Below are 57,671 nucleotides of genomic sequence, written 5' to 3'. Positions count from 1 at the left end.
TCACTGCACTTTTTGTAATAGCCATTTTATCTGCTAGTTCTGAAGGCGAGCAGGATGGATGACGCATCACTAATGTTAAAAGAACATATTGCTGATTATTTAAGGAGAAATTAGTATAAGCCCTTTCCATTTTCTCAAGCATGATCCAAATATCTTCAATGGTTTGATTTATTTGCTCTGCTACCTGGTTATTCTTCATTTTTTTGAGTGTCACCTTTTTCTCGCCATTTTTTAGGATTTAGATAGCTTTTAAATTTGTTGGCTACTTCTTTTCCAACAAGTAAAGCACCAAGCCAAAATAAGATTTCAGCCATAATAATACTTCCTGGTATAATCCCTGCCTTTACTTTTGTAGGTATCGGTGTGAAAGGTGTAATAATTGGGATTAACCATAAAGAAAGTGAAAAGATAATAATGCCTAGTCCAAGCTTATAAGCAAAAGATTTTTGTGTTTTTTCGTTAGAGGTCATGTATCTTCTCCTGTACAATAATTAATTTATTTAAGTTAACTAAACTATATGATACATTTCTTTTTATGTAAAGCTTTTTAATCTTTAGAACAAAAATCCCCATCTATTTGAATAGTGAGAGTCAAATAGATGGGGTTACTAATTTAGTTATTTTCCAAATGTAAGGGGTATACGTAGCTCATCATTTGGCTTGTTAGTTAAATATTTATAAATGAGAATTTCTAGCTCCTCCTTGTCAAAATTCTCATAAACATCCATTCTTTTATTATTTTCAAGAATGCCCATAAATTCAGGCGTCCCATAGATTTTTTCTTTATCCTCTAAATAATAGGTTTGATTGACTCCAGCAAACCCTGGATCAGGGCTTAATGATTCCACATAAAGGTTATTGTCCTTCATATAATACGTCCATGAAATTGGGTACCCTGCTATATTAGATGTTACACTTTGAGGCTTTGCTGATATGTTCGTTAATTGGATTGAATTATCGTCTCCGTATAAACCTTCAACACGGTTCTTAGCAACGAAAGTTAAAGGTTGATTTTCCAAAGAAGCTGCATTTAGTCCAGCTATTTCAAAGCGCAGCTCTGTTTTATTAGGATTTCCAACTTTACCCGAAATATATCCAGTCAATAAGGTTCCACCTACATCCAGTTGATAATCCATATAAGGGAAAGTTTCGTATTTTTCTTGAGTAAGAACTAATCGAACTTGGGTCGGTGTAACCGTCATTTCATGAATTTTAGTGCCACCAGGCACATTATCAATTGGAATATCTAATACTTGCTTAAATGACGTATTTTCCAGTTGTGTTTTAGAGAGATTTAGTTGCATATTCCAAGTACTTTCTTTTGTTTCTAGTATACGGTTATAAGAAATTTGGAATTTAGTTCCCTCTTCTTGTAAAGCTTCAGACTCGAATAGTTGCTGACTAAAATATTCTCCTTTTGCTCCCTGTCTTCCCATGAAAGATTTTTTCCCTGTTTCAATTGAATGATTCGTATTATTAATCGCCTCAATGAATATCCCTGTATTTCGGACTTTTAAATCTGTAAGTGTAACTGCCGTTTTAAGCAATATTTTACCCTCATCTTGTGCAAAAGATTGAATAGACACTGTGTCAACTCCGTCCTTTTGAATAGGGAACACTTGCGTAGTTAAGTCATTTGGATTATAGTCGATAGAATATTTTTTATCGCTGATGAATTGAATATTCTCCATCATAAGCTCCACGTCTGTCATCTGTCCTTCAGCAACCCAATCCGTTTCAAAATAACCCTGAAAGGTACCAAGCTCCTCATTCCAAGAATGTGTATAATTCCCTTCAATAAAGTTACCCTTTGAATCTTTAAGCCCGGTATGTTCAAAACCTATATCCTCTCCATCCCAAGAGGCATCAGGTTTCAAACTATACAAAAGAAAGGTTCTGTTATCATCGATAAACGCCGTATGTACGGTCAACGTAAACCCATCCTTCGTAACGGATTTCTCAATCGTCTGCCCTAAGCCCTGGTCTAATGCCGACTGAATACCAGCTCTATAAGATAGAATAGTTGACCAATCATAGTTCAGTGCTGCATAGACAGGTGTAGCCATTAGAGCAACAGCTAATCCTGCGACCAAAACAAATCTCTTCCTTTTTCGAGGTAGAAGTTCGATCGGTTCATTTACCATTTTTAATTCATCCTGCTGGATACCATTCCACATTTGTTCAAAGTCAGGATACTTCATGTTATGGTCTGCGTTCATCTCTTTTTTCAATTTCTTTTCAATGCGTTCCAAATTGATTCTCTCCCTTCAACCATAAATTTTGATTTTTTTCTAGTTTTTTGCGCATGATTTTCAATGCCTTATGGAGTCTCGATTTCACTGTTCCCACTGGAATCTTTAGGGTTTCCGCAATTTCCACTAATGATAGCTCACCAATGTAGCGGAGGGTGACAACAGCCATTAACTTTTCTGGTAACTGTCTGAGTAGTGCCTCCCACTCCTCCTCAGCTGCCTTCTCCAGTACAATGGTGTCTACAGATTTAACTGATGCCGTAGTTTGCTCCTGTAGCAACTGTACCTGACTCACTTTTTTTAACTGAGCCTGCTTTCTTTTAAGCAAATTTAAACATTGATTCATCGCAATCCGTAAAATCCAAGCACGTGTATGCTCTACACTTCTCCAATCCTGACGAAAGACGGTGACAAATACATCATGGCAGAGATCTTCCGCATCTTGGGCATTCCGTAGCATATAATAACAGGTACGGTAAACATCTTTGTTGTATGAATCGAATAATTCACGTTCTGTCAATCCAAGGCACTCCTTTCTGATGGTTCTACGTTATAAACAAATGACTACTTGAAAAGGTTCATTTTTTTAAGAAATTCATATACGTACTTTTTTAATTTAGTGTTTATGTAAAAAGATCCAGTTAATGTACAAAAAAACAGATGGCAATAGAGGTCCGTTATGGAACATCTAATCCATCTGTTTTTGGCTATTGGGAAATGGTGAGCGAAGGCAATATCATGAATCACATTTGATTCTTCTAGAAACTAATTTTAAACTTCACCTTTTTTTCGTGCTGTCATTTCATCTTTCATTTCATCTTTTAAAGCTTCAATTGACTGTTTACGTCGCTTATTTTTTTCCTTTAGCCTGTTACTTTCTAGAGGATCTGCAAATTCCATACTAATTTCTGCTTCCTGCACTTTCTCCTCAGTATTTTTAACAATATCACGAATGCGTTCAACATTATTGGAGCGATCATCTGGTTTTCGATGTCTTGAATTAGCCATGTTAACCTCCTCAAATTATGACATAAGGTTATTTTGGAATGATTTTATCATTATATGAGTGCTAACTTTTACTAAAATAACATCCTTTAAACGCTATCTATCCAATAATTCTACCTTCATTAAAAGCAATTAAGTTTCCACCTGACAGGATTTTTAGACAATCTCTTCCTTCAAACCTTCATAGGCAGATTTTGAATGCATAAATACATATAAAACTAGGGAGAGGAAAATAGCTACAATTCCAAAGACAATGCAGACCATTTGTAGGGAGAGCCATTCCGATAGCAACCCTAAGGCTAACGTAAAGACAATCTGTAGCACATTAATGACCATCGTTGAAACACTACCAAAACGGCCCATAATTGATGTCGGTACACTTATTTGATAAAAGGTGCTGTAGCCCGCATTACAAAATGACATACATACTCCTAATGCTATAAAGCTAATAATCGCCATTGCCACATTCGGTGAAGAGTAAAACAATGTATAGCAAAGTGTGGTCAAAAGCAGACCATAGACAATATATTGTCTTGTTGAAAATCTTTTAGCATAGCGAGCAGCCATTGCTCCACCAATAATAGCTCCAATTCCAGCGATACTAACGATGACACCATATAGACTATCTGAAGCTTGAAGGTTTTGTTTAATAAATGTAGCTTCCTGTGAATCTAATGCAAAGGCAATCATCAATGCACCTTGAAAATAAAGAAATACTTTGGCAAAGACTTGCTCTTTTTTTATATAGGCGTAGACAATACCATAATCCTCTTTTAGCATCCTCCAAGTAATGGGTTTTCGGTGCATGTCCTGATGATCTTCTACTGCGGGAAGCTTAAAAATGGAGAGTGCACAGATAAAGAACGTCAAAGCATTAAACCAAAACGCTATAGAAATATTGGAAATGGCAATGATAAACCCAGCCAATGCTGGCCCAATTAAAAATGAGCCTGAGCTAAACATTCCTAATATTGCATTAAAGGATTGTTTATCTTCATCTGGTATATATTTCGAAATATAATAGGTACTACTTGGCCCAAAAAAGCTACTTGCTATATTAGATAAAAATAAAACACAATAGATGAGCCAAATAGAGGACGTAAAAGGTAACAATAAAATCAATATGCCACGAATAATATCACTATAGATCATTAATTTTTGTTTATTCGATCGATCAATGATGGAGCCTGCAAAAAAGCTTGTTAAAATTCGAGCAATCGGTCCTACAATAAATATACTTGCCATAGCAGTAGGCGATTCTGTTAAATGCCAAACTAATAAATTGAGCGCAACTAGATTCACCCAATTTCCTAAATACGAGAAACCAAAGCCAAATAGAATGAGCCAATACTTCCTAGCAATGCTCATAAGTCCCCTTTCTATCACCAAAATGAATGATTGGTCTTTTTTGACATAAAAGTATTCCTTTAGATAATCATATCTATCGATGAATAGCTGTGCAACTAAAAATAGCAACCCTTAGCTAAGTTCATAGCTTTGGGTTGCCTTTTTAGTTAGTTGAATCTCGATCGATTAATATCGGTTTGAAGCGATATAGTTTGTGGTCATCAGCTAGATGTTCTTTTTTAATTTTTGCTAAGAGCAATGATGCCGCTTTCTGTGCCATTGGTAAAATGGGCTGTTGCAATGTTGTAATGGAAGGTGTTAAAAAATTGGCATATGGTACATCATCCACAGCAATTACTTGTACATCATTAGGCACATGTAAGTTTCTTTTTTTAATATAAAGCATTAATTCTTGGAAAATACGATCATTTGCCGCAATGATTCCTCTTGGTGGTTGCTCCAACGTAAATAATTGATTAAAAATCTCTGTCATCTGAGCTGGCTCACCATTTTTTATATAGCGCTCATCGATCAACAGATTCCTATTTCTGAGCGCTTGACGAAATCCTTCTAAACGTTCGACACGAGGAGTAATCGGTAAGGCTAAAGAAGTAGTGATAATGGCTATTGGTTGCTTTCGAAATGTCTCCACTGCCGTATCCATGGCAGAAAAATTATCAAGCAATACAGCAGGAATATCTACTCCCTCAATAAAACGGTCAATAAAAACGATTGGCATTGCTTGTTGATGAAGCCTTATGTAGAGATTTTTGTTTTCTCCTGTTGGAAAAACGATTAAGCCATCCACCTGTTTTTCTAGTAAAGTTTCGATATGTTTTTTCTCTTTTTTAGGGTTATCCGCTGAGTTACACACAATCATATGAAAGCCTTCTTTATCGAACTCTGCTTCCAATGCATTTATTATTTTTGTTGAAAAGTCATGGATAATATTCGCCACAATAATACCAATTGTAAAGGTAGATTTCTGTTTTAAGCTACGAGCCATTAAATTTGGACGATATTGCAATGCTTCAATAGCCTCTTCAATTTTCTTACGAGTCTCTGTACTCATATATTCATATCGCTTATTCAAATATTGCGATACTGTACTATTCGAAACATTTGCATATTGTGCAACATCGGCAATTGTTGTTTTTTTCACTAAAATCAATCTCCTACCTATAATATGAAAACTCTCCTTGGTATTATGTAGCATAGCATACTTTACTGGTTAAATTAACTAGTCAAATAGTTATATACTTGTTCAGGTAAGTCAATGCCCTTATCCATTGTTTCCAAACTACGTATCTGTTCAATTTCACCAGGCACTAGTACCTGATCAAAATTTGGTGCTGTTGGCGCATCATGTAATTCATTTATCATTTTCGAGATATTTGCTTTGAATTGATTTACATCTCCAAAAATATTTGGATCTAATACATATAAATATTGTCCTAGATTACGTTTCTGTTCGTAATCACCATACATTTTTGAAATGTGAGGACCAAAAGCTGCACTTGCTAAAATTCCAGAAAGAACATCTACTACAAGTGCCATACCATATCCTTTTGGCCCTGCAAACGGTGTTAAAGATTTTACTTGGTGTGGGTCTGTAGTTGGTGCTCCTTGTGCATCAACTCCCCATGTATTTGGAATTGTCTCCCCTTTTTCACGTGCATATAGAATTTTCCCTAGCGCTACATTGCTTGTTGCCATGTCCAAAATAATCGGTTTATCGTTGGTTGGAAAACCATAAGCAATTGGATTCGTACCAAAGTAAGGCTCTTTTCCGCCAAAAGGAACAACTGCGGAGTCCGTTTGAGAGCACATAATAGCAATTAAATTTTCACTCGTGGCTTGTTCAAGAAAATAGCCGAGTGCCCCACAATGGCTACTCTCTTGAATAATCGTTGTACATGAGCCATGTTCCTTAGCCACTTTAATGGTTTCATCCATAGCTTCCTTACAAATGACATGCCCAAAGCCATTATCCCCCTTAAAAAGAAGGTGATTTGTGCCTCTTTTTTCTACTGAAAAATGAGGGTTTTTCGTTATTCCACCTGCCTTTAAACGTGTTATATAATGCTCCACGCGCATAACACCGTGAGAACTGACACCACGTAAATCGGCATAAATCAAAACATCTGCTACTTGCGCTGCTGTTTCAGCTTCAACACCTTCAGTTGTGAATTTTTGAACTACTATTTTTTTTAATGCTGGTACAGAAATAATCATTGAAAATCCTCCCCATTATTTAAAATAGATTTGTGCTTTATTTGTGTTGTATTGTTTTGCCTCAAAGTAAGAAATAGCTTCATCGAATGCAATATGCTTCGTAACATAGCCTTTCTTTATAGCTCCTGACTGCATGTAGTTCATAACCGTCTCAAAATCTTCTAACGTAGCATTACGGCTGCTCTTCAATGTTAATTCCTTTGAATGAAATTCAGGATCATTAAATGTAATGGTTTTCTTCATTAAACCAATAAACACTAATGTGCCACTATTTTCTACGTATTGAAATGAGGATTCCATTGATTGTTGATTGCCTGTTGCATCAAAGACAACTGTAGGAAGTTCACCATTAAATTTTTCATGTAACTGCGCCATTATGTCATGGCTACCAACAATCACACCATCCGCTTCCGACCATGCCTGTCCTTCTTTTAAACGTTCTTCGTTCAAATCCATTAATACTGTTTTTGCACCGCGTAACTTAGCAAAACGTGCTGCTCCTAATCCAATTGGCCCTGCACCGATAACAAGTACTGTATCATTTTCTATTAGTTCCGAACGACGTACTGCATGGGCACCAATAGCTAATGGTTCCACAATGGCTAATTGGTCACCTGACACAGCATTATCAGTAATTACAATACTGTCATCAACTACGATATATTCGCCCATACCACCATCCATATGTACACCTAATACTTTCAAAGATTTACAGCAGTTTGTTTGACCTCGACGACATGCAACACACTCTCCACAATGGATGTATGGAATAACTGTTGCACGATCTCCTACTTGGATGTCCTTAACTGCTTCACCGACTTCTTCCACGATAGCAGCTAGTTCGTGGCCTAACACTCGTGGATAACTAAAGAATGGTTGTTCACCTGCAAAAGCATGTGTGTCTGTTCCACATACACCAATATGCGTGATTTTTAATAAAACATCATGACTTCCTTCAATACTAGGCTTGTCTACTTCACGTTCCACCATTTGAAACGGTTCATTAATGATTAATTGTCGCATGCTATTGCCTCCAATAAACTAGTAATTGTAGATAATTGCTGAATAACCTCTGCTGCATCACACTGGAAATATTGTTCGATAAATTGTTGCATTGGCTCTGACTGACCTTGTTCAAAATAGTTATGGATTTCAGTCAGTTTTTCAATAATTTGATCAGATTCACGCACGGAAAAGCGTGTTGGATTCATTGCATATATCCCTATTGCTAAAGCTTGATAGTATATTTCTGTTTCAGCGTAAGGGGCAATACGTGTTTGCCACTTGGATAACTCATTTAATTGAATATCATATAGCTGATGCTCAATAAATGGGTTTAAAAAACGTTCAAAGACATCTTGCTGATAGTGCTCATCCACTTGGAAGCGTTGGGTAAAATCGTTTGTTACTTTTTCAATAAAGGCTCGGACACCTGCATGTGAAAATGCCTCTCTTACAGTTTTATAGTTAAAAATCTTGCCGAATGCTGAAAGCAAAATATGACTACCATTTAAAATGGCAACTTTGCGTTTTCGATACATGTCTAAATCATCAAAGACAAAAGGGAAATCATGACTTGTTGGCCAATATTTAAATGGCTCTTTTTGGTCAATTATAAATAAGAAATACGGTTCACAAACTGTGTAAAGGGCATCCTCCCCCTGATAATCCTGTGGATAACCTGTTACAATACGGTCTACAAGTGTATTACAAAAAGTTAACGTAGCAAGCCAATCATTAAATGCTGTAGGCAACTTCCAGTCTTTAGCATGCTGTAGACAAATTGTTTTTAATGTAGAGCCATTCTGTTCTATTAATTCCAAAGGCACAATTGCCACTTGTTTTTCACCTTGAAAATGTTTGTAATATTGTTCTAGAAAGACGGTTAACTTTGCTGCATAGCTTGTTGGACAAGCCGTAGGATAAGGAATATTTTCATAATAAATCCCTGCCTCTGTTGTATTAGACACAATCATTTCTAATGTCTCAGACTGTGCGTATTGTAAAAATGTAGGCCAGTTCTCATATGGAAGAATAGTATCTTGAATAATCTTAACAGTGGTTTCTTCTTCTACGACCTCACCGTTTTTTAGCCCACGTTCCATCACAGTGAATTGCAGCTGTTGTTCTTCTAGCAGTTTAACTGTTTTTCCTCTTGCTGTTGCTGCGACAGAAACAATACTGCAAGGGACTTGTAGTTTTTCAACTGCTAGGTCAAAAAAGCCTCTGATAAAATTCCCATCACCTATTTGCATAATTTTAATAGGATGTTTCATTTCATTTATCTCCTACATCGTCACGCCATCTTTAAAAATGGCGATTTCTTTGAATCCATATTTCTCATTATTCGTTTGCACTTCACCTGAAGCTAGCGCTACTATATAATCCATAAATTCATCGACTAATACATCCATCGGCTTCCCATCCACTAACTGCCCTGCGTTAAAGTCAATCCAATTTTTTTTTCGTTCATAAAGTGGTGTGTTTGTTGAAATTTTGACTGTTGGTGTAGGTCCTCCAAAGGGTGTTCCCCTACCAGTTGAGAAAAGGACGATTTGGCAGCCTGTTGAGGCCAGTGCTGTTGTTGAAACAAGATCATTTCCTGGACCGTTTAGTAAATGTAGCCCCTTTGTTGTCATACGTTCGCCATAATCAAGCACTTCTTTTACCTCTTGAAAGCCCCCTTTTTGTATACAGCCAAGTGATTTTTCTTCCAATGTTGTTATTCCACCCGCTTTATTTCCTGGAGAGGGATTTTCATAGACAGGTTGATTATATTTCATAAAATACTGTTTAAAGTCATTTACTAAATGCACAATATCCTCAAAAACAGAGGCATCTTTTGCACGTTCCATTAAAATTTGTTCAGCACCAAACATCTCTGGAACTTCCGTTAACACCGTTGCACCTCCAGCTGAGATCAACTGGTCAGAAAATACACCAATCATCGGATTAGCGGTAATGCCAGAGAAACCATCACTACCACCACATTTCAAACCAATTTTCAGTTCTGAAATAGGTAATGTTTGTCTGTCAAATGTCGTCACATAGTCAAAGGCTTTTTCAAGCAGTTGTTGACCCTCTTCCATTTCATCTGCTGATTCTTGAACATTTAAAAAGGAAACGCGTTGTTCATCATAATGACCAATTGTTTTCTTAAAGAGCTCAATATAATTGTTCTCACATCCTAGCCCTAATACAATGACTGCCCCTGCATTAGGGTGATGAATTAAATTAGCTAAGATTTTTTGTGTATACGTTAAATCATCACCAAGTTGTGAGCAACCATATGGATGAGCGAAATGCTGTACACCATCAAAATTGTCAGCCTTCAATAATTGGTTGCCTAACTTCGCCAAGTTTTCAGCTACTTTGTTAATACATCCAACCGTATTAATAATCCAAATTTCATTTCGTACACCAGCCTGACCATCTTTTCTACGATACCCCTTGAACGTGCGCTGTGCATGACGAGACTCGGCTACGGGATGTGTTTTTGGATTAAATTCATAGCTTAATTCACCCGATAAATTGGTTTTCATGTTATGGGAATGAACCCAGCTACCTGCTAGGATTTCTTCTGTCGCATGACCAATTGAAAAACCATATTTCGTGATGTGTGCATCTTTAGAAAGAGTCTTGATGGCGATCTTATGCCCACGTAGTACTTGTTGCTGTAACGTTATTTCCTTTCCATCCAATGGAAGTAAAAAGCCTTGAGGAAGATCACTCAAGGCTATGGCAACATTGTCCATCGGATGAATTTTAATAACTGATTGATTGTTCATTTGAATCCATCCTTTCTATTTTTAAGCTAATTCTTTATGAACAATTGGTGTAACAAATTTAATAACTGCTAATGAAGCGATGACTGCTAAGCCACCTGCAAGTAGGAAAGCTGCGGAGAATGTTCCTGTTCTGTCTACTAGGAAACCTGTTAAAGTTGGCCCAATAATACCAGCTGTGTTTGCAAGGAAGTGCATAAAGCCGCCAACAGATCCAACATACTTAGATTCCACCACATCATTAATGATTGCCCAGTAAATAGCCCCTGTTAAATATAAGAAGAAAACAGAGGTAGCAACAAGCGCAACAGCACTAACTGTTGTTGTTACAATACCTGCACAGCCAATCGATACAGCTGCTAAGAATAAACATGTCACTAGAACGACTTTACGAGAGAATAAAACTCCCTTACGCATAAAGCGTTTGTAAATGAAATCTGAGACAATTCCACTCAATGCTAAACCTAGGAATCCTAAAATCCACGGAATAACCGTTACAATACTCATATCTTTTACAGCCATTCCACGAGCTTCTACTAGATAGCTTGGGAACCAAGTTAAGAAAAAGAATAGGATATAGTTATAGGCAAAGAACGAAAAAGCAGTAAATAATACTGTTGGTTGTTTTAAATAATAAGATAGACCACGACTATGATTGATATCTTCTGCTGCAATCTCTAAGTTTGCCATTGATTCTACACTGTCTTCTTTGTTTGGCTTTTCTTTCACCACTTTAAACCATACGATTGCCCAAATAAATCCAAGGATCATGATCGCAATAAATGAATATTTCCATCCATATGCTAATGCAATATAACCAACGATTGGACCTGCGATTGCACCACCAAGTGGCGTACCACTATTGGCTAGCCCTACTACAGAGGCACGTTTATCCGCAGGAAACCAGTTATTCACCATTTTATTTATGGTTGATGACAATGGCCCTTCCGCCATACCAAATACAATACGAACAATAATCAACGATGCGAACCCAACGACTAAAACCATTGCTCCACTAAATAAAGACCATACAATCATCGCTACAAATAGCGTTAACTTGGCACCAAATTTATCGGAAGCCATTCCACCTAAGAAGTTAAAAATGGCATATCCAACAGAGAAGCTACTAAAGATAATCCCTAATTGGGTTGACGTTAGATGAATATCTTCTTGAATAAATGGTGCTGCAATTGATAGTGCTGAACGATCTAAATAGTTAATGACACCCGCTAAAAATAGCATGACAATTACAACCGTTTTGCCGTCTCCAAAAATACCTTGTTGTTTCATATCATTCACCCCTAAATTTGAAATAAATCCCCTTTGTTAAACGCCTGAATAAGCCATAAATCCACCATCAACAGGAATTGTTACGCCAGTGACAAATGCTGAGTATGTATCATCAGCTAAAAATAATAAAGTTCCTAATAAATCTTGTGGTTTTCCAAAACGCTTTTGTGGTGTAGCTGTAATGATTTTTTCTGAACGTGCAGTTAATGAACCATCTTCTGTTAGCAATAAATTACGGTTTTGTTCGGTAATAAAAAATCCAGGTGCAATGGCATTAACACGTAAACCTGCTTCTGCAAAATGCACCGCCATCCATTGCGTAAAGTTATTAATCGCTGCCTTTGCCGCGCTATATGCAGGTACTTTTGTCATAGGGGCATAGGAGCTCATGGATGAAATATTAATAATCGTCCCCTTCGTTCTCAGCAATGCTTCACCAAAAACTTGGGCAGCCAAAAATGTTCCTGTAAAATTATTCGAGAATACGCTTTCAAAACCACTTGGTGTTAATTCAAAGAAATTTGGTGTAGTCGATTGTTCTTTATATACTTCATCAGCAGTAATGGCATCTGGATGATTGCCGCCCGCTCCATTAATCAGTACATCAATTTGACCATATTGCTGTAAAATTGCTTGTCTCGCTGCTATTAACGACTCTTTGTTTAAAACATCCACAGAAAAATTAATTGCTTCTCCGCCATTTTCTGTAATCGATCGGACGACTGCTTCTCCTTTTTGCGCTGTACGATTTAAAATAGCAACTCGCATACCTTGCCTAGCCAATTCCATTGCCATCTCTGAGCAAAGAACACCACTACCACCCGTTACAACAGCCACTTTATTTTGCAATGCTTCATGCACCTTACTCACCTACTTTTAAAATAACTTTACGTACTTCATTTTGTTTTTTTTCTATATATTCAAATGCTTCTTTTGCTTCATGTAATGAGAAAGTATGTGTAATTAAACCTTGATGCTGTAGCTTTCCAGCATCAACAAGCTTCACTACATTTTCAAATTGGAATGTTTGTAAACGTGAGCCTTTTATCGATAATTCCTTTTTCGTAATTGGTAGTGGGGCAAGCTCAATGGCTTCCTCTCCAAAGCTAAGGACTACTACTCTCCCAGCAACTGAAACAGCATCGATAGATTGCTTAAATGTTAGTGGAATACAAACTGCATCAATAGATACATTGACACCTACTCCATATGTCCATTGGTTAACAGCCTCTAATAAATCTTGCTCGTTTACATTAACAACTACATCTGCACCAAGTTCTTTTGCAAATGAGAGCTTTGCTGGATCCAGATCAGAAATCATCACGCGTGCATCTATTAATTTAGCCATCTTTAAAATACAAATGCCAATCGGTCCGGCCCCTTGAATCAATAGTGTTTCACCAGCCTGTAATTCACCACGATATACTGCCTGCGCGCCAATTGTATAAGGTTCAATTAAGACTGCCTCTTCTAAAGAGGTGTGGTCTGCTACTTTATGCAATTGCTTTTCAGCTACAACAAAACGCTCACGCATGCCTCCATCTTCATGAACACCAAAAACAGAAAGTTGTTCGCAGACATTTGGTTGTCCTTTACGGCAAGCATAGCACTCACCACAATAACGAATTGGTTCGACAACAACCTTGTCACCAGCTTTTAAACCTTGTACGTCTTGACCAACCTCTAACACTCGGCCAGCAACTTCATGCCCAGGTACACGAGGCAATGTCGCTAATGGATTCGAACCATGATAAATATGCATGTCTGAGCCACAAATACCAACATATTCTGTTTGAACAAGGACATCTGTTGACTTTGTTATTACTGGTTCTGCTACGTCAATTAAAGCCATTTCAAAAGGTTTGATTACTTGTAGTGCTTTCATACATGTCACCTATTTCTTCAGATTTTCATAAGCATCCCAAAGTCCATTTAAATACATAATGCCAAGTGCTCGATCATATAAGCCGTAGCCTGGACGACATTGTTCTCCCCAAATATGACGACCATGATCTGGACGTACATAACCTTCATAGTTTTGGTCATTTAATGCACGGACAATATTTTTAATATCGATTGAGCCATCCGATGTAAAATGCGATGTTTCAAAGAAACTACCATTTTCCATAATCTTGACATTGCGGATATGAGCAAACGGAGCACGATATGCATATTTTTCAGCGATGGCTACCATATCATTTTGTGGGTCTGCTCCCATTGAACCTGAGCAGAACGTAAAGCCATTTGCCATGGAATCAGAGATTTTAATTAATTTTTCATAGCTTTCTGCTCCTGTAATAATGCGAGGTAAGCCAAAGATGGTATATGGTGGATCATCTGGATGAATTGCCATTTGAATACCTACCTCTTCCGCAACTGGTAAAATGGCTTGTAAAAAGTAAGCTAAGTTGTCCCAAAGTTTGGCTTCATCTACTTCTTTGTACTGTTCAAATAAATCTGAGAGTCGAGCTAATCGTTCTGGTTCCCATCCTGGAAGGGTTAAATCTGAAGAAGCGCTTACTTCATTCACTAGTTCTTGTGGATCTAAGTTCATGACCTTTTCCTTATCAAAATAGAGAGCCGTTGAGCCATCTTCTAATGGATGGAATAAATCTGTACGTGTCCAATCAAATACGGGCATGAAGTTATAGCAAATAACTTTGACACCCACTTCACCAAGGTTGCGAATAGATTGTTTATAGTTTTCTATATATTGATCACGTGTTGACAATCCTAATTTAATATCTTCATGGACATTGACACTTTCCACGACATCTGTATGGAATCCGAACGATTGAATATAGTCAACTTCATCTTGAATAGCATCTTTAGTCCACACCTCTCCTGCTGGTAGGTGATGGAGTGCCCAAACAATACCTTTTACATTTGGTATTTGCTTCACATCTTCTAATTCCACTGTATCATTGCCACGACCATACCATCTAAATGTCATATTCATACGTCATTACCTCCTAGTTTGATAGATTTTCGATATATGCTTTGGCACGTTCCACTACACCTGCATAGCCACCTTTTACAAATGCTTTATTTAAATCACTTCCAATCCCAACTGCAACCGCGCCTGCTTCTAACCATTCATTCATATTAGCCAAACCAACACCACCTGTAGGCATAATTGTGATATGTGGTAGAGGCCCTTTAACGGCTTTAATAAAGTTTGGTTCAAATTGATTTCCCGGGAATAGTTTAATAATGTCACTTCCACCTTCAAGTGCTGTCACCATTTCTGTAATGGTCATACAGCCTGGTAAATATGGAATGCTATAGCGATTGCAAAGCCTTGCAATTGCAGCGTTGTAGCTTGGACTAACAACAAATTTAGCACCGTTTAAAATCGCGTGGCGTGCAGTTTCAACATCCAATACTGTGCCAGCTCCAATTATTGCATCGCTATTGCGTAATGCTTTAAAAGTTTCTTCAACAAAAGGCGTTGTATACGTTATTTCAATTGCTCGAATACCACCTGAGATAGCACCTTTTGAAATTTCCGTCGCTTCTTCAGGTGAATTCCCACGAATAACAGCTACAATTTTCGCATCTGACAACGCTTTCAAAATTTCGATTTTTTGCATTCCTGACAACTCCTAACGCTCAATTAGTTTTTCATCACCAATAAATTGCCTTAATTCTTGCAGGGATGGAAGCCCTTCATTATCGCCTTTAATTGTTGCTACCAATGCACCTGCACCATTAGCTAAACGGAGGCGTTCTACGATATCATCACCATTTAAATAGCTAAAGACATAGGCAGCATCAAATGCATCCCCTGCTCCAACTGTATCAATGGCACGAATGGAAAATGCTTCTCGATCATACTGTTCAGTGGCTGTATAAACCGTGGCGCCTTGTTCACCTTTTTTCACAATAATTTCATCTATTTTATAACTCTCTTGAACGTCTTTAACTGTACGCCCTTCAAATAAAAGCTCAAATTCATCCTGTCCTGTTAACAGAAGATTGATAGATGGATACACTTTTTCGTATACCGCTCGGGCATCTTCTATAGTCCATAGTTTTAAACGTAAATTTGGATCAAAAGATATTGGAATATTTTTCGCCTGTGCTAAAGTAATTAATTTCAATGCAACTTCAATGTTATGTTCACATACCGCTAAATACACGCCGCTAATATGTAATAGGTCCACATCATCCAGTACTGACTCATCTATACGATCTTCTGTCAGCTCAAGTAAAGGTGATGGGTTGCGGTAGTAAAACGATTTACCTGCACCGTCTTCCCGAATCTCCTTAAAGTAGATAGAAGTTGGAATAAGTGGTGTTCGTAAGACATGTGATACATCAATCCCTTCACCACGCGCAAAGTTATAAATTAATTTGCCAAATTCATCGTCTCCAATACAACTAATCCATTTTGCTTCCATATCTAAACGCGTAACACCTATCGCAAAATTTAATTCTGCACCACCCACAGCTCGCTCAAAGGAAGGAACGAAACGTAGAGGACCTGTCTTAGATGGATTAAAAACGACCATTGCATCCCCAATCGTTGCAATTCGTTTATTTCTCAATATGTTCATCCCCTTCACAAGTAAAACGTTTTAGTAAAACGTTTTATTAATACTAACACGATTTTTTTTACGTTGCAACAATAATCCGATTATTTAGATTGTTAGCGTCAAATGACCATTATTGTCTTACATGCATAAAAAAACCTCGTAAAAGACAGAAAATAATCTATCCTTTTACGAGGGCAATCTATTTTATTGATAAAATGGCTTTACCTTGTAGCCGTTTTTCTCTAAATGATAGCGAATATTTTTATCGATTAGGAAGTGACCTGAACCAACAACAACAAAGTACTTACCTTCTTTTTCTTCCAGTACATTCATGATTTTCTTGGCCATTTGTTCATCACGTAGACCAAATAGCATTTCATTAAATTCAGATGATGTACCTTCCATTGCTTGGAAGCTTTTTGCAAACTCTTCAACATTTCCTTGCTTCCAGCTTGTAAACCACTCTTGAAGTACTTCAGATTGATTTTCTTCCGCTGGATGAATGATACTATCCAGTACAGCGACTAATGACTGCTCCTGTGCCTCTGGTGATAATCCTTCAAACATATCAACCTGTGCTCTTGTACCTTCTAATTCAATCACTGGCTTTTGCTGCAACTGTGCATTTAATAAAAAGTAGACATCGATACCGTGCATAGCCATCTCTTGAGGTGTCATACCAAAGGAATCGTCCATAGCTAGCATCGATAATGCACTCGAAAGCATCCACGGCTTTTGAACTGTTAGCTGGTCCATTGGCAGATCATAAAGCTTTGCCACTTGTTCAAGCTTCGCATATGTTTCTGGTGCAACAGCATCTTTCAATGTTGAGCCATCTGTATACATTGCTTTCTCTGAATAGTATTCAAGTGCTTCCGTATCCAAGATATTCGCCTCTACTAGCAGTGCATCAGATTCATCAAATGCCGTTACTAATTTTTTATCGAATGGATATAAGTCTGGTGTTCCTAAATGAATAGAGCCTAATAAGTAGATAAGCGTATCCTCGTCCTCTACTACCCAGGCCACCCCTTTAGAGCCTTGCTCTGCAAGTGCATATGTACTCTGAATGAAACGAACAGCTAGCAAAACAGCCTGTTGAGTGGTTGCCTTTTTCTCTAACTGAAGTCCATTGGGAGAGCCTTGTAATATATTTTGCTCTTTCATAAATTGAACAGCATCTGTACCAACAGGTAAATCATACCGTGCTACAATATTATACAAGCGATTGACAATATCACCACGTGTATTATCGTTTTTCACACTTACTGGTTTGTATTGTTTATTTTCAGCTAAGCCTAGAGAGGCAACCTTCTTTTCTGTTAAAGCTAGTAGTTCATTTACTTTGTCCACTGGAATTTCCTGAAGAAAACCATCGAAGTACCATTCAGTTGAGTAAATCCCGTATTTTTCGCCCTCATTTAATGTTTCTATTGCCCATTCGCTTATCGACGGTACTAGGGGTGTTGTTTGCTCTTCAGCATGAATCACAGGGACAACTATCGTCAGCATTAATGAGGCACCAAGCAACGCTGCACTCGTTCGTTTCATCATCTTTTTCATCAAATTCTTTTCTCTCCCTTTTCCTATTTTATGTATAAGTATCGTATGAAATTATACCATATACTATCCAACTATTTTATAAGTAAAAGTGTAAATATTGACAAATATGTATTGACATTTCTCTATTTTGAAATAGTTATGAAGAGGTCAAATTTAATAAGACGATGACAAATTATTATGTCATCGTCTTTTTCGTTTATTAGTAGAGAAGGTTTATTGAATAAATTTAGGATCTAATATACCTAAACCACTGCCTTCAAGTTCAAACTTCACTTTTGAAACTCCATCTAAATTAACATGAACCTTTACCTTATCTTTGATTGCTCCACTATCATAAACTAATTTCCCATCTGCGTAAATTTTCAGGAAACCTATTCCGAAGGAATTAGCTGCTAATTTTTTAATTGGTGCCAAATAGGTTTCGAATCCCTTGTAATTTCCATTGGCTAAGTATTCCACTATATGGTCTTGAACTGCGCCTCCCCCATGATAACCACCAAGCTGATAGGATCGCTCAAATTTTTCACCTGTACTAATAATGACAGAGCTTGGATTGTGGAAGAAGTGGTCTTCATCACTTCCAATAGGTTTTACATCTTTTAAAGCGATGAATTTTGGAACATCCCCAATATAAACGGATTTTGTTTTCCCATCCCATGTTACTTTTTCACCTAAAGATTCAGCAATAAATCGCATTGGGACATATATCGTGCCTTGATAATTAAATCCAGATTGACCTTCTGGCGGTACTTTCTCAACCTTATCTACATAATAATTAATTGGATCCTGAAACACGCTAATCTTTTTCATGTCACTTGCTGCTTCCGTTGTTGAAAAGTAGGTAAAAGTCAAACCTCCTACTATAAAAAACCCTAAGTAACTAGTTATTATAAATAGCTTTTTCATAAAATCACTCCTTAAAATAAACATAGATATATGTAATTATACCAGAAATTTCATACAGCCTTTAAAAGATTTTTATATCAGGATATTTTTTAAATTTATTTGTGAGCAATTATACGATTAATGGCAAAAACTCAATCCAATTAATGGATCGAGTTTTACTTTTTAATTATCGAATAACTTTCTTCTTAAAAATAGACGGTAGAACCTCTAATAACCGTTCACGTGTAATGGGATCACAATGATTCCATATAAAATCTATGAAATGAGTCTTACCAGGAGCTAGCTCAATTAACGTGGCGATTTGTGGGCAATGAGTAATCGTTAGTAATTCTTGGGGGGAAGCCAAAATAAAATTACGCTCTCCAGCATAGTGGTTTATTTGATGCTGCTGAATTTCTATCCATGCTCGCCCTTGCTCGATTAGCTGCATTACCTTAGGAATAGGACGAAAGCCAAGAGATTCATACAAGCTTGCAGCCAATCCGGTCTGACACATAACATAATATTTAGTATCTAACTTGAGATAAACAGTAGCCGTCTCCCCAGCAACATAAACATCTGCTAATTGCCTACGTACCAATCTTACTTTGTTCTCATATGTAGAAATCCACTTCTCTGCCGCTTTACTCCGTTCAAATAGTTTAGCGATATATCGTAACCGCTCAAATAGACTAAACTTGCTATTCAGTATAATAGTAGGAGCAATCGCATCTAGTTTCTGCAAATCATGTTCAGGATGAAAATAGCTAAGCAATAATAACTCTGGCTGCAGCTGTGCGATTTTATCCGGATCTACCCAATGCCCAATACTATGAATGTTCCTTAATTTATTGTGATAAACCACGTTATCTTTCATGATTGAGATGGCCGCCCCTATAGGAGGTATGCCTAGAACAAGTAATTCCCCAAGTGTAAATTTGCCATCAGTCACAATACGTGTTGCATCTTTAGGAACATGAATCTTTCTACCAAATGAATCGATAACTGTTCTTTCTGGAGTATGAAGTTGAATGTTTGCATATTCACGTGGGGTGTTTCCGGTTAATTTATGAAAGCATCGACTAAAATAATATTCATCCTTAAACCCAATTTGTCGAGCTATTTTTCTCAATGGCTCAGTTGAATTACTTAGAATTTTTTTTGCCTGGTTTATACGTACATGAGTCAAATAATCCGTCGGCTTTTTACCGGTCAATATTTTAAATTTTTGACTATATTGCCATCTTACCATTCCAGCCATGTTAGCTAATTGTTCAACTGTCAAGTCCTCATCATAGTGCTGTTCTATGTACTGTACAGTTTGTTGAACCAATTTTGTCTTTTCTTCGTGCTGTAACTGGTTAGCTTGTTCATCTAACTGAACCATCATAGCTAGTATTTGCTGAAGTCTACCTTGCAACATGGCCATTTCTAATGTGGATAGAGAGGAACAAAATTGATTATTGTTCGATGCTTCATTTCCTAATACCTGCTTGACTTGAGAAAACAACAGATGATAGGGATAACCATGAAGCAGGGGTGGATGAGCAATTCGGTTCAAAGTCATTCCTTCTACTTCAAAGGTTTCAAAGGTAAAGCGAGCAAGCTGTGCCTCTTTGTTACTTGACTCTACCGTGTAGCTTTGTATAGGCAAAATGAGCGTACAGCTTCCTTGTCGTAGATCGATTGCCATTTTGTCTACATACAGTCGTATGGCAGGACTGAGTGCTATCAATAATGTGCATAAATTTGTTTCATGATTATTTATTCCCTCATTATGGCTAGTAGCTGACATTAATCGATCAACTTGAAATCGATCATAGTGTTGTAGTCTAATATATAAGGATGTCAGATTCATAAGCAACTCTCCAAACATTGAAAATGATTCTCATTATCGTCATTGTAACATATAATGACCCACTATCAACGATTGTTCGAGTATGTGCTATTTAGAATACTAGCTGTTTAAAAATTGATTGGACGGATACAATTTTTACTGTTTGCGCATCCACTCTGGTAGCTTTTGGAACAATTGCTTCAAAGCTAATAAATTATCTGTATTCCATTCATTAGGAACAACATAAACTTTTCCCTTTTTGACAGCAGGCAAAGTTCCCCATATCGGGCTTTGTAGCAGCCGATCAGCTTCTGCTTCACTTTCACTATCCTCTTGTACAATTACAAACAAATGATCACCAGCAAACTCAGGAAGCACCTCTTCGGAAACCTCTAGGAAAGATACCCCTTCTACATCAATAATATTCTTTTGTACTGCTGGTGGGACAGCAAAGCCATTTTTCCCATAAATAATAGCACCTAGGCTACGATCACCCATAACATAAAGCGTCTTTCCTAGCTGATAGAAAACTGTTGCGGTTTCCCCTTCTGTTAATTGAAACTTGTCAAACATTTCTTTAGACTCTGTTTCAAACTTAGCAAGCAATTGAGCTACTTCTTCCTGCTTATCTAGGATATTCCCCATCTCTTTTACTCGTTCTGTATAAGGAAGAGCAGGATTAAAGGGAATCGTAGTAGCGATTTTTGACAATTCTTCATTAAGATTTGGATCCGCCTTGTAATAGCCATTAATAATCAAATCAGGTTTTAAAGTCAAAATCGTCTCTAAGTCAGCAGGATTACCAATATCAACGATCCCTTCAAGTTTGCCTTCATAGTAACTAGGAGAATCTTTAGGAAGATTATTACCAACAACGGGAATATCCATCGCCAAGAAATCACCAATTGTCTGACCAATATAAACGACTCGTTTTGGATTTGCAGGTATTTCAACCTGTTCACCTGTAATCGTTGTATATTGAACAGTTGACTCACTTTCCTCTGCTTTCACATCAGATTGAGTTATTTTCTCGTTTTCCTTTTTCTGCGCATCAGATGTGTTGCCATTAGAACTACATGCCGCTAATATCATTAGCAACAGAAGGAAACTCCCCCATAGTATAATTCTCTTTCCTATATATTGCTTCATATTTGTTGCCCCTTTCAGATTTACCTTTAATTGAAAATGATTATCATTTACAGAGTTATTATAGATTTTATGAAAGGGCGAAACAATGAAAAAAACGCAATAATTTATTTGGATAAATGTCAATAATCAGGATTATGAATGCCTTTTGGTTTTTTTAGTGAAGAATTATTCATTTTAGGGTTTATTCTATTTCGACTATATGATCAATTAGAATCTCAAGAGAGAAAATGGGGAAATGTAAGCATAAGTATTAGCTCCCTATAGAAAAAAAGAAACCATTTCAGTGGTTTCTTTTCATATTAACAAGCTGTTAATTACTATTCTATTTGATTTCTTCAGCGAGCTCTAAAATAATTCCTTCTGGCCCACGAACGTAGCATAGTTTATAGGCGTTTTCGTACCTATAAATGTCACTAATAAGTTCTGCGCCCTTCTTTGTCAATTTGTTAACGAGGGCTTCAATATCTTCAACATTGAAGGCAATATGCTGGATACCCAAAGTATTTGCTAAAGGATGCTGGATGCCTATTTCATTTGATGGCGCGTTAAATTTTACTAGTTCAATATTCGTCTCACCGTCTGGCGTTCGCAGCATTACTATTTCTATATTTGCGTCACTATCTGACGTTCGCAATTTTGCAACGTCCTCTTTTATATCTTGAAGCCCTATTACCCGCTCCATCCTCTTCACCCATTCACCCTCCACTTTTCCTTCCCCTAACACCTCAAGGCCAAAGTCAAGAAAAAATGCTTTCGCTGCAGGAAGATCATTGACGATTATCCCCACATGGTCAATCTTACGGATTTTCATATTTCAAACCACCTTTCTCCTATTTGAATAATTTCTTTTTAATTGCAGAATCCTAAGTCTTAATTATTTTTATCGTATATGATGATTGTCCTTTTTACGAATAAAAACGCTTTAAAACCCCTATCTGAAACATCCTTCTAAACAATTTTTAATTTATGGCGGGTACTCGAATAAGAATAGAAAAAAAGAAGCCCATTAAAATAGGCTTCTCTTACACTTATAAATAAAGGATTTTTACTAGGTAATCTTTTTCACCCCATGAACCGTAGCTTTTAAAGGGGGAAAATCCCCAACACTACACAGACAATAATCATGACAATTGTAGAACCGAATGCCCACTTTAAGAAGATACGTTGTAGTGTTCCGAAATCCTCTCCAACCATTCCTACTAATAAATACGTAGAGGGAACAAGCGGACTTAGAAGGTGTACTGGCATACCTAAAAGAGAAGCTCTACCGATTAGGGCTGGATCAATGCCATATACTGCTCCTGCCTTTGCAAGTAACGGCAGTACTCCATAGTAAAAGGCATCATTAGACATAAAAAATGTAAAAGGTGCGCTGAGAATGGCTGTAACAACAGCAAAATGAGAACCCATTGCATCTGGAATATAATGAATCACTGAGTTTGCCATTGCATCTACCATTGATGTACCTGAAAGAATGCCTGTAAATATCCCAGCTGCAAAAACCATAGAAACAACAGATAATGCATTGTCAGCATAATTCGCAACACGTTCCTTCTGATCTTTCAATTTTGGATAGTTTACAGTAATCGCAATCGCAAAACCAAGCATGAATAATGCAACAGGTGGTAATAACTCCATAATTAACGCTACTAAAAGAACAATTGTCAAAGTATAGTTAAAGATAATTAGTTTTGGACGTTTCAAATAGTCATCTTCGACTGTAGCAGCAGACTGAGCTGCCGCTTCATAATCATATTCTATAATACCAATCCGCTTTCTTTCCTGTCTTCCGAACGTAAATGCCATGAACAGAACAAAGATAGCCCCGCCAATCATCGCTGGAATCACTGGTGTAAAAACCTCAGACATTTCCAGATTCAAGGCTGTCATAACCCTTGCTGTTGGTCCTCCCCAAGGTAGAAGGTTCATCACACCCGAAGCTGAAACGGCAATACCAGCTAATACAATTGGTCGCATGCCAATTCTTTTATAAAGCGGTAGAAAGGCAGAAATAGTAATCATGTATGTTGTCGTACCATCACCATCTAAAGAAATAAAAAGGGCTAATACGGCTGTTCCGATAGCAATTTTTACAGGATCCCCTTTTACTAGCCTAAGAATCGTTTTAATGATTGGATCAAATACGCCAGCATCGATCAAAATACCAAAGAAAAGAATTGCAAATAAAATCATAATCCCTGTTGGAGCGACACTTTTAATCCCATCCAACATCATAGGTCCCATTTCACTTCCGAATCCACCAATAACTGCGAACGTAATTGGCACTACAATTAATGCAATCATTGCTGTAAGACGGCCCGTCATAATCAAAATCATAAATACTATTATCATTAAAAAACCTAAAATTGCTAGCATAATACTCCCCCCAAATGCTTCGTGAAGTTATTTATTAATTCGTTAAATAACTAATTTTCCGAATATTACACCTTATAATAAATTAACATCGACCAAATGTAATCGTTTACAAATTAATGTTTATTAATTTCTTTATAGCTATTTTGTACATTTTGTTCACGAAAAGCATTGTATACCTGTCTATTTTTGATAAACAAAAAAAGAGGCTAACCTTGGACTATGTATTCTCTCCAACATCGTATAAGACGATAGAAAGGAAAACACATAGATCTCAATAGTCAACCTAATAAAGCAAATATATTACTATGCATAATAAGAATAAATTTACTCAGTAAATCTCCAATAATTTCTCATATTTCTTATTTTCATCATCAAGAAATCTAGATGTATCTCTACTGTTCATATAAAAATCTTCCCACATATACGTCTGCAAAGTTTGTTTCCATTCTTTAGTTTTGACCATTTTTGCAAATGTCGTCTCCCAGAATTCGATTTCCTTTTTTGACATATTAGGTGGTCCCATAATACCGCGCCAGTGTTTAAAAACTACATTTATTCCCTCTTCCTTCCATGTAGGAATTTCTGGGAGCTCCTTTAAACGTTTCTCCGAGGAAATGACAAGCAATTGTACCTGATTCAAATCATAATATTTTTTAGCCTCGGACAAAGTCATCGTTGCCACATCTATTTGCTTTTTTAATAATGCATCAACAACTTCATCACTATTCTCATAAACTAAAAAATCTAGTTTTTCAGGATGCACTCCTGCCTGTTTACTCGCTAATACAAAAGAAATTTGATCATCATTGCCTAATCTCGGAGAAACTCCTATTTTATACGCTTGAGGTGTTTCTTTGAGCTCTTCCATTAAACCTTTTGCACTTTTTATTTCTGAATCCTTGGAGACAATTACGACATTCCATTCTGTAGCCAATGTGGCAATGGGTGTAAAATCTTTGTAGGTTAGCTTACTTTGCCCCAACAAATGATTGGTAATGAGTAAGCTTGAATTCATTGCTAGCACATGTTTTTTTTGTTGTTTAGTATATTTCCATCCTAGCTCTCCACCAGCACCTATTTTATTCAGTACATGAATATCCTCATCAATCAAATTGTTACTCAGTAAAATATCCTGTATGGCTCTTGCTGTTTTGTCCCAACCTCCACCAATAGAGCTTGGGGCAATGAATGTTACTGTATCTGTTATTGCTTCATGCCCCTCATCTTGTGAACAACCAAAGCAAAGCATGACAACAAGCACGAAAATAAACATTATTTTTTTTCTCATTGTTCATCCCTTGTCCTTATTTTTAAGTTAACCTTGTTGTTATTCTTTATAGTAATATTTCCTCTCAGGCCTTCCAACAACTCCATATTCATGTTTTGCCGTACAGACATCAATTGAAACAAGAAACTCTAAATACCTTCTAGCAGTTGTTCGAGATGCACCGATTTGTTCACCCATCTCCTCGATGGAAATACCACCTTTTAGTTCCTTCATTACCTCTTTCACTTTTTCTAAAGTATGACGATCAACACCTGAAGGCAAGTCTTTTTGAGATGAGGACAATTGATTGGCAACACCAAAGTATTGATCAATCAATGTTTGGTCGACCTCATCACGATGACTTAGAAGTTTTTTCTTTTTTTTATATTCTTCCACCGCTTCAACAAATTTCTCCATTGTCACAGGCTTCAACAAATAGTTACTCACACCATATCTAACTGCCGTCTCCAACATCGTTTTTTCTGTTGCAGCAGTCACTATAATAATATCGATTGTTGGATAATGATCGCGAATTTTTGCTAACAAATTTGTTCCAAGATCATCGGGCATATAGATATCCAAAAAAAGCAAGTCAACTTCATATTTCTCTAGTATGTCCATCGTTTCCTTTGCATTCAATGCCTTCTGAACAACCTTTACATCTGGTACTTTATGCAAAAACTGTTCTTGCACTTGTGCAATACGAAAATCATCTTCCGCAATGACAACCTTAATCATTTTTCCCCTCTCCTTCTTTTATCTCCCTGTGCTGACATTTAGAAACCCGACTTAAAGGGAAGTACCTCCAACATCAGTAGTACTATAGATTATCTCATTGAGTAAGCTTCATTATTTCGGTAGAAATACCGTGAAAATGGCCCCACCGTTTTTGTCATTTTTTACTTCTACTGTTCCACCTAAAGATTCTACAATTTGTTTAACATTAAATAAACCGTACCCCCTATTTTTTCCTTTAGATGAACTACGTAAATCAAATATAAAATCTAACATATCTTCAGCAATTCCCTTTCCGTTATCTGCTATTTCTATAATGATATCGCTCCCAATTCCTGTAATTGAGAAAGACACCCTTCTCTCTTTTCGATCGGCTACGGCATCAAATGCATTATCAATAAGATTTCCAATGATTGTGATGATATCCGTGATTTCAATGTGACTTGGTAAGACATCTACATAACTATCAGGATCAATTTCAAAGGCAATCTTCTTTTCCGATGCATTACCCAGTTTCCCTAATAATATAGCTTGAACATTTATATCTTGAATTTGATTAAATAGAATTCGGTTTTGGTGTTGGTGATTGGCTGACTCCTTTTGTATAAATTCAAACGCATCCTGATATCTCTCTAATTGGATTAATCCTGATAATAAGTAAAGTTTATTTGAGTACTCATGCGTTTGTGCACGAAGTCCCTCAGAATATGCGCGAACCTCTGTGATCGTATCAATAAGCTTTTTAAGCTCCGTTTTATCACGAAAACTAGAAACCACACCCATAATCTTTTCATTTTCGATAATGGGAATAAAATTAAAAATAAATACTTTATCATTAATTAATATCTCTACATTATGAATGGGCTTACCTTTCTGTAATACATGATCGATATTAATTGCTGGTAAGACAAATTGGATATGTTCACCAATAGAGGATTCATCCTTGAGGTTCAACATTGAACTAGCAGAATTGTTGATTAAGGTTAAGAAACCCTTTTGATCGATTGCAATGATTCCTTCCTTTACTGATAACAGAATGGCACTTCTTTCTCTATATAGTGAGGAGATTTCATGCGGTTCCAATCCCATAGTATCTTTTCTAATACTTTTGGTTAAAAAAATACCACCAATGATTCCTAAAATTAAAACAATCAGAGAAGCAATGAGAATGGACTTAATTCGTTTATAAATATTTTGAAAGATTTCTTTTTCTGCGTATTCAACCGCTACGGTCCCAATTACACGAGTATATTCTCCATTGTCTGCTATGATAGGAACCTTTCCTATTAAAACAGAACCACTCTCTCGTTCCAATTCAAAATTATTAGAACCACCAAATATTAACCCATAATTATTTGTATGGTCAAAACTCTTCTGACCAACCTGACTTGGGCTTCTGTGCGAATAAATAATCTTCTCCCGATCTTCAATAATAATATTTTCTGCATTTACCTGATCTATTACTTGCTCAGCAATTGGACGAAAACGTAGCTCTAAATCACTTTTCCCAATGGATTCTTTAAGTTCTGGCATAAGAGAGATTGTCATAGCCGTTTGCAATGCCAATTGTTTAACTTGAGTCCTTGCATCGACATATTGTAAATAAGCAAATATACTGGCGAGCAGAAAAACAATAAAAAGAATTAACGTGCTAATCAGTCCCAATATTTTTGTTTGTAATGGTATCTTTTTTTTGTTCAATATACTTAACCTTCACCCTTTTCAACTAGTATAATTCATATAACTTTCATCCTTCTTTTATTTAAATCCCTTTGTTGCCATATTTAAGAGAATATAACTTAGCTCATGGTAATATGACTGTTATGATTGTTTCAACTAGAAAAATCATAAGAACTTACTAAATATGAGAGGAAAACCTAGTTTGAATCCAGCTTAATTTCTAGATTATACTATATTTCAAAGGAATTTTAGAATGCATAAAATTCTTCCACCAAAATCGGTGGAAGGTTTATGTAAATCAATAATAAAATCTTATACACACATCAGGAAAGTCCTGTTGTTAATCCATGCTTATACGCTAAGTCTCCATTTTGTATTCTTGGTCAAAATAAACTTGTGATTTGATATTGGATTTCGGCGTTCAGGATGAAAATAGAATAAACATGAATTTATTACTATCATTAAAATAAAGATGCTCCTCTTATTACAGAAATGCGCCAATGTCTGATATCTCCATTGAAACTTCCCCTAATTTTTATTTTTTCCCTCCTTATAGTTTGAAAGAGTTCAAAAAAGGTTATAAAACACTATAACAAAATATTTAAAATACAAAATAGGAGATGGATAGTATGAGTTTCATTTGGTTTTTAATAATTGGCGGGCTTATCGGTTGGCTTGCAGGTATAATTTTGGGTAAAGATATCCCAGGTGGAATTATTGGTAATATTATTGCAGGTATTATCGGAGCATGGATAGGTGGTATGCTTCTTGGAAGTTGGGGTCCTAAAATTTCTGATTTCTATATCTTCCCTGCCCTCATTGGAGCAATTATACTAGTTTTCATTTTGAGTTTAATTCTGAAATCATTGCGTAATGCTTCGTAAGCTAAATAGATCTCTTAATCTATTACTATACGATTAAGTGAATCAGATGTAACCAATAATAAATGGTGACTGTGCTTATAACAAAAAAGCGGCCTTCCACATCATATCTGTGGAGGACCGCTTTTACTTTGTTTTTAATTAACTTAACAATCCTCAGCTTCGTGAATTCAAGAAGAACAGAACAGCCTATACAACAATAGCGCCTGATTGAGGAGGATTATGCCATACAAAGCTTGATAATTAATGTTCTATAGATGTGATCCTCCACTTGCATCGAGCAATTGACCAGTTACCCAACGGCTGTCTGATGAAGCAAGAAAGGCGGCAATATCTGCCACATCCCCGGGCTCTCCCCATCTGTTGAAAATTGAAAGACCAGCCGCATATTTTTGTCCATCAAGGTTTTTCAAAGTCTCAGCATTCATTTCTGTATTAATAATCCCAGGTTGGATGGCGTTTACCGTAATATTCCGGCTCCCTAGTTGTTTGGCTAGAAGACGCGTAAACGTGTCGATTGCACCTTTGGACATACTGTACGTGAAGACGCTTGGTGAAGCTGCACGTGTCACAAAAGATGAAATATTAATAATACGCCCCCCATCTTTTAAACGTGGCAAAGCTTGCTGAGTAACAAAAAGTGGTGCTTTAACATTTATCTTCATTACCTCGTCAAATGATTCTTCCGTCGTCTCTTCTAAACTGATAATTTGACCAATTCCAGCATTGTTGACAAGAATATCGAATCCGCAACCGCCCATATATTCCCGAATAGTATCATCCAAAGTAATAAATAAATCTTGAATACCATCTAGAGTACTAAGGTCAGCACCAATCGCCAAAGCATTTCCTCCGCTTTGTTCGATCTGGTGAACAACTGCTTCTGCCTCATTACGTCTTTTCCCATAATGAACGACGACAAAGGCTCCCTCTTGTGCCAGACGCAATGCAATACTGCGGCCAATTCCTCGACTTGATCCTGTAACTAAAGCGATTTTGCCTGTTAACTTACCCATGCTTCCATCTCCTTGTTCAAACATAGTTAGATTACATAGAGAATTATATCAAGGGACATTATTTGAAATGTTGCTCTCTTATTCGGTTTCAAGGGGTGTTTCGTTATGGATAAAAACACCCCTTTAGATTAATAGTATCCAAAGGGGTAAAATGGTGTAATTTTTTTACAAACGGTATGACTTTATTTAAAGTCACCAACACATGTAGCTTTGAAATAAAGTTTGATCAAAAGCATGCTACAAACGTTGATTTTATAATGGAAGAAATCCACGCATTTTGAAAAAAGATTGATCAAAATGTGTAGGTTTTATTTTGACGTGATGAAAGTTTTTATAAAAAAGATTGATCAAAATATTTCTCTAACATTGATAGGTAATTATTTTAGCGTTTCTGAATATTTTATTTCATCATACATCTTACCTTTATTATAAACTGTACAACTTTATTTCAAATCTGCACAAGTATCATCACAACTATAATACTAAAGAGACTTAGGACATAACTAAATGGTTCCCAAACCTTTCCAAACTCTTTTTATTTTGAAACATCAAGAACAGCAACCTATACTCAAATAGGAAATGCCGTTCCACCACCCCTAGCAAAAAATTTAAAATAAAATAAGAACAATCCATCAATGACTATGGATTACTCTTATTTTAATTCTTAACTAAGTACTCTGTTTAAATTTTTGTTTTTGAGTTTATTTATTAGAGAATTCTTTAAAGAAGGAGTATTAACAATTTATTTAAACCAAACACTGTCCTCGCTCATCCAACCACCCACTCCCGCCATTTTTTTGCATATACACAATCAAAATCAATCCCACTTGAAGATACAAATTTACTAATTTGACTAAAATTCGTACCAAGACAGCCTAAAACAATCCAGCGGTTCATAAAGTCTATAAAATTCGTACCAAGAAGAAGCGTTTTTTCAATCCCTTCTTTATTAGTTTCTTCAGAGTAGATTACAGGTGAATCTTTATTTGACAAATCAAAAGCAAGAATTCCACCATTAGCAAATCTATGAAAGATCATCTTATTATTATTAAATTCTTTATTTACACCATTATTAAGTTCAAGTAATAGATCTATATCCCAACCAAAATCGCAACTTAAGCCAATATACTCTTCAGGTATTAGAATAAGCGGATTATCACCTTCAATTTCCCAAAAAATATGTAGCTTTGAAGAAAAATTAAGTATAGTTTCACGAAATGAATCTGGAAGTTTATATCCCAATTTTTCTTCAACGTTTTCTACCCTTTCTATTTCTGCGCAATCACCGCTTAAATAGCTGTCATTTTCAATGCAGTTCTCCCAAAGATTATCTAATATTTCAACTAATATATTATTCCATTTTTTCCAAATCAACAGATTTGATATTGTCAATACATCCAATCCCTTTCAATTTTAAGTAACTGTTCTTATTAGATTTTACTCATTATTAGCTTGGCTCTATGCATGTATTCTCTCTTACCATGTCTTAATGTTAAAAAACTTCCTTCATTAATTTTTAATCTTTCATCTCTCCAAATTCCAGCAGTATTAATTAATCCTTTTAAAATCCTACGATACATCGATGTAATATCTCTTTGATTTTGTAAAAAATATATACACGTTGATATCGCTTTATCTTCTCTTTCTATTTCAATCACACTAATTTCTCTTCCAAAAAGTAATTTAACTTCGGCAATCACATACTTTCTCTCTTTCACACCATCACTCAAATATACAAAACGTTTCGTACTCGAAAATTCCTTTAAGCTGCCTTGAATAATATTAATGGACTGTACTTCAGGAAAATCCTGCAACACTCTCATTACTTTAATAAACTCACCCAATTCACCATCAATCTTTACATCTGATAATACTTGCTTCTCTAATCCTCTTGTAACTTGATTTCCACCAACATCAGCTGTTGATCGTTTTAAAGAGTCATTAATAAACCGTTTCTTAGTATGCTCATCCTCAAAATCACGTTTCTTATTGGAATTTCTACGAAGCTTAGTTATTTTAGGCATCTGAGTATATTCATGCTTTTGATTATCCATTTCGACAACATCAAAGTCATCGCTTGTTCCTTGCATTTCTTCATCTAATAATAATTCATCTTGTGAACCACTTAGCTTTTTCTTATTATGTAATGTATATTTCTTAGGCTCACTTGATTTTTCAGATTGAACTACTTCAGGATGCTCAAATGAGATTTCATTATAAGGAATATGTTTATTCTTCACACTTACAACACGTAAAATTGTGCCACCGTTTATATTAGGTTTCACTATCGCTTTAATACTAATTGGCTGTTTAAATGACCAATCAAACTTTAAAATCCCAGTGTTGTTAAATGTAAATGCTACATTTTCAAATACATTTCTTAAATCTTGATTTGTAAGCAGCCATACAAGTTGGTAAAGAAAATTTGATTGAGTATATTTTGGGTGATATTGCGATGAAAAATGCAAATGAATTTTATTACTCTCATAGTTCTCTATAAAATATTGAGGAAAAGAATTCGCCTCAAAGAGCCTATATAATAAAAAACGATTCGGTGCTAAAATGCTACGAACCACTTCAATTAAGGGCAAGATATAACTCTGATTCCTTTGCTTTACAATAAAGCTCCTTGAAACATCTTTATCATTAGTCCCTTGCACACGCCATTCCTTTTCATAAATAGCAACATTGTTTGGATAAATGGTGATTTCTACTTCCTCTGTTTCTTCAGGGGGCGTACTTTTTCTAATATCACCATCAATATAATAATGTTGAATGGCCAGTACTGGAAGTGTTCCCCAATCAACTAATAATTCTTCGGTTTTTCCACCTTCTCTAAAGTAGGCATACATCATTACTTTCTTTTCATAGTGGAAAGGAGAGCTAATCCAGATTAATTGTGCTTGCTCTCCCTCTTTAAATGGCCAATTTTTTAGTTTAACTTGTTGTTCACTCATTTTTGGTTCACTTCCTGCTTCATTTCAATATAACGTTTTAATCGAGGTTTTATTTCATGAAAATGATGTGATTTAATTGCTGCAACTCTCTGGATTCGCCATAAATCAATTGTGCTGTTCTGCTTTAATAATTCATCAATAATCTTATAACACCGACGTAATTGAAACTCTGGAACAGACTCGGTAATATCGTGCAATAACTTATTTGTTTTTGGTAACTTATCTAAATGACGCTCTAAATTGGCTAATATACCTAATCGTCTGCCTAAAACGGATTTTGTTATTCTAATGGGCTTAGGTTCTTGTATTAGTTTCAGATATAATCTTTTTATTCGCTGAACATATTGCTGATCGCGTTTCGACCAGTTCACAGATGTTGCTGGTTTATTCTGTCTTTGTACTTTAGGCAACATGCTTTCTAAATAGCTTTTTTCATTACGATATAAATACATGTATTGCTTTGGAAATTTTTCTCGTAATTCAGTACGGGATAGTCCTGGATTCTGTCGAATTTCATTTAACAACTCTTTTTTGTATTGACTCAATTTATTAACACTTGCTGTTTGTTTTAATTCGACACTTCCACTTAAATACCTTTTGATTGTTTTAGAATCTACCCCTAAATTTTTTGCCATCGCTCGAATGCTCAATTTTTCTAGTGCAAGAGTTTTTAATTTTTCTATCCATACACCACCAAATGCCTTTACTCGACCTAGTTCAAACATATCCGTTGTTTGCTTTCTTGCATAAATAAAACCACATGAACATGTAAATGTACCAATCAAAATTTTGGATTTATAGTCTTTGGTCACTTCTATCTTCAGAATTATTAGTTGCTGGTAATGCGATGCAGCCTTATTTAAACAGGGGAATGGTCCTTTACCAAAAGCACCTATGTCTTTCGTAAGCACAACAAGATCCTCTATATCGTGCTTTAAAAAATAAATAAAGAGCAAATGACGAAATGGATGTACATGACGCTTCATATTACGAGTTAATACCTTTAGCCAATTATATTCATCTTCCTCACTTAACTCGCTTTGATAGCATTTTAAAAAGCCACTTGAAAATATAATTTTAAAAATTTGATACAACTCATGCTGACGAACCCGATTCGAAGCTGTTATTAAATTATGATCTCGTAACAATGCTTTATATTTAAAATTAATGTCTTCCTTTGAAAGTGAGTGCAACGGTAAATGAAGCAATTTGTAGGCCTGCTTTGCTAAATATACTGATATTTCTTTATGTGGATCAATCTCATATAACTCTGATAAATTCATATGATTTAATTCGAAACGAATATACTCAATGCGACTATCTTGGATTACGGGGTATTCTCTTAATAGAACTTCATGGTGAGGACAATAATCTATTCCTTGTAGTTGATGCTCCCGATGAATATACGGTTCTCCATATTGCTCTGTATTTGATTTTGCACAAATAGCACAATAATAGATACCGTTTTTAATACAAATGCTTCCAGCGACTATTCCTAGCCTTGTATAAAGTCCCCTACCATCTTTTTTTACATCGTTTAATATTTCTTGTTGACGCTGCTTCGACAAAAATGAAGCATAATAAGGATAAATTGTGTGGTTAGCCAATAGCGACTCTACAGAATAATGAGCACCTAGTTTTTCTGCTAAAACAGAAAAATAGCTACCAATTCCTACACTCGGTATCACAGAACGATTGTCAAACAACTCTTCCAACGTATCTTTACAATCAATATTGCCACTATAGAAATGATACCGGGCAATTGCTGAATAAATTAATTCATTTGGATAAGGATTTGTAAAAAACGGCAACATATAATGTCCCCCCAGGTATATTCGACTTATTTATATAATGCCGATATAACTAGTTTTTTAGACATGAGATGTTACCATTAGTTATGAAAAGTATCATTAATCAATTAATAAATTCCTCAAAAAACTGTTTTATATATCCATTTAATTTTAATAATTCATACGGATGCTTTTTTCTTTCTAACGCTTTTACTCTTAACCTTACTAACGGTAACAATTCATCTTTATTAGGATTTAATTTCTGTTCTTTTTTCTTTTGATTTAAAGTCATTGCATTCTGTATAGCTTCTAACTTTAAATTGTTATATTCACTTTCAATTGGCTGGTTATCTACAACTTTAGAAACTAACTTTCTTATATCGTTAGGATTTAAGGTATCGAAAATTCCTAATGAAGCAATCTCATAACTAAGATTTTCAGTTATCTCTAGTCGTCTGTACTGAAGAGTATTTTGACGCTCTGCCATAGCTTCCTTGACTTTACCCTCATATTCAGTATTCTTCTTATGATTAATCATAAGATCATCTAGATTAATCATAATATCCTCATACTTATACATTGCCTTCAAGTCATTTTTACGTAATGCATTCATCATTGGTTGGATAATTTTCAGATCTTCTCTTGCTGTTTTCTTTATTACTTTAGGTGTAATTCTTTCTTCTCCATTTTCTTCATCAAATAAAGCTCTTTCTTGAGCTAAAATGAACAAGTTAACTGCTACCGAAGTAATTCCTTGGCATTCCTCATAAAATGTTTTTTTCAACTCTTCTGTTAGTTCCGAATGAATCTTTAAACATTGAAATGCCCATAGAGTTTCTAAGAAGAATTCCCACTCCTCACTATCTTCTACCATACGATCCCATATAATTGAACCATCACTTGCTGCACGACGAGCTTGTCGGAAGTTCCCTTTAAAAAGTTGTTGTGCTTTCGAGGTACCGATTAATACTGTTGGTATGCCTACTGTGTTTGATAAAGTCACAAAGAAATTTAGCATTTCTTCCTGATCATTTTTTGAATGAAGTAAATGCTGAATTTCATCAATGACAAGAACGCCAATCCCGTACATACTCGCTAGTGATGTCATGTGTAATAACATTGTTGAAGTAACACGATTTAAATAACCGAATTTCTCTAAATAACGTGTACCTAATAAATCATCAATTGCTTTGAAAAAACTTTTACATAAGGTCGATAAACTACCGTCATAAGGACAATCTATTTTAAGCCAAACGATTTGAGTGCGATTAAAAGGCTGTCCTTCATACAATTCATGCTTAATGACTTGCGGATACATTAACAACAAGCGTTCAATTGCGGTTGTTTTTCCGATACCTGAGATGCCAATAATCGATAGACTATCTGCTGTTGAACGAATATGGTTTAAGCGTTCATCAATATATTGATGTGCCTGCTCTTCATCCTCACGTAGATGATGCAATATTCGAATCCGTTCAAGGAATGATTTATCTAACGGATTACGGGCTAAATAACCACGACGAATCAAAGTCGATAACCGACGCTCTACTTCAAAATGGATTGGCAACGGCTGAATGAAGTTTTTTACACGTTTTAAAACATGATAACGAATATTCGCTGCACTTTTCTTATCTTGTTCACTAATACGTGGCGTCACCATAAAACGATCCAACACATCATCTTCATCAAAGATTGGCGGTAAGGCTTCAATAAAAGGGTTATGAGCATATTCAGTAAGCATTTGAGTCTTATAACTTGCTTCTTCCATATCTCCTTTTAAGACGACATTATTCATCTTTTCCAAATCCCTCATCTCGCTTCCTCTTTAATTTTTCCATAAGACGTGAAGGTGATTTCTTTTGCGGTTGCTCTTCTAGCTTTATTCTTGATGTAAAATCTATAATTTCTGTTGGTTGTTCAGCTACAGTAGGTGACAAATCAAATTTTTCTTCCTCACGATTAGCTTGTTTTTCATTCGCTTTATTATCTCGAATCGCAGCTAGTTTTTCTTTTTTACTTGTTGGTTGACGTAGTGCTTGTTTTTTCTTTTGCTCTGCTGCCTTAATAATTTGATCCATCATCGTATCTGTATTAATTGTCAGTTGCACTTGCTTAGAGTGTTCCTCTTCCTCTAATTCATTTCGTAGTTGTTGTTGGAAAACAACTTCTTCTAAAAAATCCAATTTATATTGCTGGCTAGGCTCTAATAAAATGCACGTTTCATAATCCATTCCGTTATCATTCGGGATATAAATTTTGTCTAAATGACGTGGATCATACACAATATCAATACTTTTGTTTTTCAGCTTTGCATACCATTGTTCTTCGATCGCTCGCTTTGATCCATATAATAAATTTTTGAACTTGATACCTGCTCGTGAAATTGTAGCTTTACCACGTGGCAACACATTTAAACGTAAAATATCCCTATCTACTGTACGAAGACGACCTTTCCGATTTTGGATACCCCAGTTCCATAAATTTATAGGAGTTGGCACAATGCCATCTGTAATCATCGCTTTTTCCATCGGATACTTATCAATGATTTTATGATTATGCTGAAGCATCATCGTAATAATTAATGCCGTAAACTCCTTTAAATTCAGCGTAGCATCGAGCCTATAATCTCTATCTCCACGCTCTCGATATTCATTTTGAATAGCACCAGGCGCTTTCTGTTTTACTTTGCCATTAATTGTACGGAATTTACGTTCAACGATACCTTTTAAATCCCCTCGATACGCTGTTGTATTTTCGATCTTGATATTTAAATTATTAATAAGTCCAGCTACTGCATAGCCTTCAAACTCGCCTCTGTCAGCGATAATTATTTCGGGTAAATGATACGTTGGCCATTGCTCATCAGTAATCTCAATATCATATTGCTTACAAAATTCAACTTTATCAGCAACCATATTATCTAAAGCCATCATTGCTCCTAGCCAAGACGGGCCTTCCAATCCTACATATATCCCTGTAACGATACGTGAATATACGTCAATAATTGCATAAACAACAGGCCTACCTATAATTCGATTTATATCAAAAGAGCTGACCAAATAAATATCCGCAATCGTTGCATCGATTTGAAAGCGTGTGCCAGGTCCGTTTGTTTCAATTTTAGAATTGCTTAAAATAGGACGATGTTTTAACTCGTATTCCTTAGCACTTTTACGAAATTCAATATCTTTTTTAGGGTCTTCAAGCTTTTTAAACCAGTAGTAAAATTGATGATATGAAGGAATACGATTTGCTTCCCAAATACGATATTGAATTTCTCCATCTTCTTTATAACGGTCTGCATAAAAATCACGCAAAATAAAATGGTACACATCTTTTAACGAATAGTTATTGGCTTTGCGGTAGTATTTATTAATGGCATGTTCAAATTGCGTCTTAATCTCCTCAGTTATATTAATGCCACTTCGATATTCACCATTTACAGTTACTCTACGTGGGCGACCAACCTTATTATTGCTAAGATTTTTAATCTTCCCTCGACCACCCGAGTTTGCGTAATCGGGTAACATAGCATTTTTGTTCATGCCACGTTGCCAATAGCGACTTAGCAGTTTTTTCACCTTTGTTTTGCCTAGTCCACTCTCGGCGGTAATCTCTACTATTTTTACTTCACGTCCCTTTTTCTTTAGTAGCTCTTTCATATTAGGGAGGATAAAATTTTCTACAGTTGCCCAGTCCTTATCTCGTTTGCTAATTTGAACAGATGTTAATTCATCATCTGGAATTGCTTTTGCAAAAGGATCGCTTATTCTCAATAATTCACCTTGCTCAAGCTCTATCTCTAAATGGCTATATAGCTCCCTTTTAGGCATTGCACTCGTTGTGTCGATATTAACTACATAGGCGTACGATTCTTCAATTTCAATAATACGAATGCGTTGTGAATCTGCTGTATATTGAAGTACTTGATTAATATAAATCACCCGTATTTCACCTTCTTCAACTTGCTTTCATCAATCGATTTAATAACCACTATTTGTTCCACGTTTAACGGCTCTAGCATATCTACCTGAATAATTTTTTGCGCAAGTAAATGATAGAATAGCGTCATACCACTTCCTAAAGGCATATGTGTCTCTTTATCAAATACATTTGTAACTTCTCTAATGCTTTTGCTTTCACTTAATATACTTTGTAACAGTGCCATTGCCAAATCTTCAATATGCTGTTGGTTCATATTTTGAAATGCATCATATTGTTGAATATCATAATAATCATGAATATAGCTAATATTCCGCGCCATTTCTTTAGGAATCTCTAGCTCCGTTACAATGCCCCAATCTATTTGTCTTCGCTCCCAATAAACTCGTTCAATCTCAAACTTTTCAATAACTCGTTGTTTTAGTAGCTCGTCTTTCATTTTTATTGTTCTAGCAAGCTCTACTAACCCGTTTCCTTTATCTACTGTTAATAAAAAATCCGTTGTCATTACAACTGGCTCATTCGTTTTAGGGTCTGTAGGATGTTTAAGACCTAATTCATCAGAAATTACAATTGTTTCCTCTAAAGGGAATAAAGGGAGTTGCTCTCGAATATCGACAACAAAATCCGAATATTCAGTTAAATAAAAGTAGTTTCGTTCCAAATCTGATAGAAATTCATGCTGCCTATTCGTTTTAATACCTTTTAGACGTGTGGACCTACCTAACGATGAAACATCTTGGATTTTTAGCCAAGGTTTATACTCCGAGCCAATACCGGTGCCTCGACCTTCTTTAATCCATTTCTCAGTTTGCGATGTCCTTGCTCTTTTAGACATAAAAACACCCCTTTAGACCAATATAATCTAAAGGGGAGTTTCGTAGCAATTTTATTTTAAACATCAATGAATAATTTAATGAATAAATACTACAATGTTATTAAGGAGGTTGATTTCGATGGAATTTATTTCTAATAAAATACACGAATGTATCAATCAATACAATTCTCCATTATTTTTTACCAGCTACAGCACTTCATATATTTCTGGTGTACCTGATTTTAAAAACATAATAAATGGGTACTATATTGATCATATTTTAGATTCTAAGTTCTTCAAACAAAACCCAGAAAACTTTTTTGATTATTTAGAAAAAATATATTCCTGGGTAGAACTAGAACCCAATTATATTCATCAGATATTAGGTGAAACACAATCTAGAGTTATTACTGAATGCTTTGACTCACTTCATGTGAAAGCAGGTAATAAATCTGTAATAGAGCTTTATGGTAATCTAAATAAAATATTATGTAACTTTTGCAACTTCGAAATAGCTACTTCTGAATTTTTAAACTCAAATCAGTATTTCGACAAGAATTATTTATGTCCTAAATGCAATAATATGCTGCAACCTTCTATTATTTTACATGGACAATCCTTGAAAAACTTTAATATGGCGGTTAATGCTTTACATTACTCTGATGCTTTTATAATAATAGGTAATACGCCTTTTTATTACCCAGTCAATAGGTTGATTAATAAAGCTCTTGAAAATAAATGCAAAGTTCTGAATATATCAATATAATTAGCTTACTTTTTCATTTTTATCCCCAAATAGATGAATATTATTTGCAACATCTGAAACAGCTATGATACTCTGATCAAATTCATGTGCAAAATAATACCTTGGGTATTTTTCCCTTACATTAGTAGCTCTTTCTACGACGGTTTTCTTTAATTCTCTTTCCATTACTAATTTCAATTTGTTAAAAGTCCAGTTATTTTCAATTGCCATTTCAAGAACTTCTTTGAATGAATCCTTATAACATTCTGAAATAAACATATGATACTTTAGAGATGGTTCGTTTCCATTCTTTTTGTTAAAATGGATTTTGTTATAAAAACCAAGATATGTTTTACAACCTGCGTTAGTACATGCGAGTTCTCCTAGTTCTCTCGCAGTTCCACATGATATTGCAATTACTTTTTTTTCATTTAGTAAATTTAAATTGCTTTCACTAATTAGCACTTGATGATTCATTTTATTTCTGTCAAATTTATGATAGATACTATCGGCACTCCCATGTGAAATTATCACAATTGTATCGTGCTTCTTTAATTCAAGTAGACACTTAGTAATCCGTGGATTAAAAATAAGCTCTGTTGTTATACCCTTATTATTTAAGTTCTCTACAATCTTTTTCCCAAACTTACCAAACCTCTTCATTTCTTGATTTAACCTATTTCTATATATCCCCACTGTCATTATGTCACCCGCTAGTATTTAAAATTAAGAATTACACTTAATACAGTATCAATAATATTTTTCCTAAAGGCTTTTCCTTGTTCATTATCATTAATTATATCTATAAGTAATTCTGATAATAATACTTCCTGCCCTTGAATATTAGTGTATGAAACTTTAATTTCTTCTTTTTCATATTCTTCAACTATTTTGGATAAAAGGATTGGTAAGACATCTACTCTTTCACAACAACTTTTTATTACCTCTAACATCATTTCAAAATTATTTTTGTCAGCTATCCTATCTATCTGTAAATTATTTATCAAATCAAAAGCCTCCCTTTTTTCGAAGGGAAAATCATAATTAGGTTCATTTGGTCTATATTTAAACGCACTTGAATAAAATATTACTTTACTAATTTTATTATTTTCTCTAAATTTCTTTATAAATTCATCGCCCATTAATTTATCATTTAATGAAAACCCCTTTTTTAAATCATAATCAACTAGGAGTACATCATATGGTACACTCTCATTATACTCAGCCTCACTATTAATAACGTCAAATTTAACTTCTAAATCAAATTTAGATTTTAGATACTTCTTATATATGGCACAAGTATCCTTAATTTGTTTTTCATCATCTATTACTAATATATTGTAAATATACAATCTATTCACCCCACAATAGGAATTTTAATTAAAAAGGTAGTAGATATATTCTCTTTCTTCAAATCAGCTACCAGTATTTTACCTCCATGATCCTCAATAATATCCCTTGCTGAAGCCAATCCTATTCCAGAACCTCCTGTATTAGAGCTCCACAGAGAAAAAATGAACGGAATTTTATCTTCTGGAATACCTGAACCATTGTCAGAAAAGTATATTTCAATATTATTATCACGGAGTATTGACTCTATAGTTATTGTTTTGTTTGTAATTTTTGATAAAGCTTTTATCGAATTACTAAACAAATTATCGAAAACATTCTTTATTGCCTCTTTGCTACACTTAACAAATGTAGTTTCGTTCAAAGGTTTTGTAATCAGTGTAATATTTTCTTTTTTCAATTTAATATTATGGAAATCAATTGCTTCATCAATAACATCCTGAATGTTATTCTTTTCTTTAATCAGCTTAGAAGATTTCACCTTATTTAAAGATTCATCGACAAATTTATAAATATCACTAAAAGCAATTCTTAATGTATCCGTTTTAATGTCTAAACCCGCATCATTAATATCAAGTTCAAAACCCATGATTTGAGCATCTATAACTGATAATTTATTTTTAATAGCGTGCAACATATCAAATAAAATACCCTCTTTACTGGTAATCTGAGAAAAAATTTTTATTTGACTTTCTATTTGCTTAGATGCATTTTCTATATTTTTAATTTTCTTATTAAATTCTTTACTCTTACTTTGAATTTCTTTAAAGATTACATCCTTTTGGTCTTTCGGTAAATCCGTTGAACTTATAATATTGTTAAAAGTCGTTAATAAGTCGTGGGCTTCATTTTTTATACTAATTGATTCTTCTTGTAAAATTTTAGTTGTCTCTTTTGTCTGTTCTTTAATTCGGTTAAAAATGTAACTCTCTAAATGTTTAATTATCTCCCATACGAAAGACTTCAAATTACTGAACTCTGGAACATCTTCTATAAATCCTACTCTATCAGTCGCTTCTTTCAGGATGTTGTTCCCATTTCCAGGGTCATTAGACAGTAAAATATGACCAATTAGATCTCTGGTTCCGAAAGTCCTAAACAAACCTTGTGCATGCCTCTTATCTATTTCTAACCAATCATTATGGGGTTCTCCGTAAGGCATAATTCTAAAATTGTCTTTAAAAATTTTTACATTTCCATAATCGCTAGTTCTAAGACCCATTTTTTTAGTAAATATACTTTTGTCTACTGTATCCACATAATAAATTTGTATCTTGGCAGCACCAAACTTAGCTCCATCACTATGTAGATATTCATGACGTTCAGTAACTATACCATTATCAACAATTTCAAAATTGACTAGTCCATTTGTATCTATTTCGGCAAATATATTGGTTTTAAGATATTCATAAGAATCGTTAACTATTCTCTCTTTTTCATTTATTACTTCACCATTTTCAGTATAAATATATTCAAAAAATATTTTAAAGTCATTGTTCTCTTCTTCGATTGGAGATAAAAATTTTTTTAAATCCCTTTTTAAATCATCAATATCTTTAGTAACCCACTCATCCCTTAGATTACTTATTTTTAAATTTAATCCTGTAACATCTTTAGGATCTTTATCAACTAAATCATACTCACAAGGTATTTGTTCAAGCAACTTACTTCTATCGTTAAATCTATTCCAATCAAAATATACTACTGTCTTTTTTTCCTCAGCTAAAGATGTAGACTCCAATAGTAACTTTGATCCTATTTTATCTACACCGAATCTTCCAATTCCTTTTTCGCCATTAACTATTCGATTTACTACTGTTTTAATTTGATTATCTCTAATCCGTACCTCTTTTTTTTCTTCTTTATGTGGGGTCCCCAATTCCATCCAATAATCTTTTATTTCTTGAAAAGTCATACCACACCCGTTATCTCTTATTTCAATATAGGAATCTTCTGTTGATATAACTGAATTATTATTCGATTTTAGGAAATCTACAAATTTTATTTCAACTTTTGAAGAACCTGCATCATATGAATTTTTTACAAGTTCAAATATAGCAATCGTATTATTTGTTATAAGTTCCCTACCGATTAAGTTTTCCACCTTAGAATTCGTCCTAAAAAAAAGCTCTTTCATAAACTTTTCACTCCTTTCAAAACTGTTTACTATCCAAAGCTCTTATTATTTCTTCAGCAATTGCTCTCGCGAATAAAGGTGGGACGGCGTTCCCAACTTGTGTATATTGAGGAGTTTCATATTTCCTTCTGTCACCACCGGTAGTCCTTTTACCTTTAAATTCAAAACTATCGTCAAAAGACTGTAGTCTTGCTAATTCTCTAACTGTTAAGATTCTCGGGTTTTTATTATCATAATGCACTATATCATCAGGTAACGTAAGCACTGTAGGCGAAATATCATTTTTATTAAGTTTAGTACATCTAAGTTTCTTCGTAAAATACTCTTCTCGTAACTCATTGGATAACCTAGGCAATAAATCACCAATACTTTCTCCTGGTTTAAGAAGTTTAAATCTTTCCATTGTTTTAATATTATGTTTTGAGGTTTGATGATTAAATAGTTTATTTTCTTTAATTGGTCTGCCATCAATCCCTGGTGTCAATCCTTCTCTCAACATTTTCTGATATGCTGATTTATTTCCATAATTATTATTATATTTCATTTTCACTTCACCATTTCCAATAAAGTTTAAATCAGAAATAGCATCTTGAACTGTAACAATTTTATTTTCACCAGTTGGAAAGTTCGGAGGAATAACTAAATCTTTATAGCTTCCATCACGGTCTATTCTTATTTTATGACCAAAAAAAATTACCCGAGGTCTATTCTGTGGAATACCAAAATTTTTAGCATTTAGAATATCCCACTTAACGAAATAACCCAATTTGAAAGCTTCTAGTTTTATTACTTCTTGTGGACAAATATCTTCATGTACCTCTCCATCTATCCCTATAATTCTCTCAAATTTATACGACAAAAGACCTGCTACATTCTCAATAACAAAATAATCAGGTTTAACAAAATTAACTATCTTAAGATATTCAAGGAATAATGTATTTCTAATATCATCTGCTAATCGTTTACCCGACAGGCTAAATCCCTGACACGGTGGACCACCTACTATAACATCTATTGAATCGTCCCCAACAAATTCCTTTAATTTCTCCTTATTCCGTGTTAACTCCCTAATATCACCAGAATAAAAATTTACATTATGACCTAGCTGTATATGTCTATTTATGTAAGTTTCTGTTGCTTCTTTACTATAATCTGTAGCAGAAACAATTTGAAAACCTGCCTGCAAAAAACCCTCCGACATTCCACCTGCTCCAGAAAATAAATCTAAAACTTTATATTTTTTATCCATATTTATCACCTGTTTTCTGACTTCCTGGTTCCAGGATATCATAATAGATGATACTTGTAACCACCATTTTCCATTATACAATATTTTAAATCTTTATATTATATTTACAGTATTTTTTCCAGCATTTTTTCCCTTCCTTACACGATTCTTTAAGGTGTTTTAACCGACTTTTGACAATACTTGTAAAGAAACTTATTACTCCAACTACCACCTGTATAAATGAGGCTATTCAGTAATTCCATAATCATTTTTTCATCTTTATTTAACGATCCTACACTGCTACTATTGGAGTAGAAATAGAATGGTTATCAATAATCGACACTTCAAGTATGTATTTTGGTGGGCTATGAACAAAGTTATCTCTTATGTCTCCCTGAAGTTTTTTCAATAAAGCCATTCCATATTCTTTGTCGCTTTGTAAATGCAATGGAAATACATCTGCATATATTTCTTTATAATCAAGGTTACTAACAATTTCCATAAAAAAAGCTCCAACGTTCTCTAAAAGCAAATGAATAATAAGATTGAAGTCTTTTGAAGAACCATTCATATTAAAGTCTAACTTTTATATTCCTTCGAATACAAAAAACACGTCCAATTACATATATTGTAATTGGACGTGTTTTATTTTTAACATCTTTATTGTAAATAAAACAAAACTTTATTTGTAATTAAACAATTTTATTTGTAATTAACAATCTAAAGGGGTATTTCATCGCAACTTTTTTACAATCGTCGCGACTTTATTTTAAACGTCGCATCTTTTTTATAAACATCGCAACTTTATTTCAAATCAACAACACATTAAATCTAATTTTTGTTCCTACTCAACAGTTACCGATTTAGCTAGGTTACGTGGTTTATCTACATCACAGCGGCGGTGAAGTGCAGCATAGTAGCTAATTAATTGTAAAGGTACTACTGATACAAGCGGTGTTAGTAATTCATGAACATGCGGAATGACTAAACGGTCGCCATCTTCATCAATGCCTGCCATCGCGATAATACATGGATATGCACCACGAGCCGCTACTTCTTTAACATTACCACGGATGTTTAATCCTACTGATGCTTGTGTGACAAGCGCAAACACAGGTGTACCTTCTTCGATTAAGGCAATTGTTCCGTGCTTCAGTTCTCCACCAGCAAAGCCTTCTGCTTGGATGTACGAAATTTCTTTTAGTTTTAAGGCACCTTCAAGGCTGACATAGAAGTCCATATTACGGCCAATGAAGAATGCGTTGCGTGCGATTTTTAAGTAATCTTCTGCAATGTCTTCTAACACATCTTTTGAATCAATAATTGTTTGGATGCCATTAGCGGCAATCGCAAGCTCTTGTTTTAAATCAAATTCTAAGCCTTTGCCATTTGCCTTTGCTGTCACATAGGCTGCTAATGCAAGTACTGCTACTTGTGCCACATAAGCTTTTGTAGAAGCTACAGCAATTTCTGGACCTGCGTGTAATAACAATGTATGGTCAGCTTCACGTGATAACGTAGAGCCTGGTACATTTGTGATCGTTAATGTTGGATAGCCCAACTCTTTAATTTTTACAAGTACTTGACGACTATCTGCTGTTTCTCCTGATTGTGTAATGAAGATAAATAATGGTCTTTCTGAAAGTAATGGCATGTTATAGCCAAATTCACTAGAAATATGCACTTCTACAGGGATACCAGCCATTTTTTCGAAATATTGTTTACCAATAAGACCAGCATGGTAGCTAGTGCCCGCTGCAATAATATATAAACGATCTGCTGCTCGTAAAGCTTCTAAAATCTCCGCATCAATCGTTAAATCGCCATTGTCACCTTCATATGCCTGAATGATTTTACGAATAACTGTAGGCTGCTCATCCATTTCTTTTAACATATAGTGTGGATATGTGCCTTTTTCAATATCACTCATATCAAGCTCAGCAGTATATGGTGCACGCTCTACTACAGTACCATCTAATTTTGTAATTTCCACACTTGCTTTGTGTACGATAACTACCTCTTTATCGTGAAGCTCTACGTATTGATCTGTTACCTGTAGCATCGCCATTGCATCTGACGCAACAACATTGAAACCTTCACCAATTCCAACTAGAAGTGGTGATTTATTTTTTGCTACAAAGATTGTATCTGCTGCCTCTGCATCTAATAATGCCAGTGCATAGGAGCCATGTAATAGAGACAATGTTTTACGGAAGGCGTCTGCAGTGCTTAGACCATCTTTCACAAATAACTCTACTAATTGCACAATAACCTCTGTATCTGTATCAGATTTCATTGGAATGCCTTTTAAATATGTTTTTTGCAATAAGTGATAGTTTTCAATAACCCCATTATGCACAAGTGTAAAGCGTCCTGATGCACTTTGATGTGGGTGAGCATTTAAACGATTTGGCACACCATGTGTTGCCCAACGTGTATGACCAATTCCAATTTTCGCAGCAACATCTTCATCTACCGCTTCTCGTAAATCTGCAATACGCCCTTTTTCTTTGAAAACCGTTACGCCTTCCTCGTTACGTACTGCAATACCCGCTGAATCATAACCACGGTACTCTAGCTTTTCTAAGCCTTTTAATAGAATTTCCTTTGCATCTGATTCACCAATATATCCTACAATTCCACACATAATTCTCGTCCTCCGATAATGTCAATTTAATGCAATGACAAACTAGGCCTCATCCTATCGATTTTTTTGAATGTATAAGCGAAGCTTTATTTTTATAAAAATAAAGCACTCCAATACACACAAGCTACTCAGCCAACTGAATAGAGATCTTCGATATGTGAAGCTTCATCTATTTATCTATTGCTTTTACAATACCTTCTCCACTTTCTGTACATTCAATCACTCAAATGCTTTCAAAATGGAGAATGACAATCGGGTATGTCGATTGGGAGGCATCCGCCGAATTTTCGATAAACCTCCACCTCGTCTGCTGAAGATCTTTTCGTCCGATTTCTTCAGCTCAGGCGCTATAATTGTTTTCCGATTTTACGCTTTCTTCCCTCCTTAGGCGTTCGTTAAAGGATAAGGTCGGACCTCATCTTCAACTTCTCCATCATACTCAATCATATGCTATCCGTCAAATTTTCGTTATAAAAAACACCTAGTCCTAAAGCTTTTTCGTGACAAATATGTAGACAAAGCGATACATAAGCACCTTTGATAAGCATTGTAATAGAAATTAGGCACAAGCATTTAAAATGCTTGTGCCTATCCTTTATTTACTGTCTAATAATTTAACAATTTCTCTATTAAATGCAGGAAGATCATCTGGCGTTCTACTTGTTACAAGCTGTTTTTGACAGACAAATACTTCTTCATCATGGAAGATTGCCCCTGCATTTTCTAAATCCACTTGGATGGATTTATAACCTGTGGCGTCACGCCCATTTAATGTCTTTGCAGTAATAAGAAGTTGTGGTCCATGACAAATGGCGAAGGTAGGCTTCATTTCATCCATAAAGGACTTTGCAAATGCTACTATACGATCATCCGCACGTAATATATCGGGAGAAAAACCCCCAGGAATAAATAATGCATCGTAATCTGTAGCTTTTACTTCATCAATGCCTTTATCAATTTTCACGGACTCTCCATGCTTACCCTTAACTTCCTTGCCTGCTTCGATATCAATTGTTACTAGCTGATGCCCAGCTGCTTCCAAAGCTTCTTTAGGGCTTGTAAACTCAATGTCCTCAAACATATCTGTTATAACTGTAGCAATTTTAGCCATATCAATTAAACACTCCTTGTTATTGTGACTCCTAATTACTGTTCCCCATCTCGCTTATTTAAAACATTCCTTTCAAATAAGTAAACCCGATTTCCTGTTTACGGAAATCGGGTTTACACTCTATTTCTTATTCTGTTAGGCCCATTTCTACACGTACAACATCTGCAATACGCTCGACAAAACGCTCGCAATCCGTTTCTGTTGCTGCTTCCACCATGACACGTACTAATGGCTCTGTACCTGAAGGACGTACTAAAACACGACCATTTCCAGCCATTTCAGCTTCTACCTCTGCAATTACTGCAGCTACTTTCGCATTATCAGTCACAGCATGCTTATCTGTTACACGTACATTGACAAGACGCTGAGGGTAGATTTTCATTTCAGCTGCAAGTTCTGAAAGCTTTTTACCCGTCGCTTTCATAATGTTGACAAGCTGAATTCCTGTCAGTAAGCCATCACCTGTTGTATTAAAATCTAGAAAGACGATATGCCCTGATTGCTCGCCACCTAAATTGTATTCATTCGCACGCATTTCTTCCACAACATAACGATCACCTACAGCTGTTTGTACACTTTGCATACCATTGTCAGCCACAGCTTTATAGAAGCCCATATTGCTCATTACTGTTGAAACAATTGTTTGCTTCTTTAAACGCCCTACCGCATTTAAATGCTTACCAATGATAAACATAATTTGGTCACCGTCAACAATTTTTCCGTTTTCATCTACAGCAATTAAACGGTCTCCATCGCCATCAAAGGCTAAACCAACATCTGCACCTTTTTCAGTAACAAATTTAGCTAGTCCTTCTGGATGTGTTGAGCCTACACCATCATTAATATTTAAGCCAGTTGGAGAAGCACCCATTGTAGAAATGTCGGCTTCTAAATCAGCAAATAAATGTGTAGCTAAAGATGAAGTTGCACCATGTGCACAATCAAGCGCTACATGGATACCATCAAATTCTTCATCCACTGTTTGCTTTAAGTATTGAATATATTTTTGACCACCTTCGAAATAGTCACTTACAGATCCTAAATCTGCTCCTATAGGACGTGGTAATGTATCCTCTTGCGCATCAATTAACGCTTCAATTTCCGCTTCCTGTGCATCTGTTAGCTTAAAGCCATCAGGACCGAAAAATTTAATACCGTTATCTGCAACTGGGTTATGTGAAGCTGAAATCATGACGCCTGCATCTGCGCTCATAATTCGAGTAAGGTATGCCACACCTGGTGTTGAAATAATACCCAGACGCATTACCTCTACCCCAATTGATAAAAGACCAGCCACAAGTGCACCTTCAAGCATCTCGCCTGAAATACGTGTGTCACGACCAATTAAAACCTTTGGACGGTCAGTTGCATCTTTTGTTAAAACATAGCCGCCTATACGACCAAGTTTAAATGCAAATTCTGGTGTTAATTCACTATTCGCGACGCCACGGACGCCATCTGTTCCAAAATATTTACCCATTCTACTTATTCTCTCCTTCAATGCAAGACAGTGCCTAGTGAGTTTCTATCAAGCATTAGACACTTGTCCGCTTACTTTTGGAAAAGTCTGCTTTTGTTTATTCATTGGTAATTATTAATATTCCACTCTGCCAGTTTGTTTGATGAAACCTGAATTACAAACCTGATTGGATTTTTGATTTAGAATCAAAATAAAATTATAGTCACATATTGTTTAAGAATCAATATCTTCCGATTCCTCAGTTGACGTATTTTTATCAGTTGTAGTACTCTCATCTGTCACATCAGGTTCTTCAGTTGGAGGTGGCGTTTCCTCTGTAGAAGCTGGTGTTTTCTGCTGTTCTTCTTGTTCAACCTTTGTAATATCTGCCTTCACTTTTATTTTCTTGTCAGATATTTTTGTCACACCATCTGGTAATTTTACATCAAATTCATAAGTTTTGGACTCAGTAATTTTTGACAGGTCAACTGTTATTGGAATAGATGTTAAACTGTCAATAATTGATTTTCTACCATACACTTTGATCATTTTCGGTGTAAATGTTAATGAGTTAATGGTAATGTCTTCGGCAGCTTGCCCTGTTTCCTTAAGGACAACTGGGATCTCTCGACTATACTCCGCTATATCTACTTGAACTTTCACAATTTCAGGTTCAATAGTCACGTCTAACTTATTTAAATCTCTATCTAATACTTTTACAGCTGCTTCCTGTGTGAATGATTGCTTCAAGCCCTGCTCTCCTGTAACAGTTGCTTTTACATAACTAATGCTTTCAATAGCACTTTTTGCACCTGTTACATAAACAGTTGGCGGGTTGGCCGTCATTTCTTTTAAGATAAAACCTTCTTCGATTAAACGTTTGTTCATTTCAGGGTCCACTCGGAACTCCTGCGTGACCTTTTCCTCAATATTCACATGAACAGTTGCAGGGTCTAATGTCACCTTTAACTTTTCTGAAATATTTTCGTATTGCAGTTTTACATCATGCTCTCCCAGCAATAAATTGCTCAAATCCGCAAATATAGAAAAATCCTTAGCTCCCTTTGCTTTTAAAACCAATGCCATCGGACCTTCTATCGTTACATCCACAGTTTCAGGTAAACCTGTCACAATAAGATTCTCATTATCGTAATAAACATCCACTGGAACATCACGAATAACATCCGTTTGTTCATTTGAGGTTGCTTTATTTAAAGGTGACAACTCAGTACGCACTGAGAAAAAAAGCAAAAACGCTAAAAATAGCGCGATGATTCTAAGTACCCAAGGGCTATCCATCATTTTATCCATTCTTTTTCCCCCTCCAAGTCAACTTAGAGGACGCATTTGATTCTTGTACTGATCCGAACCACATTTTTCTTAATAATGTTTCAAACTCCTCTAGAGATAGATTTCGATGGAGATTACCATTTAATGTTATACTAATTGCGCCTGTTTCTTCTGACACAACAATTGTAATAGCATCTGTAACTTCACTTAAGCCAAGAGCAGCACGGTGGCGTGTCCCTAACTCTTTTGAAATAAATGGGCTTTCAGATAAAGGTAAATAACAAGCCGCTGCTGTAACTTTATCTTTTTGCATAATAACAGCCCCATCATGTAGCGGGGTATTTGGTATAAAGATATTAATCAGTAATTCTGATGAAATTTCAGCATTTAGCCCTATACCTGTTTCAATATATTCATTAAGACCTGTTTCTTTTTCAATAGAAATTAACGCACCTATTCGACGTTTAGCCATATAACTTACAGACTTCTTCATAGCCTCAATAAGTCTTGTTTGTTCTTCTTCCTCTTGACTTGATGAACGTTGGAATAGCTTTCCTCGTCCAATTTGTTCTAAACCACGTCTGATTTCAGGTTGGAATATAATAATAATCGCTAGGAAACCAAACTCAATAACTTGTTGTAGCATCCAGCCAAGTGTTTGTAACCCTAAAAGGTCTGTTGCAATTCGTGCAATAATAATGACGAATATTCCCTTAAGTAATTGGACAGCCTTCGTACCTTTAATGAGGGTTAAGACTTTATAAACAACGTACCAAACGAGCAGTACATCAATGAAGTTAATAACAATATTCACAGGTGTTAAATCCGTGAAATGTTCGATAATTTGCACGTGGCATCCCCCACTTTTCATTACGAATCCATACACATTCAAGTATATCACATTCTTATCAAATGTAACTTTTTTCAAATAAAAAGTCTACTCAGAAGAGTAGACCTTTCAGCCTCTCACGTGCACTATTTTTTAGGACGTATAGAGTGTTATTTAGTTTCTTCTTTTTCCTCAAATGTCATGGCTGTCTTAACAGAATTTTTAATTGTATACCATAACCATTCAAATACTTCGTCAATTTCTTCGATTCTCCCTGAAACTACCGCTGAAGATGCCATATATTGCCCGTTGATTACTGTGACGTTGCCATCAACTTCACCTTCAACAATCAAATCGCCATTTTTCACAACAATATCGCCTTTTACCACTTCTCCTTCAGGGACAATCACTGTTTGACCATCCACAACTAAATTAGGTTGCTTGGTCACCGAGAAATGCTGGTCATCCATGAAGCTACCCAATAATGTAGCACTCATGAATAAGCAAAATACTGCTGCTGCCACAAAGAACGGATGCCGGCGAATCCATTTTTGTATACCTACTCGACTTTTTGGTTTTGGTAAACGAGCCATAACTGCTGCTTCAAAACTCGGAGGCGCTGTAATATGGGAAGCACTCTTCACAAAGGCGATTGTTTCACTCAATTCTTGCATCAACTGTTTACAATCATTACATGTATGCAAGTGTTGTTTCAACTCTTGCTCATGCTCACGACTAATGTCACCGTCTAAATAATCATGCATATAGTCTATAATATGCTCTGGACAAGTATTCATGACGCTCCCCCTCCTACAGATTGTTTAATTGCTTACGTAATGCCTCACGTCCGCGGTGAATCCTCGTTTTCACCGTTCCAAGCGGCATATCTAAAATCTCGCTAATCTCTTGTAACGATAACTCTTCTATATATTTCAATACTATAACCGAACGGTATTTATCCGGCAATCGTCCAATTTCATATTGAATGCGATCTTGCAGCTCCATTTGTTCTAACTGCTCCTCTGGTAGCTGGTCATCTGCTGCGATTTGCGAATACATATCAAGCCCTTCTGTACCAGCTACTTCTGCATCTAAATAATAATCCGGTTTCTTTTTTCGAATACGGTCAATGCAGAGGTTTGTCGCTATGCGATAAAGCCACGTTGAAAACTTTCTTTTCTGATCAAATGTATGCAAGTTCATATAAGCTCGCACAAAAGCCTCTTGAGCAATGTCTTCAGACTCTTGTTTGTTGCCTAACATTCGATAGCATACTTGGTACAGTTTGTGCTGATAGAGACTCACAATATCGGCAAATGCGTTTTGATCGCCTTTAAGCACTTGTTTTATTCTCTTATTTACTAACGCATCCATTGTGTTGACTTCTCCACCTTTACAACTGTCTTATACTATACGAAGTACCGATAAGAAAAGTTTCGTTTTAATTCAATTATAGCAAAAGATTTTTATGCAATGTGGCAACAGGCAATTTTTTGTCAAATTTTCTTTAAACTAGTGTTTCACCAAATAAAGATCCCATTAATGCAACAGCCACATTTGCTGTTGTATTCTTTTCATCTAGTATAGGATTTACCTCTACAAACTCTGCTGAAGTTACCATGCCTGATTCTTGTAACATTTCCATTGCTAAATGGCTTTCTCGGTACGTAATTCCGCCTGGAACTGGTGTACCCACACCTGGCGTATAAAGTGGATCTAATCCGTCTAAATCAAGTGATAAATGTAAGCCATCAACATTTCGTTCCTTTAAATAAGCAAGTGCATCTTCCATCACACGTGTCATGCCAAGTCGGTCGATTTCATGCATTGTATATACTTTAATTCCTTGTTGACGTATCAATTCACGTTCTCCTGGGTCTACTGAACGAGCTCCAATAATAATCACGTTTTCTGGCTTAATTTTTGGAGCATAGTTGCGAATTTGCACTAAACGTTCATGTCCTAGCCCAATACTAACAGCTAACGGCATCCCATGTATATTGCCTGAAGGTGTTGTTTCAGGTGTATTTAAATCTGCATGAGCGTCATACCAGATAACACCGAGATTTTTGTAATGCTCACCTAATCCAGCTAATGTTCCAATAGCAATGCTATGGTCTCCACCAAATACGAGTGGGAATTTCTTTTGTTCCACTACTTCATGCACACTATTTGCTAATGCAGTACTAACATCTACAACTTCCTCTAAATTTAGTAATTTTTCATCCACAGCTCCGTCAGCAAGCTTTTGACTAACACGAATATCCCCTTGATCCTGTACATCGTGTCCGATAGCCTCTAAACGTTCAACAATACCTGCATATCGAATAGCACTTGGTCCCATATCTACCCCACGGCGTGTTTGTCCGTAATCTGTTGGTACTCCAATAATAGAAATATTAAGTTTATTCATGTTTTTATACCCCCTAAAAGTTATAAGATTATTGTAAAGCCTACATACCACTTGGCTCAACTCGACAAAAAGTTGTATATTTATTCATTTATAAATAACATAAAAAAATCTCCTACTGTTTTCAGCAAGAGATTAGTTATCTGTAGTTAATATAACACTTTTGAATAATTTTCATTCTAAAAAAGTGAGCCATGAAGGACTCGAACCTTCGACCCTCTGATTAAAAGTCAGATGCTCTACCAACTGAGCTAATGGCTCATAAAAGAAAAAATGGCTGGGGTACTAGGATTCGAACCTAGGCATGACGGAATCAAAATCCGTTGCCTTACCGCTTGGCTATACCCCAATCATTTATAAAACTGGTGGAGGGGGACGGATTCGAACCGCCGAACCCTAAGGAGCGGATTTACAGTCCGCCGCGTTTAGCCACTTCGCTACCCCTCCGAAATAACACAATAAGAATGGTGGAGGATGACGGGCTCGAACCGCCGACCCTCTGCTTGTAAGGCAGATGCTCTCCCAGCTGAGCTAATCCTCCATAGAAACAGGTGTTATATCACAGTTTATATTCTTTATAAAGCCTATGTTTTAAATGGTGACCCCTACGGGATTCGAACCCGTGTTACCGCCGTGAAAGGGCGGTGTCTTAACCACTTGACCAAGGGGCCAATATTATGTCTCAAACAAGACAAGAATTATAATAACATTTTTCATTAATAATTGCAATGCTTTTCCACAATTTTTTTTATGTATTATAGCATTTGAAAAAAGGACAAAAAAATGGCTCCGAAGGCAGGACTCGAACCTGCGACAACCTGATTAACAGTCAGGTGCTACTACCAACTGAGCTACTTCGGAACAATGCTATTCACTTTGGTTTTAGACAACCTCTTAAGTACATTTATTATTATAGCAAGCATTATAAATAATGCAACACATTTTGTGAAAATTTTTATATTTTTTGTCGAAGTATCCTCCTATATTCGTCTGAAAGCATAATAGTTCTCTATTAATTCTAATATTTCTATTTAACGTACTAAATATTCTTGCTGTATATTATTGTAATTGTTAAAATAAAAATAGTTTTATGAATTTTCTATCAAATTTTCTGGGGGAGGATGTTCAAGATGGTATCAAATGATTTAATTGCACCTGAATTTTATAACATCACAGAGGAATTAGAAAAATTTTCGCAAGATAGTGATCGCCAAGCAATACGTTGGTTAAATACACAACAAGAGAGACGTACAGTTTCTTATGTGGAGCTTAACCAAAAAATGAATCAATACGCAAACGCTTTTACGGAGAAGGGGCTTCAAAAAGGTGATCGTGTATTAGTTATTATTCCTCGACTTCCAGAAGCCTATTTCGTTTTTCTAGGCTGCTTAAAGGCTGGTATCGTACCCATTTCATGTTCAGAGATGCTACGTGCAAGCGATTTAGAATATCGGATGGAACATTCTTCTGCTAGTGCAGTTATTGCTTATGAGGCTTTTACTAGTGAAGTTGATCAAATTGCTTCTTCTGTAGACGCATTGAAAAATAAACTAGTGATCGGTGCTGCGAAAGGAGATTGGACTTCTTTAGATGAATTAGCAAGCAAGCAGCCAGCTACATTTACAGCCGTAGCTACTACACGTGATGACATGGCATTCCTTTCTTATACATCTGGTACAACTGGTAAACCTAAAGGCGTTGTTCATTCACATGGCTGGGGATATGCACATATTAGAACTGCAGCTTCAAAATGGCTTTGTGTACGTGAAGGAGACCTCGTGTGGGCAACAGCTGCTCCTGGTTGGCAAAAGTGGATATGGAGTCCTTTTTTATCCACAATTATGCTCGGTGCTACTGCATTTGTCTATCATGGTGGATTCGATGCAAAAACCTATCTTCAATTAATGCAGGATGAAAAAGTTAATGTTCTATGTTGTACACCGACTGAATACCGGATTATGGCGAAAATCGATAATTTACAAGACTACAATCTATCATCTCTACGTAGTGCCGTTTCTGCTGGTGAACCTTTAAATCGTCCAGTTATCGAAACATTTATGAATCATTTTGGACTAAAAGTACGTGACGGCTATGGACAAACAGAAAACACATTATTAATTGGTACACTCGAAAACACAGAATTACGTCCTGGATCTATGGGTGTTCCAACTCCAGGTAATATTGTACGTATTATCGACAATGAAGGGAATGAAGCGCCAGTTGGCGAAGTTGGTGATATTGCTGTTCACAAATCTTCACCAGCTTTATTTAAAGAATATTATAAAGAACCAGAGCGCACACAAGCTGCATTTCGTGGGGATTGGTATATTACAGGTGATCAAGCAAAATGTGATGAAGACGGTTACTTCTGGTTTGAAGGTCGTGGAGATGACATTATTATTTCATCTGGTTATACGATCGGACCATTTGAAGTTGAAGATGCATTAAACAAACATGAAGCTGTACAAGAATGTGCAGTTGTAGCTGCGCCAGATGAAATTAGGGGGCATATTGTAAAGGCATTTGTTATCTTACGAGAAGGCTTCAAAGAATGTAATGAAGAGGAGTTAACAAAGGAGCTACAGGAGCATGTTAAAGCGTTAACAGCCCCTTATAAATACCCTCGTAGTATCGTCTTTATTGATGAGTTACCAAAAACGACATCAGGAAAAATTCGCCGTATCGAACTACGAGCTACTACGGTTCATACGCATTAAGTTAAGTATCAAAACAAGAAGGCATCCATTGAGGATGCCTTCTTTTATGTATTTATAAATAATAATCAGCTCAAAAAAAAAAGCCACTACTGAGTGTATCAGTAGCGACTTTTTGCGCCTAGCGACGTCCTACTCTCACAGGGGGAAGCCCCCAACTACCATCGGCGCTAAAGAGCTTAACTTCCGTGTTCGGTATGGGAACGGGTGTGACCTCTTTGCCATCATCACTAGACTTATGCGACCTCCAATACACGGCGTATTACTGCGTCAGCTGCTCTCGTTCAATCAGTCACGTACAGAAGTACGCTCCTTCAATCACTCGTTTGCTTCCTTGTACTACTTGTGTCTTGAAGCTCTCTTTTTTTGTTGAAAGATTTATTCTTTCAAAACTGGATAAACGG

General features: G+C 35.8%; 49 protein-coding genes, 6 tRNA genes, 1 rRNA gene and 1 pseudogene (1 of these 57 running past the window's edge). 4 read left to right on the top strand and 53 right to left on the bottom strand.

Annotated elements, in window-relative coordinates:
- The 26 genes from AC1RFD_RS18460 to AC1RFD_RS18335 form a co-directional block, all read right to left on the bottom strand.
- Positions 1-199: the beginning of a MarR family winged helix-turn-helix transcriptional regulator gene (locus AC1RFD_RS18460; protein WP_048393972.1), read on the bottom strand. The gene continues 233 nt to the left of window position 1, outside the view; only the first 199 of its 432 coding nucleotides appear in the window; its start codon is at positions 197-199; its stop codon lies off the left edge, out of view.
- Complete coding sequence (locus AC1RFD_RS18455; RefSeq protein WP_048393970.1) at positions 189-470, bottom strand: transporter suffix domain-containing protein; 282 nt, start codon at positions 468-470, stop codon at positions 189-191. Before AC1RFD_RS18455 ends, AC1RFD_RS18460 begins: the two co-directional genes overlap by 11 nt.
- A gap of 147 nt (positions 471-617) precedes the next feature.
- Positions 618-2,252 carry a DUF4179 domain-containing protein gene (locus AC1RFD_RS18450; RefSeq protein ID WP_319839731.1) on the bottom strand — a complete coding sequence of 545 codons (1,635 nt, stop codon included), beginning with the start codon at positions 2,250-2,252 and terminating at the stop codon, positions 618-620.
- Positions 2,239-2,772, bottom strand: coding sequence for an RNA polymerase sigma factor (locus tag AC1RFD_RS18445; RefSeq protein WP_066037930.1), 534 nt, complete (start codon positions 2,770-2,772; stop codon positions 2,239-2,241). Before AC1RFD_RS18445 ends, AC1RFD_RS18450 begins: the two co-directional genes overlap by 14 nt.
- Before the next feature lie 251 nt (positions 2,773-3,023).
- Complete coding sequence (locus AC1RFD_RS18440) at positions 3,024-3,260, bottom strand: small acid-soluble spore protein Tlp (RefSeq protein WP_066037929.1); 237 nt, start codon at positions 3,258-3,260, stop codon at positions 3,024-3,026.
- 153 nt (positions 3,261-3,413) lie between these two features.
- Positions 3,414-4,625, bottom strand: a complete 1,212-nt coding sequence (locus AC1RFD_RS18435; RefSeq protein WP_103118976.1) for an MFS transporter — start codon at positions 4,623-4,625, stop codon at positions 3,414-3,416.
- Between the two features lie 142 nt (positions 4,626-4,767).
- Complete coding sequence (locus AC1RFD_RS18430) at positions 4,768-5,766, bottom strand: LacI family DNA-binding transcriptional regulator (protein WP_103118977.1); 999 nt, start codon at positions 5,764-5,766, stop codon at positions 4,768-4,770.
- Between the two features lie 74 nt (positions 5,767-5,840).
- Positions 5,841-6,839: an ureidoglycolate dehydrogenase gene (gene allD, locus AC1RFD_RS18425; protein ID WP_492475173.1), complete on the bottom strand. Its 999-nt coding sequence runs from the start codon at positions 6,837-6,839 to the stop codon at positions 5,841-5,843.
- 15 nt (positions 6,840-6,854) lie between these two features.
- Entirely contained in the window at positions 6,855-7,862 is a 1,008-nt protein-coding gene (locus tag AC1RFD_RS18420) for a zinc-binding alcohol dehydrogenase family protein (RefSeq protein WP_288585530.1), read from the bottom strand.
- Positions 7,850-9,115: a mannitol dehydrogenase family protein gene (locus tag AC1RFD_RS18415; protein WP_288585533.1), complete on the bottom strand. Its 1,266-nt coding sequence runs from the start codon at positions 9,113-9,115 to the stop codon at positions 7,850-7,852. Before AC1RFD_RS18415 ends, AC1RFD_RS18420 begins: the two co-directional genes overlap by 13 nt.
- Positions 9,116-9,127: 12 nt before the next feature.
- Entirely contained in the window at positions 9,128-10,627 is a 1,500-nt protein-coding gene (locus AC1RFD_RS18410) for a UxaA family hydrolase (protein ID WP_054549719.1), read from the bottom strand.
- Between the two features lie 21 nt (positions 10,628-10,648).
- Positions 10,649-11,914: an MFS transporter gene (locus AC1RFD_RS18405; RefSeq protein ID WP_048393958.1), complete on the bottom strand. Its 1,266-nt coding sequence runs from the start codon at positions 11,912-11,914 to the stop codon at positions 10,649-10,651.
- Between the two features lie 36 nt (positions 11,915-11,950).
- The gene (locus AC1RFD_RS18400) at positions 11,951-12,784 is read right to left on the bottom strand and encodes an SDR family oxidoreductase (protein ID WP_048393957.1); all 834 of its coding nucleotides are present in this window, start codon (positions 12,782-12,784) and stop codon (positions 11,951-11,953) included.
- A complete protein-coding gene (locus AC1RFD_RS18395; RefSeq protein ID WP_259950459.1) occupies positions 12,777-13,799 on the bottom strand; it encodes a zinc-binding alcohol dehydrogenase family protein in 1,023 nt (340 codons plus the stop codon). Before AC1RFD_RS18395 ends, AC1RFD_RS18400 begins: the two co-directional genes overlap by 8 nt.
- A 9-nt stretch (positions 13,800-13,808) precedes the next feature.
- Positions 13,809-14,873 (bottom strand): mannonate dehydratase, encoded by a 1,065-nt coding sequence (uxuA, locus tag AC1RFD_RS18390; RefSeq protein ID WP_492475172.1) that lies wholly within the window; start codon positions 14,871-14,873, stop codon positions 13,809-13,811.
- Positions 14,874-14,886: 13 nt separating this feature from the next.
- The gene (locus tag AC1RFD_RS18385; protein ID WP_403020660.1) at positions 14,887-15,507 is read right to left on the bottom strand and encodes a bifunctional 2-keto-4-hydroxyglutarate aldolase/2-keto-3-deoxy-6-phosphogluconate aldolase; all 621 of its coding nucleotides are present in this window, start codon (positions 15,505-15,507) and stop codon (positions 14,887-14,889) included.
- Positions 15,508-15,519: 12 nt separating this feature from the next.
- Positions 15,520-16,473, bottom strand: a complete 954-nt coding sequence (locus AC1RFD_RS18380; RefSeq protein ID WP_492475171.1) for a sugar kinase — start codon at positions 16,471-16,473, stop codon at positions 15,520-15,522.
- Between the two features lie 183 nt (positions 16,474-16,656).
- Complete coding sequence (locus tag AC1RFD_RS18375) at positions 16,657-18,015, bottom strand: TraB/GumN family protein (RefSeq protein WP_492475189.1); 1,359 nt, start codon at positions 18,013-18,015, stop codon at positions 16,657-16,659.
- Positions 18,016-18,228: 213 nt separating this feature from the next.
- Positions 18,229-18,921 (bottom strand): stalk domain-containing protein, encoded by a 693-nt coding sequence (locus AC1RFD_RS18370; RefSeq protein ID WP_066037920.1) that lies wholly within the window; start codon positions 18,919-18,921, stop codon positions 18,229-18,231.
- Positions 18,922-19,087: 166 nt separating this feature from the next.
- On the bottom strand, positions 19,088-20,758 hold the full coding sequence (locus tag AC1RFD_RS18365; protein ID WP_054549723.1) for a helix-turn-helix domain-containing protein: 1,671 nt from the start codon (positions 20,756-20,758) through the stop codon (positions 19,088-19,090).
- Positions 20,759-20,893: 135 nt separating this feature from the next.
- A complete protein-coding gene (locus tag AC1RFD_RS18360; protein ID WP_048393947.1) occupies positions 20,894-21,886 on the bottom strand; it encodes an ABC transporter substrate-binding protein in 993 nt (330 codons plus the stop codon).
- A gap of 322 nt (positions 21,887-22,208) precedes the next feature.
- Positions 22,209-22,697, bottom strand: a complete 489-nt coding sequence (locus AC1RFD_RS18355; RefSeq protein WP_054549725.1) for a VOC family protein — start codon at positions 22,695-22,697, stop codon at positions 22,209-22,211.
- Between the two features lie 272 nt (positions 22,698-22,969).
- Complete coding sequence (locus AC1RFD_RS18350) at positions 22,970-24,262, bottom strand: CitMHS family transporter (protein WP_054549726.1); 1,293 nt, start codon at positions 24,260-24,262, stop codon at positions 22,970-22,972.
- 328 nt (positions 24,263-24,590) lie between these two features.
- Entirely contained in the window at positions 24,591-25,550 is a 960-nt protein-coding gene (locus AC1RFD_RS18345; protein ID WP_054549727.1) for a tripartite tricarboxylate transporter substrate binding protein, read from the bottom strand.
- 39 nt (positions 25,551-25,589) lie between these two features.
- A complete protein-coding gene (locus tag AC1RFD_RS18340) occupies positions 25,590-26,267 on the bottom strand; it encodes a response regulator (RefSeq protein ID WP_054549728.1) in 678 nt (225 codons plus the stop codon).
- A 111-nt stretch (positions 26,268-26,378) separates the two neighbouring features.
- Positions 26,379-27,968 (bottom strand): sensor histidine kinase, encoded by a 1,590-nt coding sequence (locus AC1RFD_RS18335; protein WP_054549729.1) that lies wholly within the window; start codon positions 27,966-27,968, stop codon positions 26,379-26,381.
- Positions 27,969-28,573: 605 nt separating this feature from the next.
- Here AC1RFD_RS18335 and AC1RFD_RS18330 point away from each other — a divergent pair.
- Positions 28,574-28,828 carry a GlsB/YeaQ/YmgE family stress response membrane protein gene (locus tag AC1RFD_RS18330; RefSeq protein ID WP_016991561.1) on the top strand — a complete coding sequence of 85 codons (255 nt, stop codon included), beginning with the start codon at positions 28,574-28,576 and terminating at the stop codon, positions 28,826-28,828.
- A gap of 248 nt (positions 28,829-29,076) precedes the next feature.
- Here AC1RFD_RS18330 and AC1RFD_RS18325 read toward each other — a convergent pair whose 3' ends face one another.
- A complete protein-coding gene (locus AC1RFD_RS18325; protein WP_416141224.1) occupies positions 29,077-29,841 on the bottom strand; it encodes an SDR family oxidoreductase in 765 nt (254 codons plus the stop codon).
- Between the two features lie 527 nt (positions 29,842-30,368).
- Here AC1RFD_RS18325 and AC1RFD_RS18320 point away from each other — a divergent pair.
- Positions 30,369-30,458: pseudogene (locus AC1RFD_RS18320) on the top strand (DNA cytosine methyltransferase); the annotation flags it as partial.
- A 151-nt stretch (positions 30,459-30,609) separates the two neighbouring features.
- Here the strand turns inward: AC1RFD_RS18320 and AC1RFD_RS18315 are convergent.
- The 6 genes from AC1RFD_RS18315 to AC1RFD_RS18290 all read right to left on the bottom strand — a co-directional run bounded on the left by AC1RFD_RS18315 (position 30,610) and on the right by AC1RFD_RS18290 (position 39,368).
- On the bottom strand, positions 30,610-31,233 hold the full coding sequence (locus AC1RFD_RS18315; RefSeq protein ID WP_492475170.1) for an SMI1/KNR4 family protein: 624 nt from the start codon (positions 31,231-31,233) through the stop codon (positions 30,610-30,612).
- A gap of 38 nt (positions 31,234-31,271) precedes the next feature.
- Positions 31,272-32,798, bottom strand: coding sequence for a Tn7-like element transposition protein TnsE (locus AC1RFD_RS18310; RefSeq protein ID WP_492475169.1), 1,527 nt, complete (start codon positions 32,796-32,798; stop codon positions 31,272-31,274).
- Positions 32,795-34,612 carry a TnsD family Tn7-like transposition protein gene (locus AC1RFD_RS18305; protein ID WP_492475168.1) on the bottom strand — a complete coding sequence of 606 codons (1,818 nt, stop codon included), beginning with the start codon at positions 34,610-34,612 and terminating at the stop codon, positions 32,795-32,797. The genes AC1RFD_RS18310 and AC1RFD_RS18305 overlap by 4 nt, the downstream gene beginning before the upstream one ends.
- A gap of 100 nt (positions 34,613-34,712) precedes the next feature.
- Positions 34,713-36,401 carry an ATP-binding protein gene (locus tag AC1RFD_RS18300; RefSeq protein WP_492475167.1) on the bottom strand — a complete coding sequence of 563 codons (1,689 nt, stop codon included), beginning with the start codon at positions 36,399-36,401 and terminating at the stop codon, positions 34,713-34,715.
- A complete protein-coding gene (locus AC1RFD_RS18295) occupies positions 36,376-38,532 on the bottom strand; it encodes a Mu transposase C-terminal domain-containing protein (protein WP_492475166.1) in 2,157 nt (718 codons plus the stop codon). Before AC1RFD_RS18295 ends, AC1RFD_RS18300 begins: the two co-directional genes overlap by 26 nt.
- Positions 38,529-39,368 (bottom strand): TnsA endonuclease N-terminal domain-containing protein, encoded by an 840-nt coding sequence (locus AC1RFD_RS18290; protein WP_492475165.1) that lies wholly within the window; start codon positions 39,366-39,368, stop codon positions 38,529-38,531. The genes AC1RFD_RS18295 and AC1RFD_RS18290 overlap by 4 nt, the downstream gene beginning before the upstream one ends.
- A 118-nt stretch (positions 39,369-39,486) precedes the next feature.
- Here AC1RFD_RS18290 and AC1RFD_RS18285 point away from each other — a divergent pair, with 118 nt between their 5' ends.
- Positions 39,487-40,113, top strand: coding sequence for a Sir2 family NAD-dependent protein deacetylase (locus AC1RFD_RS18285; protein ID WP_492475164.1), 627 nt, complete (start codon positions 39,487-39,489; stop codon positions 40,111-40,113).
- Here the strand turns inward: AC1RFD_RS18285 and AC1RFD_RS18280 are convergent, their stop codons facing one another.
- The 19 genes from AC1RFD_RS18280 to AC1RFD_RS18190 all read right to left on the bottom strand — a co-directional run bounded on the left by AC1RFD_RS18280 (position 40,114) and on the right by AC1RFD_RS18190 (position 55,414).
- Positions 40,114-40,794 (bottom strand): hypothetical protein, encoded by a 681-nt coding sequence (locus AC1RFD_RS18280; protein ID WP_492475163.1) that lies wholly within the window; start codon positions 40,792-40,794, stop codon positions 40,114-40,116.
- An 11-nt stretch (positions 40,795-40,805) separates the two neighbouring features.
- Complete coding sequence (locus AC1RFD_RS18275; RefSeq protein WP_492475162.1) at positions 40,806-41,444, bottom strand: response regulator; 639 nt, start codon at positions 41,442-41,444, stop codon at positions 40,806-40,808.
- Between the two features lie 5 nt (positions 41,445-41,449).
- The gene (locus AC1RFD_RS18270; RefSeq protein ID WP_492475161.1) at positions 41,450-43,579 is read right to left on the bottom strand and encodes an ATP-binding protein; all 2,130 of its coding nucleotides are present in this window, start codon (positions 43,577-43,579) and stop codon (positions 41,450-41,452) included.
- A gap of 16 nt (positions 43,580-43,595) precedes the next feature.
- Positions 43,596-44,828 carry a DNA cytosine methyltransferase gene (locus AC1RFD_RS18265; RefSeq protein WP_492475160.1) on the bottom strand — a complete coding sequence of 411 codons (1,233 nt, stop codon included), beginning with the start codon at positions 44,826-44,828 and terminating at the stop codon, positions 43,596-43,598.
- Between the two features lie 271 nt (positions 44,829-45,099).
- A complete protein-coding gene (locus AC1RFD_RS18260; protein ID WP_492475159.1) occupies positions 45,100-45,309 on the bottom strand; it encodes a hypothetical protein in 210 nt (69 codons plus the stop codon).
- A gap of 342 nt (positions 45,310-45,651) precedes the next feature.
- The gene (gene glmS, locus AC1RFD_RS18255; RefSeq protein ID WP_054549731.1) at positions 45,652-47,454 is read right to left on the bottom strand and encodes a glutamine--fructose-6-phosphate transaminase (isomerizing); all 1,803 of its coding nucleotides are present in this window, start codon (positions 47,452-47,454) and stop codon (positions 45,652-45,654) included.
- Between the two features lie 595 nt (positions 47,455-48,049).
- Positions 48,050-48,565 (bottom strand): type 1 glutamine amidotransferase domain-containing protein, encoded by a 516-nt coding sequence (locus AC1RFD_RS18250; protein WP_054549732.1) that lies wholly within the window; start codon positions 48,563-48,565, stop codon positions 48,050-48,052.
- 127 nt (positions 48,566-48,692) lie between these two features.
- A complete protein-coding gene (gene glmM / locus AC1RFD_RS18245) occupies positions 48,693-50,045 on the bottom strand; it encodes a phosphoglucosamine mutase (RefSeq protein WP_054549733.1) in 1,353 nt (450 codons plus the stop codon).
- Between the two features lie 213 nt (positions 50,046-50,258).
- Positions 50,259-51,335, bottom strand: a complete 1,077-nt coding sequence (locus AC1RFD_RS18240) for a CdaR family protein (protein WP_048393928.1) — start codon at positions 51,333-51,335, stop codon at positions 50,259-50,261.
- Positions 51,328-52,164 carry a diadenylate cyclase CdaA gene (cdaA, locus tag AC1RFD_RS18235; protein WP_009370548.1) on the bottom strand — a complete coding sequence of 279 codons (837 nt, stop codon included), beginning with the start codon at positions 52,162-52,164 and terminating at the stop codon, positions 51,328-51,330. The genes AC1RFD_RS18240 and cdaA overlap by 8 nt, the downstream gene beginning before the upstream one ends.
- Before the next feature lie 149 nt (positions 52,165-52,313).
- Positions 52,314-52,940: an anti-sigma factor family protein gene (locus AC1RFD_RS18230; protein WP_009370547.1), complete on the bottom strand. Its 627-nt coding sequence runs from the start codon at positions 52,938-52,940 to the stop codon at positions 52,314-52,316.
- 13 nt (positions 52,941-52,953) lie between these two features.
- Positions 52,954-53,517, bottom strand: a complete 564-nt coding sequence (gene sigW, locus AC1RFD_RS18225) for an RNA polymerase sigma factor SigW (RefSeq protein WP_004225410.1) — start codon at positions 53,515-53,517, stop codon at positions 52,954-52,956.
- Between the two features lie 133 nt (positions 53,518-53,650).
- Positions 53,651-54,556, bottom strand: a complete 906-nt coding sequence (gene rocF, locus AC1RFD_RS18220) for an arginase (RefSeq protein ID WP_004225412.1) — start codon at positions 54,554-54,556, stop codon at positions 53,651-53,653.
- A 185-nt stretch (positions 54,557-54,741) separates the two neighbouring features.
- Positions 54,742-54,814: transfer RNA gene (locus AC1RFD_RS18215), tRNA-Lys, on the bottom strand.
- 13 nt (positions 54,815-54,827) lie between these two features.
- A tRNA-Gln gene (locus tag AC1RFD_RS18210) sits at positions 54,828-54,902 on the bottom strand.
- A gap of 14 nt (positions 54,903-54,916) precedes the next feature.
- Positions 54,917-55,000: transfer RNA gene (locus tag AC1RFD_RS18205), tRNA-Tyr, on the bottom strand.
- Between the two features lie 18 nt (positions 55,001-55,018).
- Positions 55,019-55,094: transfer RNA gene (locus AC1RFD_RS18200), tRNA-Val, on the bottom strand.
- Between the two features lie 55 nt (positions 55,095-55,149).
- Positions 55,150-55,224, bottom strand: a tRNA-Glu gene (locus AC1RFD_RS18195).
- Positions 55,225-55,337: 113 nt separating this feature from the next.
- Positions 55,338-55,414 (bottom strand) — tRNA-Asn (locus tag AC1RFD_RS18190).
- 269 nt (positions 55,415-55,683) lie between these two features.
- Between AC1RFD_RS18190 and mbcS the strand changes: the two genes are divergently transcribed.
- A complete protein-coding gene (gene mbcS / locus AC1RFD_RS18185) occupies positions 55,684-57,270 on the top strand; it encodes an acyl-CoA synthetase MbcS (protein WP_054549734.1) in 1,587 nt (528 codons plus the stop codon).
- A gap of 116 nt (positions 57,271-57,386) precedes the next feature.
- Here mbcS and rrf read toward each other — a convergent pair.
- Positions 57,387-57,502 (bottom strand): 5S ribosomal RNA (rrf, locus tag AC1RFD_RS18180).
- Positions 57,503-57,671: the final 169 nt, after the last annotated feature.

The sequence above is a fragment of the Lysinibacillus sp. GW823-FHT02G10 genome, from assembly GCF_058797135.1.
This window is presented reverse-complemented; position numbering and strand designations above follow the sequence as displayed.

Bases quoted from the DNA above. Each gene is read 5' to 3' on its own strand.
- AC1RFD_RS18455 (WP_048393970.1), bottom strand. From the start codon at position 470: ATGACCTCTAACGAAAAAACACAAAAATCTTTTGCTTATAAGCTTGGA.
- AC1RFD_RS18440 (WP_066037929.1), bottom strand. From the start codon at position 3,260: ATGGCTAATTCAAGACATCGAAAACCAGATGATCGCTCCAATAATGTT.
- AC1RFD_RS18435 (WP_103118976.1), bottom strand. From the start codon at position 4,625: ATGAGCATTGCTAGGAAGTATTGGCTCATTCTATTTGGCTTTGGTTTC.
- allD (WP_492475173.1), bottom strand. From the start codon at position 6,839: ATGATTATTTCTGTACCAGCATTAAAAAAAATAGTAGTTCAAAAATTC.
- AC1RFD_RS18420 (WP_288585530.1), bottom strand. From the start codon at position 7,862: ATGCGACAATTAATCATTAATGAACCGTTTCAAATGGTGGAACGTGAA.
- AC1RFD_RS18415 (WP_288585533.1), bottom strand. From the start codon at position 9,115: ATGAAACATCCTATTAAAATTATGCAAATAGGTGATGGGAATTTTATC.
- AC1RFD_RS18410 (WP_054549719.1), bottom strand. From the start codon at position 10,627: ATGAACAATCAATCAGTTATTAAAATTCATCCGATGGACAATGTTGCC.
- AC1RFD_RS18405 (WP_048393958.1), bottom strand. From the start codon at position 11,914: ATGAAACAACAAGGTATTTTTGGAGACGGCAAAACGGTTGTAATTGTC.
- AC1RFD_RS18395 (WP_259950459.1), bottom strand. From the start codon at position 13,799: ATGAAAGCACTACAAGTAATCAAACCTTTTGAAATGGCTTTAATTGAC.
- uxuA (WP_492475172.1), bottom strand. From the start codon at position 14,873: ATGAATATGACATTTAGATGGTATGGTCGTGGCAATGATACAGTGGAA.
- AC1RFD_RS18385 (WP_403020660.1), bottom strand. From the start codon at position 15,507: ATGCAAAAAATCGAAATTTTGAAAGCGTTGTCAGATGCGAAAATTGTA.
- AC1RFD_RS18380 (WP_492475171.1), bottom strand. From the start codon at position 16,473: ATGAACATATTGAGAAATAAACGAATTGCAACGATTGGGGATGCAATG.
- AC1RFD_RS18375 (WP_492475189.1), bottom strand. From the start codon at position 18,015: ATGAAAAAGATGATGAAACGAACGAGTGCAGCGTTGCTTGGTGCCTCA.
- AC1RFD_RS18370 (WP_066037920.1), bottom strand. From the start codon at position 18,921: ATGAAAAAGCTATTTATAATAACTAGTTACTTAGGGTTTTTTATAGTA.
- AC1RFD_RS18365 (WP_054549723.1), bottom strand. From the start codon at position 20,758: ATGAATCTGACATCCTTATATATTAGACTACAACACTATGATCGATTT.
- AC1RFD_RS18360 (WP_048393947.1), bottom strand. From the start codon at position 21,886: ATGAAGCAATATATAGGAAAGAGAATTATACTATGGGGGAGTTTCCTT.
- AC1RFD_RS18355 (WP_054549725.1), bottom strand. From the start codon at position 22,697: ATGAAAATCCGTAAGATTGACCATGTGGGGATAATCGTCAATGATCTT.
- AC1RFD_RS18350 (WP_054549726.1), bottom strand. From the start codon at position 24,262: ATGCTAGCAATTTTAGGTTTTTTAATGATAATAGTATTTATGATTTTG.
- AC1RFD_RS18345 (WP_054549727.1), bottom strand. From the start codon at position 25,550: ATGAGAAAAAAAATAATGTTTATTTTCGTGCTTGTTGTCATGCTTTGC.
- AC1RFD_RS18340 (WP_054549728.1), bottom strand. From the start codon at position 26,267: ATGATTAAGGTTGTCATTGCGGAAGATGATTTTCGTATTGCACAAGTG.
- AC1RFD_RS18330 (WP_016991561.1), top strand. From the start codon at position 28,574: ATGAGTTTCATTTGGTTTTTAATAATTGGCGGGCTTATCGGTTGGCTT.
- AC1RFD_RS18325 (WP_416141224.1), bottom strand. From the start codon at position 29,841: ATGGGTAAGTTAACAGGCAAAATCGCTTTAGTTACAGGATCAAGTCGA.
- AC1RFD_RS18310 (WP_492475169.1), bottom strand. From the start codon at position 32,798: ATGAGTGAACAACAAGTTAAACTAAAAAATTGGCCATTTAAAGAGGGA.
- AC1RFD_RS18305 (WP_492475168.1), bottom strand. From the start codon at position 34,612: ATGTTGCCGTTTTTTACAAATCCTTATCCAAATGAATTAATTTATTCA.
- AC1RFD_RS18300 (WP_492475167.1), bottom strand. From the start codon at position 36,401: ATGAGGGATTTGGAAAAGATGAATAATGTCGTCTTAAAAGGAGATATG.
- AC1RFD_RS18290 (WP_492475165.1), bottom strand. From the start codon at position 39,368: ATGTCTAAAAGAGCAAGGACATCGCAAACTGAGAAATGGATTAAAGAA.
- AC1RFD_RS18285 (WP_492475164.1), top strand. From the start codon at position 39,487: ATGGAATTTATTTCTAATAAAATACACGAATGTATCAATCAATACAAT.
- AC1RFD_RS18280 (WP_492475163.1), bottom strand. From the start codon at position 40,794: ATGACAGTGGGGATATATAGAAATAGGTTAAATCAAGAAATGAAGAGG.
- AC1RFD_RS18270 (WP_492475161.1), bottom strand. From the start codon at position 43,579: ATGAAAGAGCTTTTTTTTAGGACGAATTCTAAGGTGGAAAACTTAATC.
- AC1RFD_RS18265 (WP_492475160.1), bottom strand. From the start codon at position 44,828: ATGGATAAAAAATATAAAGTTTTAGATTTATTTTCTGGAGCAGGTGGA.
- AC1RFD_RS18260 (WP_492475159.1), bottom strand. From the start codon at position 45,309: ATGGAAATTGTTAGTAACCTTGATTATAAAGAAATATATGCAGATGTA.
- glmS (WP_054549731.1), bottom strand. From the start codon at position 47,454: ATGTGTGGAATTGTAGGATATATTGGTGAATCAGATGCAAAGGAAATT.
- AC1RFD_RS18250 (WP_054549732.1), bottom strand. From the start codon at position 48,565: ATGGCTAAAATTGCTACAGTTATAACAGATATGTTTGAGGACATTGAG.
- glmM (WP_054549733.1), bottom strand. From the start codon at position 50,045: ATGGGTAAATATTTTGGAACAGATGGCGTCCGTGGCGTCGCGAATAGT.
- AC1RFD_RS18240 (WP_048393928.1), bottom strand. From the start codon at position 51,335: ATGGATAAAATGATGGATAGCCCTTGGGTACTTAGAATCATCGCGCTA.
- AC1RFD_RS18230 (WP_009370547.1), bottom strand. From the start codon at position 52,940: ATGAATACTTGTCCAGAGCATATTATAGACTATATGCATGATTATTTA.
- sigW (WP_004225410.1), bottom strand. From the start codon at position 53,517: ATGGATGCGTTAGTAAATAAGAGAATAAAACAAGTGCTTAAAGGCGAT.
- rocF (WP_004225412.1), bottom strand. From the start codon at position 54,556: ATGAATAAACTTAATATTTCTATTATTGGAGTACCAACAGATTACGGA.
- mbcS (WP_054549734.1), top strand. From the start codon at position 55,684: ATGGTATCAAATGATTTAATTGCACCTGAATTTTATAACATCACAGAG.